The sequence below is a fragment of the Mycobacterium sp. genome (assembly GCF_032159775.1).
In the GTDB taxonomy this organism is placed as follows: Bacteria; Actinomycetota; Actinomycetes; order Mycobacteriales; family Mycobacteriaceae; genus Mycobacterium.
Genome location: NZ_JAVHWK010000102.1, coordinates 1 through 55384 on the forward strand (window position 1 = coordinate 1; position 55384 = coordinate 55384).

Here is a 55384-nt window from a genome sequence, read left to right on the forward strand (position 1 = left end):
AGCATCCGGGCCGGAATTTCGGGTGCGGGCTCGTCTGCCATAAAGAGCAAAGTACAGTCCAACGAACTGTCATTACAAAAATAGACTTTCGGGGAGCGCGATGGGCCACTTCGAAAAGGACGCGATCATCAGCGGCCTCGGCATCTCGCGAATCGGCCGTCGCACAGGCATCCCCAGCTTGGACTTGACGCTCGAGTCCGTTGTCGCCGCGATCGACGATGCGGGACTCACCGCATCGGACATCGACGGCATCGCCACGTTCGGCGACACCCCGCCTACCGAAGTGCTTGAAGCACTGGGCATTCGCGCACAGGACCGGACCACGGGCTTCGACACGGGCGGAGTCCTCATTCCCGTCATGTCCGCCTGCCGTGCCGTATCAGAGCGGCAGGCGCGACATGTGCTGGTGTACCGGACCGTGGCAATGCTGGGCGGGTCGATGAACCAGGAGGCATCGCCGATGCTCAACCCGCTGGCCTCCCCACCCGTCGAACCGCATGTTCCTGGAACCAGGAGGAAGCTGAAACCATTCGAGGACATCGACGAACTGGTCGCAGCGCACTCATACTCGGCCGCGAACTGGCTCGCCATGCACTGCAGGCGTCACATGGAGCTCTACGGAACAACCAAGGAGCAGCTGGGTTGGCTGGCCGTCAACAGCAGGCGCAATGCAGAGCTCAACCCACGCGCGGCGTATCGGGAACCGATGACCATGGACGACTACTTGTCGGCGCGTCCGGTGTCCACGCCGTTCGGCCTCTTCGACTGCGACGTTCCGATCGACGGATCCATCGCGTTGGTCGTCTCGCACGCCGACTATGCGGCCGACAGCCCAAAGCCCGCGGTGGCGGTACAGGCGATCGGCGGGACATACGGCTCGGGAGGCTGGTTCCACCGCGATGACTTCCCGAAGATGGCTTCGGTGGAATCGGCCGCCGAGATGTGGTCACGCACGGACCTCACCGCGTCGGATGTGGATGTCGCCGAGCTCTACGACGGTTTCACTTTTCTGACGTTCGCGTGGTTGGAGGCCTTGGGCTTCTGCGCGGACGGTGAAGCCGGCCCGTTCGTCGAGGGAGCGACGCGCATCGCACTGGACGGCTCGCTGCCGCTCAACACCTACGGCGGGCAGCTGTCTGCGGGGCGCATGCACGGCTATTGGCTGCTGCACGAGGCATGTCTGCAGCTGCGGGGGGAGGCAGGCGATCGGCAACTGGCCAGGCGGCCCGAAGTCGCCGTCGCCGCGGCGGGCGGTGGCCCGATCGCCGGATGCATGCTGCTGACCTGCTGAGCGCGTGCCCAACGCCAAACCGACCCTTGACGGTGACGTACCTCACAGTAGTATGACCAGTGGTCATCGACCTTGGGGAGGCACTGATGCCGACGGTGACATGGGCTCGCGTGGATCCGGGCCGTCGCGCCGCGGTGATAGAAGCCGCGGAGGCCGAGTTCGGCGCGCACGGCTTTTCCCAGGGCAGCCTCAACGTGATCGCGAAGCGTGCCGGAGTCGCCAAGGGCAGCCTGTTCCAGTACTTCGCCGACAAGCGCGACCTCTACGCCTACATCGCCGACGTCGGCAGCCAGCGGGTGCGCTCCTACATGGAGGACCGCATCCGCGAGCTCGACCCGAGCAGGCCGTTCTTCGAGTTTCTGACCGACCTGCTCGACACCTGGGTGGCGTACTTCGCCGACCATCCCCGCGACCGCGCACTGCACGGCGCGGCAACCCTGGAGGTCGACACCGATGCCCGCGTCAGCGTGCGGACCGTCATCCATCGCCACTATCTCGAAGTTCTGCGGCCACTGGTGCGCGATGCGCACATTCGCGGCGATCTGCGCGCGGATTGCGACACCGACGCGTTGTTGTCACTGCTGTTGATGATCTTCCCGCATATGGCGCTGGCGCCGTACGTGCGCGGGATGGATCCCATCCTCGGACTCGACGACCCCACCCCCGAGCAGCCGGCACTCGCCGTGCGCAGGCTCGTCGCAGTCCTGTCGGACGCATTCTCTTCCGACAGCCCAGCCCAGTTAATGATCAAGGAGGTCAAAGGATGACACGGAAGAACTCGGCCACGCTCGACGCAGGTGGCCTCAATTGGGCCAGCTTGCCCATGAAGCTGTTCGCGGGCGGCAATGCGAAGTTCTGGAATCCCGCCGACATCGACTTCTCGCGCGACCGCGAGGATTGGGAGTCACTCACCGAACTCGAGCGCGACTACGCCGCACGACTGTGCGCGCAATTCATCGCCGGCGAAGAAGCCGTCACCCAGGACATCCAGCCGTTCATGGCGGCGATGCGCGCCGAGGGGCGCCTGGCCGACGAAATGTATCTGACGCAGTTCGCGTACGAAGAGGCCAAGCACACGCAGGTGTTCCGGCTGTGGCTCGACGCCGTCGGGCTGACCGGCGATCTGCACCACTACCTCGACGACCTGCCTGCCTACCGCCAGATGTTCTACGAGGAGCTGCCCAGTTCGCTCGAGGCACTGTCGTCCGATGCGTCGCCGGCCGCGCAGGTGCGCGCTTCGGTGACGTACAACCACATCATCGAGGGCATGATGGCACTGACGGGATACTATGCGTGGCACCGGATTTGCCTTGATCGCTCCATTCTCCCCGGCATGCAGGAGATCGTGCGTCGCATCGGTGACGACGAACGGCGTCACATGGCGTGGGGCACGTTCACCTGCCGGCGCCACGTCGCCGCCGACGACGCCAACTGGTCGGTGTTCGAAGAAAGGATGAACGAGCTCATTCCGCTGGCGCTGCGCAACAGCGACGACGGATTCGGGCTTTATTCCGACGTTCCGTTCGGTCTGACGCAGGAGGAGATGTCGCAGTACGCCTCCGAGAAAGGGATGCGGCGATTCGGCACGATCAGCAGCGCCAGGGGCCGCCCCCTTGAGGAGATCGATATCGACTACTCGCCGCTGCAGCTCGAGGACACTTTCGCCGACGAGGACGCAAAGGCGCTGGCTGCCGTCTAAACGGGCTCGTCGGCGGGTGCGGCGGTGCGGGCGCCGCGTCGTGTCGCCGCCCGCGCCACCATGTATAGGACTCCCCCTACGGCCAGCAGAATGGCTGCGAACAGCCAGACTTTGGCCGTCTGCTGGGTCAGCAACAGCACGCAGGACGCGACTCCGAGCACCGGCACTGCCGTCCAAACCCGGAAATGTTCATGCGCGACGGTGTCGCGGCGCAGTACCAGCACGGTCACGTTCGTGGAGATGAACACGAACAGCAGGAGCAGCACAACGGTCTCTGCGAGCGTCGACAGGTCGCCGACCAGCGTGAGCAACATCGCCACCGCTGTGGTAGCCGCGATCGCCACCCACGGCGTTCGACGTTGCGGCAGCACATTACCCAGCACGGCGGGCAGCAGGCCTGCGTCTGCCATGCCGTAGGTCAGCCTGCTCGCCATAATCATGGTGAGCAGCGCGCCGTTGGCCACGGCGACCAGTGCGATGGCACTGAACAACCAGTCCGGTATCCCGACGCCGGACGCCGCGACGACCGACAGCAGAGGGCCTGACGATTCGGCGAGCTCTTTCGGGGAGAGCGCCGTCGCGCTGGCGACGCCGACCATCGCATACAGCACACCCGCGGTGATCAACGCACCGAAAAGCGCTGCGGGATAGACCTTGCTCGGATTGCGGATCTCTTCGGCGACGTTCGCCGACGTCTCGAAGCCGACGAAGGAGTAGTAGGCGACGATGGCGCCACCCAGGACGGCAAGCGCCGGTGTCGCGCCGTCGGGGAACTGCGTGATGCGGCTGAGGTCGCCGCGCCCGCCGCCGACCATGATCGACACGGCGATGACCACGATCAACAAGCCGGTGAGTTCGATCACGGTCATGACGACATTGCTCTTGACCGACTCGCTGATGCCGCGTGCGTTGAGGGCCGCCACCAGGGCCAGGAACACGATGGCGGCGGGAATGGCGGGGATATCGACGAACGTGGCGAGGTAATCCCCGGCGAACGCCAGCGCGAGACCGGCGGCACTCGTCACGCCGGCCGCCAGCATGCAGAACCCGACGAGAAAGGACACCAAAGGCTTCCGGTAGGCGCGCTCGGCGAAGATGGCGGCGCCGCCGGCCTTCGGGTATTTGGTGACGAGTTCTGCGTAGGACCCCGCGGTAAGGAGCGCGAGCAGCAGAGCGGTCACCAGCGGCGCCCACAGGACACCCCCGACATCCTCGGTCAAGACGCCCATCAGCGCGTAGATGCCTGCGCCGAGCACGTCGCCGAGGATGAACAGGAACAGCAGCGGACCAGTGATGTTGCGTTTCAGCTTGCCGTCGGCGCCCGCAGTGTCTTCGCTCTTAATTGTCTCCGCTGGAGATGTCATGCCCCGTTTGATACCCCGCCGGGCGGCCGTAAACCCCGGGCCATTCCACGGAATGTCGAGGCGGCCGGCTCCGTTGCTCTTGATGCGATGACGACTTCGTCTACTTCCTCCCCAATCCTTGCCACTCCCGAGACCGCGACGCAGTGGGCGCCGGCGAGGGTGCTCGTCACCCGTTCGGCGTTCGAGTTCCCACACGGCGCGCAGATCGTCGCGCGGTGCGAGGCAGCCGGTGTCGCGGACATCGACGTGCTCGCAGGCGACCGCCTGCCGTCGCTGCGCGCCGACAATGATCGAGCCGCCTACGCCCTCGCCAAGCGCACGCTGGCCGTTGTCGTGGCTCCGCCCAGTAAACGGCGGTTACAGCCGATCCCGCCGAGCGCAGACTGGCGCATCGACTTGGCCGAGGGCTGCCCGGCGCACTGTCAGTACTGCTACCTCGCGGGGTCACTCTCCGGCCCGCCGATCACCCGGGCCTATGCGAACCTGCCTGAGATCCTCGCCGAGATGGACTCCCACATGGGTCGCGGTACCGTCACCTCCGCGTCAGTCGAGCGCGGTGGCGAGGGAACGACGTTCGAGGCGTCGTGTTACACCGACCCCCTCGCCTTGGAACATCTGACGGGCTCGCTGTCGGCGACGATCGCTCATGTCGGCACGCACGGCTGGGCCGGCCCGGTGGGTTTGCGGTTCACCACCAAGTTCGACGGCGTCGCGCCGCTGCTCGATCTGCCGCACCAAGGCCGAACGCGCGTGCGGTTTTCGGTCAATGCCCAAGAGATCGCCGTGCGCTTCGAGGGCGGTACGGCTCGGCTGCCGCAGAGAATAGCTGCACTGCGCGAGCTCGCCGTCGCCGGCTATCGCGTGGGGTTGACGATCGCCCCGATCATGCCGATCCCGCATTGGCGCGAGGGCTACCGGAGCCTGCTGCAGGACGTCGCCGCAGCGGTCTCCGATCTGCCGGGAGTCGATCTCACCGTTGAGTGCATCACCCACCGCTTCACCGCGGGCAGCAAGGATGTGCTGCTCGGCTGGTATCCCCGAACAAAGCTGGAGATGGACGAGTCGGCCCGCACCCGCAAGTTCGGCAAGTACGGCTCGGCCAAGTACGTCTATCCGCGAGACCTCATGGCCGAGCTGCGGTCCTGGTTCGAAAACGAGTTGGCCACAACGCTTCCCGCGGCTCGCATGCTCTATTGGACATAGCCGTCTACGGCTGCTGTTGGACCTGTTCGAGCGCGAGTCCGGTGCTGCGGGGGCCAAGGAACCCGACGTCGAGGCACAGCAGGACGATCAGGGCTGCCGAGCCGGAGAACACCGCGACGGGCCCGAGCGCCGCGAGTGCGGGCACCGCGATGAACGGCATGACGGTCGAGGTCGCGCGCGACAACGAATAGCAGACACCACTGGCGGTGCTGCGGATAGCAGTGGGGAAGATCTCGGCCTGGTAGATGTGGAAGCCGTTCGAGAAGATGTTGGAGACGGCGGTCAGCAGGAAGCCGGCGAGAACGATCACCGCGACGTTGGTCGAAGCGGCGAACACGATGCCGCACACGGCGATTCCCAACGCTGAGGCGATGATCAGGTGTTTGCGCTCGAACCGTTCGACCAGCGGAACGGAAATCAGCGACCCCAGTGGGTATCCGGCGAAGGCCAACGCGGCGTACCCCAGCGATTCGGTCACTTCGAACCCCTTGCTCACCAGGACGAGCGGCGCCAGGGTGCCGAATCCGTAGTAGGCGACCGTCTGCAGAACCTGGAAGATCACCAGCATCACGGTGCGCTTGCGGTAGTCCCGGAACGCGATCTTCATCGCCTGAGCGACGTTGGGCGCCTCGTCGCCGGAGTCTGCGACGGTGTCTAGTCTAGGTGAGTCGACGACCGTTCCAGGAGCGGCTTTTGCCACCACCGCTTCGACGACCGCACGGGCCTCCTCGGGACGCCCGCGACTCTCCAGCCAGCGCGGCGACTCCGGCAGCATCGTGCGGACGGCCATGATGAACACTGCACCCAGGCCGCCGAACAGCAGCAGCCACCGCCACCCGTCGATTCCGAGGAACTCCTGGCGTGCCACCAACCTGCCGCCGAGCAGGGCCGCGAGCGGCACGCCAAGGAAACCGATCGTGTAGGCCCACGCCGTCATCCGGCCGCGGCGGTTGGCGGGCATGAACTCGGCCAGGTAGGTGTCAACGAGCACCAGCTCGGCACCAAGCCCGACGCCCGCGATCACGCGCAGCACGAGGAATGTCTCGATATTCGGCGAAAACGCAGCGGCGAATGAGAACACCGAATAGACAAGCAGATTGAGGATGAACACCCGGCGTCGCCCGAGCCGGTCCGCGGCGATCGAGAGCACGTTGGCACCGATGAACATGCCTGCGAATCCGGCCGCGATGACCATGGACTTGCCCAACGATCCCAGCCCGAACTCCTTGGCGAGAACCGGTGCCAGCACGCCGCCGAGAAAAACCTCGTAGAGGTCGAAGAAGGTGCCGATGCCCACCAGCACCACCAGCCGCCAGTGCCAGCCGCTGACAGGGAGTCGCTCCAAAACCGACGACGCCGCAGTAACCGGTGCCGGACTACTCATATCGCCTCCTGCCGCCGGTGTCATTCTTGTGCCCGGCGACCCGAAGAGCTATCACCACAGCGCAGAGATTCTCTGCTGCGTCGATTATTGGGATCGGTAGCGGCAGGCACTCGCTGTACTGGCGCGATGACGACGCCAACCCGGCGACGCATGACGACAAGGAAACCAGCAATGAGCATCATCCCCATCCGCGTGCAGGAACAGGTCAGCCGCATCGACAGGACGCGCAGCCTCTACATCGGCATCGCTGCAGGTATCACGGCGCTGTGGTCCCTCTACCGCGTTTTCTGGCTGTTCTATGCGGCCGCGACGCTCTCCAGCGTCGGCTACACCGGCGTCTCGCTTGCCTTCCCGCTGGTGCTGTGGGGAGCTATCGCCATCCTGGCGGGCGCCGTCGCCGCCGTGTTTCTGCTGCGCTACTCCAAGCAACCCTGACACCACACAAGCTCCAGAGAAGGGCCGCGTCGAGCGGCCCTTCTTGGTGAGTGAGGCGAGACATAAGCTCGTCTGGTGGATGTCTGCGCCAGACACAACATCACGATCGTCGGGGATGGTCCGACGATCTTGTTGGTGCACGGTTTCGGCTGCGACCAGAACCTCTGGCGTCTGGTCGTCGACCACCTGGAGTCGGACTTCCGGCTGGTACTCATAGACCTGGTCGGGTCCGGGTCGTCGGATCCGCGGGCATGGGATCCCGACAAGTACGCGTCGCTATCGGGTTACGCGGCCGACATCCTGGAAATTGTGAATAGCCTGGACCTGCGCGACGTCGTGTTCGTCGGACATTCGGTATCGGCAATTATCGGAGCACTGGCGACGATCGAGGATCCGCGCCGATTCGCCAAGCTCGTGCTGCTCACACCGTCGCCGTGCTACATCGATGACCGCGACTACCGGGGCGGTTTTTCCAGGGCCGATATCGATGACCTACTCGAGTCCCTTGAGCAGAACTTCCTTGGTTGGTCACGCACGATGGCGCCGGTCATCATGGGTACGCCCGACCGGCCCGCCCTGCAGGACGAATTGGCCGACACTTTCTGTCGCAACGACCCCGAGCACGCCCGGGTGTTCGCCCGGGCCACCTTTCTTTCGGACAACCGGGCCGACCTGTCTCGGATAGCGCTGCCCACCCTGGTGATCGAATGCAGCAGCGACGCGATCGCCCCCCGCGAAGTCGGTGCATACGTTCACGCACACATCGACGGGAGTGAACTCGTCACGCTGGATGCGGTCGGCCATTGTCCCCACGTCAGCGCGCCGGCCGAGACGGCCAAGGCCATCTCGGCGTTCGTCTGGGCCACGTGACGGATCCCGGCGTCGAAGACTTCTGGGACAGCGCTCCGAGCGGTCACGTCATCGCTCATCCGGATGGACGCATCATCCGTGCAAACGCGACGCTGGCCAGATGGTTGGGTTACGAGCCAGAAGCCCTGCGCGGCAGAGCATTCAGCGATCTGTTGACCGCTGGCGGTCGGATTCTCTATGACACCCATTTCGGACCGTTGCTGCGCTTGGGTCGCGAGCTCAACGGCGTCACCGTCGATGTTCTCACTGCCGACGGGACACGGATGCCGATGTTCCTCACCGCGAACGTCAAACTCGACTCCGCGGACCACCCGGAACGGCTGCAGATCACGGTCGTCGACGCTGCCGACCGCCGCGCCTACGAGGCGGAACTCCTGGCAGCGCGCAAGCAGGCCGAGTTCGACCAGGGACGGGTGCGGGTGTTCGCCGAGACCCTGCGACGGGCGGTGCTCCCGCCCATGCTCTCCCCTCCCGACGGCCTGGACGCGGCCGACTACTTCTTCACGGCCTCAGACGACGACGTCGGCGGCGACTTCTACGATCTCTTTCCACTGTCCCGCACGACATGGGGCTTCTTCCTCGGCGACGTCGCTGGCAAGGGTGTCGATGCCGCGGTGGTGACCGCGTTGATCCGGTACACCCTGCGCGCCGCTGCCGTTTTCGACGACGATCCGGTGCAAGTGCTGGACAACCTCAACACCGTCATCAACCAAGAGGTGCGGGATGTTCGTAATCGCTTCAGCACCGTGGTCTACGGCAAGTTGACGAAGCGCGACAACGGTTTCGATGTCGAACTTGCCAGTGGGGGGCACCCGCCGCCGCTGCTGTTCCATGCCGACGGCAGGGCCTACTACGTCGATACCCTCGGCGGCCAGGCGGTCGGCATCACCGCTGAGCCCCGTTTCGTCGCAAGCCGGTTCCTTCTCCAGCCAGGCGACACGATGATGCTCTACACGGACGGCCTGACGGAAGCCAGTACGGGCATTGGCACCAAGCGTTACGACGACGAGGGCGCGTTGCTGCGCTTTGCGAAGTCGCACGCTCCGACGACGGCGTCCGCCATCGTCGACGCGGTCCATCGTTTGCTCGGCGGCCTCGGCTCCGGTGTCGAGGATGACACCGCGGTGCTGGCCTTGGGCGTTCCGCGGGCCAATCAAACCTGATGCGACAACGGTTGGAATCTGCCGACAACGGGTAGTCTGGTGTCAGTTCGCGAGTTTGCCGAAAGCTCGCAACACTTTCTGAGGTTCAGCTCCGAGCCGTCCACACAGGTCGGCGGCAAATAGGAGTTGTTCAGTGATTTCACAGTCGAATTCTGAGTACGCCGATGTCACGGACATGTTCCGTCATCTGGCGACGCTCGATACGCAGTCGAGTCAGTACCTCCGGCAGCGGGACGCGATCGTCGAACGTTCCCTGCCGCTCGCCGACCACATCGCGCGCCGTTTCAAGAACCGCGGTGAGCCCCTCGACGACCTGGTGCAGGTGGCGCGGGTGGGGCTGATGAATGCGGTGAACCGTTTCGACGTGGACAACGGCGCGGAATTCGTGGCGTTCGCCGTACCGACCATCATGGGCGAAGTCCGCCGACACTTCCGCGACCACGGCTGGTCGGTCAAGGTCCCGCGCCGGCTCAAAGAACTCAACGCGCAGCTCAAGAGGTGCCGCGAGGAGCTGTCTCACGAATTGGGGCGGGCGCCGACAGCCACCGAGATCGCCAACAAGTTGGGAATCGACCGGGAAGAGGTCGTGCAGGCGCAAATCGCCTCCAGCGCCTACTCCACGCTGTCCTCCGATGCACCTGCAGGGGCCGGCGACGACGACGACGGACGGTCGGTCACCAATACCATTGGAGATCTCGACGCCAACCTCGACAAGGTGCTCGACGTCACGACGGTACGTCCGCTGCTGGCTGCACTGCCCGAACGCGAGCGGACGGTGCTCACGCTCCGGTTCTTCGAGAACATGACGCAAACGCAGATCGCTGAGCGAGTCGGCATCTCGCAGATGCACGTGTCACGACTGCTGGCGCGCTCGCTTGGTGCACTGCGGCGGCAGGTCCGGACGCCGGAACTGGTCTGAGCGGAAACGGGCCTCAGAAAGGGCGGGCATCAGGTTTCGCCGGTGTTGCGCGGGGTAATTGATGACTGCGAGTTGAAGAGCCGCCCAATCAATCATGGCGGGCCGCGCTTCACGACTAGAGCCAGCTGGTCCGCAGAGTATCCGGTCGCCATGGACCCATCGACCCACAAACCCATCGCACACTCCGCTTGGAGTGGCCGATTGATGCTATTGAGGAGGGCTCAGATGTCTGAGCAAGACAAGTCAGATCAGGCGCGAAAGGGCTTGATCGACTCGGTGAAGGGCAAGGCCAAAGAGGTTGTCGGCGCTGTGACCGGCAACGATTCGTTGACTGCCGAGGGCCAGCTCGAGCAGACCCAGGCAAAGGAGCGCAAGGAGGCCAACAGCGTCGAAGCCGTCGCCGACGCCGAGGCGGACAAGGCTCGTGCCGAAGTGACCGAAGCCCGGGTGGAGGGCGCTCAACAGCGGAACGCGGTGAGCGCCGAAACGAGGGCCGCCGAGAACACCGTGCGCGACGACCAAGCCGCCCAGAAGCGCGCAGCAGAACAAGCAGCGCGACAAAGCGCCGAGCGGGAGAAGACACGGGCGGATCTCGACGCACAGCTTGAGGTGCAGCAGGCGAAAGCCGCCGAACGCGAGGAGATCGACGCCGCGACAAAGGAGGCCGTCGACGCCGCCGCAGAGCATCAGAGCTCGGTGCAGGCTGCCGACAGCGCCAACGCAGAGGCCGACCGCATCAGACGCCAGGCCGACAACATGACCAACCAAGCCGACCTGCCCTGAGCACCGGCGAGAAACAGGAGTATTTGATGAAAATCGCAGAGATCCCGTTCGCGGTGTTGCGCTTCCAGTACCAGATAGCCCGCATTCCACTCCAGCTGATCGAGGATCAGATGGCCGCCCGGCTTTATAAAGAAGCGCCGGTTCGGCTGTTCTACGAGCGTTCGCTGGGATCAGTCGACGCGGCTATCGGCGGCCTGCTGGGCGATCCGAGGCTGAAGCAACGAGGGACCGCGCTCGTCGAGCGCAGCGATGCCCTCAGCCGGGCCGCCAAACTTGATGCGAAAGCGGCCGCGAAGCGTGAACAGGCGGACGCCAAGCTGGACGCCACACACGACGAGGTGGTCACCGACATAAAAGAGGCTCACGACGCTACGAAGCAGGAAGCGATCGACGCCCAGATCACTGCAGCGCAGCGTAAGCGCGCAGCAGAAGAAGCAGCGAAAAAGCAGGCCGACGACGCCAAGAAGCGGGCCGACGACTTTGCGGCAAAGCGCAAGAATGCCGCGCAGAGCGCCAAGCGCCAGGAAGAAACCAAGATTCGGGCGGAGGAGAAAAACGCCGCCGAAGCTGCCGAAGCCAAACTCAACGATGCTCAGGCAAAGCGCGCCGAGGCTGCTCGCAAGCGTGAGCAGGCGGACAGGGTCGAAGAGCTGGCAGACACCGAAAAGCAGAAGCGGAAGTCTGAGCAGGCGAAGAACAACAGCTCGCGATAGTTCTCGACTACCGTCTGGATCCGATCACCCAGCCATCGGACAATGCGGCTCGAGTCCAACGGGCTCGAGCCGCACTCCGCACGGCGCCCGGATGCGCTGCACCGGCGGATCAATCGCATACGCGATCGCGGGCGCCGGCCCGCGCGCTGGGTGCTCTTGGAGCAGAACCTCAGCGAAATTTCCAGGCCCACGACTTGTGATGTGTCGCGCGCCACTCTCCGAGGGCCCGGCCCCACGGGTTCAGGTTCCCAGGCAGTGTTGAACCACCCCCAACTTTCACTCTCTTTATGGCGGCCTTGTGGTCGGCCGCCCGAGCATTTTCCAAACGGCGCAGAGAAGTTCGCTGCACAGGTGGTCGAGGAGAAAAGTAAACCGGAGTGGTATCTAGCCCCACCTCTTCCCGGATCTACCAAGCAACCGCTATGCCGAAATCGCTACCCGGGTGCACTATTCATCAGTTGGCGCTGCCGGACCGATGTTTCAGTGAGCCCTCGGACACCTGAGACGCGCCTGACGAGCGATTGCCCCCGTCACTGCAACACGGCAGTGCGGGGGCAATCGTGGTAACGCTGGTTGGCCTCGAGGCTTGAGTCGTTGCGCTGCTTCAACAACCACCCGGGCCCCTCAGAGAATCAGGCGTCGTCGTGATGGCGACTACCGGACTTCGCCAGTCCGCGGCTCACCATGTAGCCGATGCTGAGGAGGACGATGTAAAACCATGCCCGGTCGGACCGGAAGTAGTCTTCATGCGCGTCGGTGGTACTGACGAGGAACGATGCCGCCAGCACGCCAACGACCGCGACGACGTAAACGATGAATTCTGTTGTCTTGAAGGCCACTTTGGTTTCATTGCCACGCCGGACTGGGGCGTGGGTGGGTTGAGCGTCTACCGCGGTGTAGGAGGCGGAGGCGGGACGACGTGCGGCGGTGGGATTATCGGTGGTCATGTGGTTCTCCTTCTGTCGTCGGCCGAAGTGCCGATCGACGATACTTGGCGTGCGCAACCCTCATTGGACGTACGCGTGACTGTCCTGCCGAGGATTCGAGCGTGCTTCGCCCGGCCACGCAGACGCGGGGTGGGAAAACACGACTTGTCGCACCAATGATTAAACGAATTTGATGAGATGTCCGGTATCGAGCCAAGGCTCACGGCATACCGAGAAGCTAGACCGCTTCGAACTCAATTGGTACCGCTGTACTGTAGTACCAACATGGCAAATGTTACCCGTTAGTAGCTACTTCACCAAATCGTGCGCGGCCGGCAGCCGCCAAATGGCCTGCCGGAGGCCGGAAGCCTCCGGCAAATCTAATCTGCTGATTAGGCAAAGGTATTCGCCATGCTCGGTGGCGATCAGCCGGCGCTAGAGGACAGGACGACCGCCGGTGACCGCTACCCGGGCACCGGAGATGTAGCTGCCTTCGTCCGAGGCCAGCATGACGTACACCGGCGCAAGCTCGGCGGGCTGCCCCGCTCGGCCGAGCGGTGTGTCGTCGCCGAAGTTGGCGACCTTCTCCTCGGGCATGGTGGCCGGGATCAGCGGGGTCCAGATGGGCCCGGGGGCGACGCTGTTCACCCGAATGCCCTTCTCGCCCAGGAGTTGAGCCAGGCTGGCTGAAAAATTCGCGATCGCGGCCTTGGTCGCGGCGTATGGCGCCAGAGTCGGGGACGGCATGTCGGAGTTCACCGACGAGCTGCCGATCACCGATGACCCTGGACCCATATGAGGCAAAGCGGCCTTGACCAGATAGAAGTAGGCTCCGACGTTGAGCCGAAACGTGTAGTCCCACTCCTCGTCGCTGATCTCCTCCAGGTCACTGTGGGTCATCTGAAATGCCGCGTTGCTCACCAGCACATCGATGCCACCGAATTCAGTTGCAGCACGGTCGATTACTGCGCGACAGTGGGCCGGATCAGCCAAATCGCCGCTCACCAGAACACACCTGCGGCCCGCGTCCTCGATCAGCCGGGCCACCTCGGCGGCATCGTCGTCTTCGTTGAGGTAGGAGATCAGGACGTCGGCGCCTTCACGCGCGAACGCGATGGCCACCGCACGACCGATGCCGCTGTCACCTCCCGTGATCACTGCGCGCTTACCCGTCAGTCGACCAGACCCGCGGTAGCTGTTCTCGCCACAGTCCGGGACGGGATCCATCGCCGACTGCACACCCGGAACCTCTTGTTGCTGTTTGGGAAACCCCATTCATCTACCTTTCGTTCGCCGGCGCCTATGGCCTGAGAATGACCTTGACGGCACCGTCCTGCTTCTTCTGAAAAATGTCGTATGCCTGCGGTGCCGCATCGAGCGGCATCATGTGTGTCGCAAAGGAATCGACGCCCAACGGATCGTCGTCGGTCAGCAGCGGCATGATGTCATCGATCCACTTCTTGACGTTCGCCTGACCCATTCGAAGCTGGATCTGCTTGTCGAACAGCGTGAGCATCGGCAGCGGGTCGGCCATGCCGCCGTACACGCCGATGAGCGATATGGTGCCGCCGCGACGAACGATGTCGATGGCCGAATAGAGGGCGCCGAGGCGGTCGACCCCGGCCTTCTGCATCATCGGCTTGGCGAGGGCGTCGGGCAGAAGGCTGGTCACCTGCTGCGCGAGCTTGGTCACCGGCGAACCGTGCGCCTCCATACCGACGGCTTCGATCACCGAGTCAGTGCCGCGTCCCGCGGTCATGTCCCGGATGACGTCTCCGAGATCGTCGCCATGCTGGTTGAGGTCGATCGCCTGCACGCCTCGCGCCTGCGCTCGCGCAAGCCGTTCGGGCACCAGGTCAACGGCGATCACCTGATAGCCCAGGTGGTTCGCGATCCGGGCGGCCATGTCGCCGATCGGACCGAGCCCGAGCACCGTCACCGAACCTCCGTCGGGAATGTCGGCATACGCGACTGCCTGCCATGCCGTCGGCAGAACGTCGGACAGGTAGACGAACCGTGAGTCCGGCGGCCCATCCGGGACCTTGATGTGGGTGAACTGTGCTTGGGGGACGCGGAGCAGTTCGGCTTGGCCGCCGGGGACCTGGCCATAAAGTTCGGAATAGCCGAACAGCGCGGCACCCTTGCCCTGGTCGCGAACCTGCGTTGTCTCACATTGGGTGAAGAGCTGCTGGTCGCACATGTAGCAACTCCCGCAGGAGATTTGAAACGGGATGACCACCCGGTCTCCCACGGCCAGATTCGTGATTGCGGAGCCGACCTCGCGCACAATGCCCATCGGTTCGTGGCCGAGGATGTCGCCCGGATGCATGAACGCGCCGAGGATTTCGTAGAGATGGAGGTCGGAGCCGCAGATGTTGGTCGACGTCACTTCGATGATGGCGTCGGTCGGCTCCTCGATCTTCGGGTCCGGGACGGTGTCCACACGCACGTCGCGTTTGCCGTGCCAGGTGACTGCCTTCATCGCCCGTCTCCTTCCAGATTGCTGAGCGAATCGAGTACCCCGGTGGATGCGCCGGAAACGGTCTTCGGCGCCGTGAATTGGTCTGATTTCTACGTTTTCACCGCGCGCCCGGGGGTATCAATCCAGCGCAGTACCTCCAGGGATCGCGGGGACTTGCCGCAGTCGCCCTGACGGCTGCATCAATGCCGCGCGTAAGTGCTCCACGGTCATCGACGGACGGGAGTTGGCGTGTTGCGAGTGGCTTCAGTCCCTGCGTCTCACATCTATGTGCGCCATCTCATCGAGCCGGACGGTGCCGGCCGGGTGTTCCGACTGCCGGATCCGGTGCCCGCCGACGGCCGAAAGGTGCCTGGCGGGTGGTGGCCGCCTGTGATGCTCCGACCCGGCTGGGTGACTGACAATCACGATCAATTTGATGTTTTCCATGTGCATTTCGGCTTTGACGCCGTCTCGCCAGATGACCTGCGTAGCGTGGTGGACGAACTCGAGCGGTATGTCAAGCCGCTGATCTATACGGTGCACGACCTGCGTAACCCGCACCACAGCGAACCGGCAGCGCATGACAAGCTGCAGGACGTTCTGGTCGCCGCAGCCCACAATCTGATCACCCTGACGCCAGGCGCGGCGCGGGCAGTATCAGAACGCTGGGGTCGAAGCGCGTCAGTACTCCCGCACCCTCATGTGCTGGATCGCGCTCGCATTGAACGGCCTCGTCCCCGGCAACATCCGTTTGTCATCGCCGTACACGCCAAGAGTATTCGCGCCAACATGGATCCCCTGCCGGTGATCGACGCTCTCGTGCCCATCGTCCAAACCTTGCCCGACGCGATACTGCAGATCGATGTCCACGATGAAGTATTCGACCCTGAGAACTATTGGTATGCACCAGAGACCGGTAACAGATTGCTCGCATACGGTCGCCATGCAAATGTCGAGGTGCGTGTGCATCCGTATTTCACGGACGACGAACTGTGGGGATATTTGTCCTCGGTTTCGGTTTCGGTGTTGCCCTATCGATTCGGGAGTCACTCCGGCTGGCTGGAGGCGTGTTTCGACCTCGGAACCGCGGTCGTGGTACCCACCTGCGGCTTCTACAGCGAACAACGACCGTGCGAGGTCTTCGACTTCACCGAGGGCTCCTTCGACCCGCGCTCGCTGCAGCGCGCCGTACGGAACCAATATGACCGGTGGGCCGCCGGCGTCGAGGCACCCCGGGCACTCTGGCCGGATCGCCGCGCCGAACGGGAGATGATCGCGCAGAGGCACCGCGAAATCTACCAGGCTGTCGTGACGTGAACGCGTCGTTGTCCGTCGCGCTTATCGCGTCCAACCGTTTCCCTCTGCGTCAGCCGTTCGCAGGCGGGCTCGAGGCCCATGTCTGGCATCTGGCGCGGGCATTGGTCGACCGCGGCCACGAGGTCTCGTTGTTCGCAGGCTCAGGCTCGGATCTGCGCTTTCGTCACGGCGAACTCACCGTCCGAGAGTTGACTCTGTCCGCTGCGGCACAAGCGGATCCGTCAGCTTCGCCGAAGGCTTTCATGGCCGACCACCATGCCTACTTGAACCTGATGATGCAGCTGACCGATGCCCACAGCGGATTCGACATCGTCCACAATCACAGCTTGCACCATCTGCCTGTCGTCATGGCGCCACTGCTGTCCATGCCCATGATCACCACGTTGCACACGCCGCCGACGCCGTGGCTGGAGTCTGCGCTCGACGTAACCGGCAGCCGCGGCACCCGATTCGCCGCGGTAAGCAGGCACACCGCCGATGCCTGGCGTCACGTCGCGCCCGACGTGACCGTGGTGCCCAACGGGGTGGACTTTCGCAAATGGCCGTTGGGACCGGGTGGCGATCACCTGGTGTGGTTCGGACGCATCGCCGCGGAAAAAGCGCCCCACCTGGCAATCGCTGCCGCCCGACGCGCCGAATCACCCCTGGTTCTCGCCGGCCCCATCAGCGACATCGAGTACTTCGACCGTTCCATTGCGCCGTCGCTGGGTGACCACGTGCGCTATGCCGGGCACCTCAGCCACGATGAGCTGGCATGCCTGGTCGGACACTCAGCCGCCGCGCTCGTCACCCCGATGTGGCACGAACCGTATGGACTGGTGGTCGCCGAAACGATGTCGTGCGGCACGCCCGTCGTGGCGTTCGCATGCGGCGGGATACCTGAAATCGTTTCGCCGCGGAGCGGGCGACTCGTCCCACCGAACGATGTCGACGCCATGGCGCAGGAGATACCGGCGGCACTGTCGTTGGACCGGACCGAAGTTCGCCGGCATGCGGTCGCAACCTGTTCCGCTGAGGCGATGGTGACCGGCTACATCAATATCTACCGCGAGACGATTGACGATCGAAAAGGGAACGCCCATGATCGGTTATTACGTCCACCATCACGGCTCCGGTCATCTCAATCGGGCCATCAGCATCTGCGCTCGCCTTCATCAACCGGTGGTCGCGTTGACGTCGCTGGACATCCCGAGGCCGCACCCGTTCGCCGGCCTCCTTCGACTCCCGCGTGACGACGGCGGCGCCCTACCCGAGCAACCTTCGGCAAACGGTGCGCTGCACTGGGTTCCGCTTCACGACGACGGCCTGAGGACCCGGATGTCGCTCATCGCCCGGTGGGTCGAGGAGATGCGACCCTGCGCCATGGTGGTCGACGTGTCGGTCGAGGTTGCGCTCTTCGTCCGGCTTCTCGGCGTGCCGGTGATCGTCATGACGATGCCGGGCGAACGTACAGACGGTCCGCATATGTTGGTCCACCAACTCGCGGACCACATCGTCGCGGCATGGCCGAAAGAGCTTTACGAGCCGGCATGGTTGCGCATCCACGCCGGCAAGACGAGTTATGTCGGCGGCATCAGCCGCTTCGGTGACCGTGGCGCGCTGTCGCCGACGAAGGACCGTATCGAAGTGCTTGTTCTCGGCGGGATGGGCGGATGCGAGTTCGACCAGGCGACGGTCGATGCAACGGCGGCGCGGCTACCCGAGATCAATTGGCGGACATTGGGTCTCCGGGGCGGCCCAATGGCGGTCGATCCATGGCCGGACATATGTGCCGCCGACATCGTGGTCACTCACGGCGGGCAGAACTGCATCGCCGACGTGGCCGCCGCCCGCCGGCCGGCGGTCGTGCTGCCTCAGCCGCGCCCGTTCGACGAGCAACACGCAACCGCCGAGGCGCTCGGTCGACACGGACTTGCGGTGGCAGCCACCGGATGGCCCGACGCTTCGGCCTGGCGATGCCTGCTCGGCCGGGCGCGCGCCTCCGACCCGCGCAAATGGGAACAATGGCAGACCGCCGGTGCGGCCGCGCGCGCGGCAGAAGCAATCGAGACCGTTGCGAGCCCATCCGGGAGCGTGCATACGTATGAGGACCGCCGTGATCACCACAGTCCATGGCCGGTTACGACACCTGCGTCGACAGCTCGTCGGAATCGCCAGCAGTGCGAAGAGTCCCGACATTCACGTCGTTGTCGCGGTCGACGACCCGGCGGCTACCGATGTGGTGGCGACCAGTGAAAGCGCGGCCCACGTAGTGCAGTGCGGAAACGGCCCGGGACCGCTTCGAATCGCATCGGCCCGAAACATCGGGGCGCTCGCTGCGCTGGAACGCGGCGCAGAACTGCTCGTTTTCCTCGACGTCGACTGCATCCCCGGCCAAGAGATGCTCGGCCGCTACCACGACGCGGTCATCGAGCCGGCGCACCGGGGCGCGCTGCTGTGCGGACCGGTGACCTACCTGGCGCCTCCGGAGGATACGGAAATCGGCTATCCGCTCACCTTGAACCCGTTGACGAACCCTCACCCGGCGCGTCCGGCACCCCCCGACCGCGAAGTCGTCGCCAGCAGCGACTACGAGCTGTTCTGGTCGCTGTCCTTCGCACTGACCTCTTCGACGTGGCACACGATCGGCGGCTTTTGCGAGCACTACCGCGGATACGGCGCCGAGGACACCGACTTCGCGCAGATGGCGCGCGCCGTAGGCGTTCCGATGCGATGGGTTGGGGGCGCACATGCGTACCACCAGTTCCATTCCGTGTCCGATCCCCCCATGGAACACGTGCACGACATCGTGCGTAACGCCACCATTTTTCACCGACGCTGGGGATGGTGGCCGATGACCGGCTGGCTGGACGCATTCGAACAGCGCGGAATCATCGTGCGCGACAAAGACTATCGGCCGTGGGTTCTCCAAGCCGCTTCAGCGGATTCGCAGTCCGTGAACTAAACGGCCCTGGAAGGGGGTCACAGGCCGACAGTCTGCCTCCCAAGGCGGAATCGATGCACCGCATTATTGGCCGAGGCACCGGAGTGCATCATGCAGGGTCTCGATGCGTTTTGCTTTCCTTGGCAGTTTCGCCGAGACCCAACCTGGGCCACCGACGAACAATTGGACGCCTGCACCCAACACCGCCTTCGCCGCTGCGATGTCGGCCGTGCCAGGGTGCGACGACCACATCACTACGGCAACCCCTTGGCGAGGGCTTCGTTCGATCGCGTCGATCAAGGCGGGTTCCGGCACGTCCGCGCCGAGCATCAACGCGGCGTGACCGCGCTCGTCGAGCGCAGCGCGCAGCGCCTCGAGAGCCAGCGTGTGCGATTCCCCTGCTGTGCACGCCAGGATCAACGAGGGCGGACCATCGGACCGAGCGTTGAACACCCGCTGCAGCGCCCGTGCGACCGTCCACGACAGCGCGTGTTCGACGTCGATGCACCGGTCGCCGTCGCTCTGCCGCGCACCGATGGCCGCAAACGCAGGACGTACCAGCCCCTCCCACGTCTCGAGAACACCGAAGTGGCGAATGTGTCGATCCAGGAGGCGACCTCCGACTGCGGTATCGAGGTCGAACGCGGCGGCCAGGAGCGACGCGGCGTCGGCTCGCCGCGGAGCCGCCGATTCCAAGGCGGTCCGCGCCGCGCTGCCAGGGTTGACCCCCTTCGAGATCAGGTCACTCATGAGTTCGACCACGGCGATATCGGCTCTGGTGTACAGCCGGTGCCGACCGGGACTGTGCCCCGAGGGTCCAATGCCGTAGCGCTGATTCCAACTACGCAACGTCGCGGTCGGCAGGCCGAGCCGTCGAGCGACCGCGCGAACGGTATAACGCGGCGAGTCGGCCTCGGCGGCGTCCCTGTGAGTGCCGCTGTCTGCGGATAGTTGGCTCATCCCCCACCGTCAGGACAGCGGCGCCGAGCCGGCCCAGCGGTCGACTCGTCTACGCGCGGTGGCGTCGAGCAAGATATCGCTTTGAGGTTTGGGCTGCAGATTCCCGGAGATCCCGGCAAGGAACTGGCTCGCGACCTCCCTCAGTTTGACGTTGGAGTGCTGGGACCGCCGCACGAGGCGGGCGAATGCTTCGTCTGCGCTGATGCCGTGGGCGGCCATCAACACTCCTTTCGCCTGCTCGACAATGGCACGCGATTTGGTCAGCTCCGACATGGCGGCGGTTACGCCTGCCTGGACCGCATCAGTTACGTCGATGAAGTACCCGGATGCCCCTACGGAGTCGCCTGATTCACTTTTCAACGGATCAGCGACGAGAACGACCCAGTGCACGTCGCCGACCCTGTCGATGATGCGGTGGCGGCTGCTGACGCTGTGACCTTGCACGATTCGATGGAGATCAGCGGCGATGCGACTCCGGTCCTCCAAATGCGTGTGCTGGAGCAGCAACTCGATGCTTGGCTCGACGGCTACTCGGTGATAGCCGAGCATCGTCGCGATACCACGTGTCCAGTCCCAACGACTTCCATCCACAAAATAGTTGAACCGACCTACCCCAAGCGATTCCCTCCGATCGGCCAATGGCTCAATCGATGATGCTTCACCTGGGACGGCGTTCTGATACGCCACACATACCTCCGAATAGCAGGTCGGCCTGCGCATTGCGCGCCGCAGAAAACGATGCAAAACCGATGCACTGATCGTGGCACACGGTCCACCTCGGCGCAATACCGGGGCATTCACTGAGTACGCCTTGCCTGGGCCTTGGCCACTCGGCACCGCAAAATCCCCGCGGTCTTGAATGACCGCGGGGATCTCGACGATATGGACGGCGCGATGGCGCCTGCTGGTCAGGTGATGCCGACAACCTCTTGCGCGATCGCCGCGACTCGCGTCTGAGCGGCGGAGACGACGCCGTGACGGTTCTTGTGCGCCTCCTCATAGGCCAGAATGGCGCGGACGTCGGCGGGAGTGGACAGTTCCTTGATCTCGGCCACCGCTTCGGACACGTTCAGCGTGTCGTAATCAGCGATCGGCAGCTCGTCAACCTCCAGCACCCCTGCGGCGCTGCGCATGGAATGCAGTGCATCGGCAGCCTGATCGGCCCCTTCGCGCCTGGTGATCCGCTCGGCCGTCGCCAGCGCGGCGTCGCGTGAGGCGGTCAGCGCCTTCGTTGCGACGTCACCTGCGTGGGCGCCCCGGCTCAGCAGATCCCCGAGCGCAGGCGGTGCCGCACGAACGGTTTGCACCGCGCGGTCGAGGCGGCGCGTTGACCACGACACGGGCGCGTTCACCAATTTCACTGCCACGCCGGTCGCTGCCTGAATCGGGGTCCGTTGCAGCGCAGCGGGACCCCCGAGCGCGTCCTCGGCCAGCACGGTGGTGAGCCACTCGACGGTCGCTGTATGCGCCACGATCAGGCGATCCGCCAGCTTCTCGATATCAGAATTGCCCTGCGCCACGGCCAGTGCTTTGAGGTAGCGGGAACGGTCGAGAAGCTGGTGCTCCAACGCGAGATCGCCGAGAAGCGCCTCGCCGAACGGCTGCGCCTGCTCGGTCAGCGCCTTGACGGCGGCGGCCGCACGGCCGAGCAGTGGGCCGAGGACATCGGGCAGCCCGCCGAGATTGCGGATCGCAGCCTCGATGGACTGCGCACGAGCGCGGCCGTTGGCGGCATTCTGGGTCAACTCGCGGCGGACGGCTTCGGTGCGCGCCTGAGCTACCCGGGTCTCGGCGACCTGGATCTCGGTGTTGGTCAAATCGAGCACGGTACGGAGTTGCGCCAGCACGGTGCCGGTGCCATTCGTTGTCATATGCATCGTTCCTTCGTTTTTGACGTCATTTGGTCGGCGCGATGGCGCCGCGATGAAGGGTTACCCCAGAGCGGCGCGTGGGAAAACCGAATTGTGACGAGCTCGTCAATCCACAATCAACCACCCTCGACCACGTTTGCATGGCAGCAGTCCGGGTATCAGAACCGAGCCGTTAGCTTCCAGACCCGGAGCACCGCGTGTGCCCTGATGCCGGGGGTTGAACCGGATTCCTCTCTGTGCACCTGCGCGCGGCCCGTCGGCGCAACGTCAAGGCCACTAGGAGGATTCATGTACTTACATACTCAGCAACTCATCAACGAGATCGCCGTTGACGAGCCGGATCCAGCTGCTGCCAACGCACTTCAAGAAGGCCTCGGTGGCCAGTTCGGTGAAATGCGGACGATGATGCAGTACCTATTCCAGAGCATCAACTTCCGCGGCGACGCGGCATCAAAGCCGTATAAAGACCTTCTGCAGGGTGTCGGCACCGAAGAGATCAGCCACGTCGAGCTGATCGGCACGACCATCTCGCGCCTGCTCGACGGCTCACCTGAATACATGGGCAAGAAGACCGACGACGTCGACAAGCCGGGCGCCAAGGGCGCGACGCCGCTGAAGATCGCGCTGGACACCAGCAACATCCACCACTATCTGGTCGGCGCCCAGGGCGCGCTGCCGGTCGATGCGGCGGGTAATCCCTGGCTGGGTTCTTACGTCTACAACAGCGGAAACCTGGTGCTCGACCTGCTCTACAACCTCATGTTGGAGTCGACGGGGCGGCTGCAGAAGTGCCGCATATACGAGATGACCGACAACAAGACTGCGCGGTCCACGATCGCCTATCTGATCGTTCGCGATCAGGCTCACGAGAACGCGTTCGCCAAGGCCTTGGAGAGCCTCGGCGTCAACTGGGGCGCTGCGCTGCCGATCCCCAAGACCAGCGCCGAGCAGTTCCCCGAGGTCAAGAAGCTTCTCGACCAGGGCCTGCAGAGTATTCAGTTCACCTTCAGTGCCGATGACGAGAGCCAGGCCGCGAAACTGTATCGAGGTGCATCTCCGTCGAACGACGGAACCGAGCTCAGCACCGCCGTCATGCCCGAAGGGTTTCCGATGACGATCGCGCCGGAACGGCGCGAAGAGTTCGCGCCCGGTCTGGACAAGGAGCTCTTGGCGCTCATTCAGGCCACCGCCGAGGTCGAGATCGCGGCCAACGGCGGTTCTCAAACGAAGAAGTAAGACCCGCGCACGGCTGGGCTGGCGTCGACGACGTCAGCCCGCCCTGCTCTTGGAGGCACAGCTATGCGCATCGTCGTCACCGGAGCGAGTGGCAACGTCGGAACCGCTCTGCTCCGGATCCTCCCCGCCAAACACGATGTCGTCGGAGTCGTGCGTCGTCCACCTCCGCAGCGGGGCGTCTACGCGCGAGCGCAGTGGTGCCCGCTGGACCTAGCAGGCCGCGATGGGATCGACAAGCTGCGCGACGTGTTCGAGGGCGCCGATGTGGTTGTGCATCTGGCATGGGGATTTCAGCCGACCCGCGACACCCGGTACCTGACCCAGCTGGGTGTCGGTGGCACGGCCGCTGTGTTGCAGGCTGCGCACGCCTGCAGAGTCGGCCAGCTGGTGCACATGTCTTCGGTGGGGACATACGCTCCGGGACGGTACGGGTCGCGGGTGGACGAAACCTGGCCGACGACAGGAGTCCAGTCCTCGCCCTACAGCCGTGACAAGTCTGCGGTCGAGGCGCTTCTCGACGAATACGAGCAAAGACTCGACGGTGCCGCTATTCCGATAGCCCGGATGCGTCCGGGCTTCATCCTGCAGCGCGCCGCTGCCAGTGCTCTGATGCGTTACGCATTGCCCGAATACGTGCCGATGCAACTGATTCCGCTTCTTCCGTTGCTTCCACTCGATCGTCGGCTGTCTATTCCACTGATCCATTCCGATGACGTCGCGGACGCGATCTCGCGGGTGATCGAGCACCGCGCGACGGGACCGTTCAATCTCGCTGCCGAGCCGCCCGTCGGACGAGACGACGTAGCGGCTGCGCTCGACGCGCGGTCGGTCCACGTGCCAGCTGGCCTGCTCGGCATTCTGGTCGATTTGAGCTGGCGCGCCCGCCTGCAACACATCGATCGCGGCTGGCTCGACTTGGCGTTCACCGTTCCTCTTCTGGACTCCTCCCGCGCGCACAGCGTCCTCGGCTGGACTCCGAAGTGGAGCTCGACGGACGCCCTGGCAGATTTTCTGGACGGCGTCGCGCACCAGGCTCACGCGGAAAGCCCGCCGTTGCGGCAACGCTCGATGCTCGAACTGCTGCGCCGCGACGTGACCGACGGCTTGATCTCATCGCGCCGTCTCCCGTGAGCGCGCTGCCGCGCACCCAGATAGGGTCAGCACAATGAAACGGCAAGTCAGCGCCGATCTCGACGTGGACATAGACGCGGACACGACTTTGGATTTCCAGATCGCCGTCGCACCACACCCCGACGCGGAAGTCTCTGAAACGTTGTCGTTCGTGCTGGACGGACGGCCGATCGAGGCTCGCGAGATCACCGGACTGCACGGCAACCGCATTCACAAGTTCGACGCACATGTCGGCCATCTCGAAGTCCGCTACGAAGCGACGATCGTCGGCCAGACGACGCCGGCTCCGGTGTCCGACTATGACCTGTCGATGTACCTGTGGCCCAGCCGTTACGCCGAGGCGGACAAGTTCTACGGCTTCGCCACAACCGAATTCGGTGCTCACGCCGACTCGGCGACTCTGCTGGAGAAGGTGTCGTCGTGGGTGGGCACCCGGCTGAACTACGTTCCGGGATCAAGCGATCCGATCGACGGCGCGGTGGATACCCTTCTTGCCGGCAACGGAGTGTGCCGCGACTACGCGCACTTGGTCGTCGCGCTGCTGCGCGCGGTCAACGTGCCCGCGCGTCTCGTCTCCGTCTACGCGCCCGGCCTGTCACCGATGGACTTCCACGCGGTGGCCGAGGCATTCGTCGACGGGCATTGGCGAGTGGTCGACGCAACGTGCCTGGCACCGCGGCAGACCCTCGTCCGTATCGCCACCGGACGCGATGCCGCCGATACCGCCTTCCTGGATAACCACAAAGGGTCCATCAACCTGACCAACATGACGGTGACCGCAACTTCCGACGGCGACCTGCCGCGCGATGCGCTCGATCGACTGGTATCGATCCAGTAGCGGGACGCCATTCACGTCAAGTACCTCCCTAGGGGTGTAACACCACCCTCCCTAAGGGTCTTGACTGGGATGAACTCGAGCGACCGCTCGACGACTGAACATCCCGGAAAGCTCGAGGTGGGTTCACATGGTCGAACAATTTTGCGAGCCGGCCCAATCCAGCACTCACCGTCACGGCTTCGAGATTCGCGAAAGTCGGCGGGACTGGCTGGTGGTGTTGTCTGTCGACGGCGAGGTCGACATGGTCACCGCACCGCGTCTCGGCCTCGCGATCTGCGAGGCGCTGGAAAAATCCGCGACTGCGCTCGTCATCGACCTCACCGAGGTGACGTTTCTCGCCTCCGTCGGGATGAGCGTTCTGGTCGCAGCGCAGGAGGCAGCCGATGCGATGGCCGTACGATTCGCGGTGGTCGCCGACGGGGTCGCTACGCGCAGGCCGATCAGGCTCCTGGGACTCGACGCGATCCTGGCGCTGCATTCCACCCTCGACGATGCGTTGCGTGACGTTCGTCGGGAAGACCGTCCCTAGCCGCGCAGCACTTCTCCAGTTCGCGCCAAGAAAGGAATCAGTCGAAAAGCTCGTTCAGCGCGCGACTTTCGAGCTCGACCCAGCGTTTCACCTGTGTGCGGGCCGCCTCCACTTCCTCGGTGTTGAAGTGTCGAGCGCCGTCAGGGGTGATGCGGCAGATGTCCATCGGGGCGCCCACACTCGGCGATGTCGCGTCCAGCGCGTCGAGCACACGCAACGCCGCCACCACTCCGTAGTCCACACCGCGCTCCGTCATCCGGAAGTGCCCCAGCAGCGCGTGCGCCTGCTGCGCCATCGCCGCGCCGCTGCCGACGGCCTGGAAGCCGACCTCCTCGTAATGACCGATCAACCCGTTCGGGTCGAGATCGATGATGAACGGTTGGTCTCCGGAATATCCTGCGGCCAGAATGTAGGTGGCGGGCGTGCCGGCTGAATGCTGCGCGGGCACGTCCTCGATGAAATTAGCGTAGTGACGCTTGAATACCGGGATCAACCGCTCCTGCAACGCGTGTCCGATGTCGTTGGCCTCGACCACCGTGTGCGCCTCGGTGTTGAAGATCTGCTCGACGTCGTAGAGCACCGCACGCGATCCGCTTCCACCCCACGCAGCGTGGTCGCCGAGAGTGTGCAGTTTCTGCGCCGGGTAGCTCAGGCCCCTCGCCGAGTCGGTGATCTGCGAGTCCGAAGCCATCACCACTCCGTCGGCACAGCGCAGCGCGAGAACGACGGTCATCCCGGCGATGTTCTCACGGCCGGGCGCGTATCGACGTGGAAAGCAGCAGACGGCTAACGCTTGATGCTCGCTTTGGTCACGAACGACGATCGACGACGCCGGCGGGGCGACCACGGTGGTTGGATCGGGCAGGCGGCCCACTGCAGACGGCGGCCCGCTGGAGGTGCGTGATGGGGTGGCTTGGGCCGATACATCTGGTTGCCTTGATCCTTGCCGTCGCAGCCCTTGCCGGAACAGCAGGATTCGTCGCTGCACCTGTTGTTCGCAGAAACAGGCGACGCGCGCGGGGATTCTTCGTCCTCGGGTTCTTGTGTGGAATGACGGCGGCCGCGGTTCGCCGCCACAGGCGACGCGTCCTTCGTGTGCTCGACTCTGCGGCCTTGCCGATCGGACGGTTGCCGACGTCGCGGCGACGCCGAGTCAGGACTTAGCAGGCAAGGTGTTCGGTCCGCTCAGGGCCCACCTCGCCAATGTTGAATGCGGTGATCGTCGGGAGTGAAGCCGTGATCCACTCCCCACAGGACAGCTTGGGTCCGGCTGCCGACTTCGATCTTGCGGTAGATCGACCGGATGTAGGACTTCACCGTGTTTGGGCTGAGGTAGGTGAGCCTGGCGACCTCGGCGTTGCTCTTACCCTGAGTGATCAGCGCCAGAATCTCGGACTCGCGATCGCTGAGTCCTTCGCCTCGACCCGGCCAGTCGAGCCCTACCGCGCTGCGTGCCCGCGACGGGGCGTCGCTGATGACCGTTTCCCCGGCGTGCACGGCATCCAGTGCGGCGACCAGTTCCCGGGCGGGCAACGTCTTGGAGACGTAGCCGTGGGCACCCTGTTTGCGGGCGCTCTCGACAAGGTCGGGGTGAAAGTTCCAGGTGTACACCACGACTCGGTGCGCACGCGGGTTGTCGACTAGGACTGCGATCTCTTCGTTGTCCGACTCCGGTTGAGCGAAGGAGTCATACAACACGATGTCGACGGTGTCCTTAACAGACATGGTCGAGCCGAGTTCGGCAACGACTATTCGGTCGCGGTATTTGTCGAACATGTTGGCCACGCCCATCACCACCACGTCGTAGTCGTCGACGATGGCCACCGTGATCGGTCTTCTGTTCGGGCGGGCTCCCATGCCAAGAAAGTACCTCCCTAGGGGTGTGGTTGTACCCTCCCTAGGGGTGTTGACTGACCTATGTCGAGAAACCGCTCGGCGCAGTGCGCTCTCCGAAACGCACGGGGTGGCCCTGACCAGAAAGGCTCTGCCATGATTGTTCTCGGAATCATCCTGCTCATCGCCGGATTCCTGCTCAAGATTTCGGTGCTGTGGACCATCGGAATCATTCTGCTCGTCATAGGTGTCGTGCTGGCGCTCCTTGGCTCGACGGGACGCGCCGTAGGTGGTCGGCGCCATTACTTCTAGGCGGTCGGTCATATAACCCCAGCGAGTGCGAACACCTGTATCGCGGCCGACTTTCCTTTCACCTCATGGCTTCCCCGGTCGGTGAGCGTGGTCGGCCGCGATATCAGGGCATCGACAGCCTGCTGGGTGAGAAGGGTCGCGTCGCCGGTGGTCTTGGTCAACTGCTCGACACGGGCAGCGACGTTGACCGTATCGCCGATCGCCGAGGCGATGGAGAATGGCCCCCCGAATTGCGCTCTGCGGCAATCAAATAACCGCGACAGCCTATGCTGACGACGTCAATCGAGCGGCCTGCACCACGAGCGCATCGACGTCCTCTGGCTGCGTGTCGAAGCTGCACACCCAGCGCACCTCACCCGTCGACGCGTCCCAGTCGTAGAACCGGAAGCTCTCGCGCAGCCGGTCCGCGACACCGGCAGGCAGACGGGCGAACACGGCATTGGCCTGCGTCTCTTGGGTGAAGTCGACACCGCGGATGCTGCCGTCGGCGACCCCCGCCTCCATTCGCGACCTCAGCCGTGCCGCCATCGCATTCGCGTGCCGGGCATTGCGCAGGTAAAGGTCACCGTCGAGCAGTGCAAGCAGCTGTGCCGAGACGAAGCGCATCTTCGATGCGAGCTGCATCTGGTGCTTGCGCAGATAGACCAGTCCATCAGAAGCCGTTGCATCGAGCACCAGGATCGCCTCCGCACCGAGCGCGCCGTTCTTGGTGCCGCCGAAGGTGACGACGTCGACGCCCACGTCGGTGGTGAACGCGTTCAACGGAAGGTCCAGCGCCGCAGCGGCGTTCGACAACCGCGCGCCGTCCATGAACACGCGCATTCCCCGCTCGTGCGCATAGTCAGCGATTGCCCGTATCTCGTCGGGTGTGTACACGGTGCCGAGCTCACTCGACTGGGTGATGTAGAGGACGAGTGGTTGCGCCCGGTGCTCGTCGCCCCACCCCCAGGCCTCCTCGGCGACGAGATCCGGCGTGAGCTTGCCGTCGGGTGTCGCGACCGGCAGCAGCTTGATGCCTGCGGCTTTCTCCGGCGCTCCGCCCTCGTCGGCGTGGATGTGCGCCGTCTTGGCGCACACGACTGCGCCCCAGCGCGGCAGCATTGACAACAGACCGACGACATTGGCGCCGGTGCCGTTGAAGACCGGAAAGGTCTGAGTCGCTGCCCCGAAGTGCCGTGCGCACACCGCTTGCAGTTGCGCCGTGTACACGTCCTCGCCGTAGGACACCTGATGCCCGTCGTTGGCGTCGGCGATCGCGGTGAGCACGTCTGGGTGAACACCCGAATAGTTGTCGGAGGCGAAACCGCGGACGCTGATGTCGTGCAATGGGCTCACGACGCTTCAATCTAGGACCCGGACGAAAAATATAGGGAAACACCCGATTTCTCCGCGCCCCGGATGTCCTTAGTCTGCTGTGGGGAGTCCACTTGGTCCGTGACTCCTGCAGTTCAGCAGCGAGCTGTAGTCGGCCCGCCACCTACGCCGTGGCGGGCCGGCCTGCATCGGCGGCGCGAACGCTGTTGAGAACGGTCTGGCCTGCTGGTCGACGAAATGAGTGAACAGCTCTTGGGCGAAGCCGAAGACCAGCGCCCACGCCAGAATCTGCGCGGTGGTGTCCAGTGCGTTCAGACCCGGAACGACGTGATCACTTACCTGCTGGTCTATGCGATCGCCATGATCCGCGACATCGACAACCCGTTCGAGTACCACAACGGCAAGCCGGAGCGGCGGATGTGGACCTCGGTGTTCTCGAATCGTGCGAAAGTCGACTCCGCGGCCTCGCGGCGGCGATGGGCGCCGATCGAAGCGTCGAAGAACGGTCTGCGACTACCCTGGCCCCGTGAGCAGCCAGCAAGTGCCGGGCGGCGTTGTGCACAAGTTACCGGCAGACCTGCGAGAAGCGCTGATCGGCAACTCCCCTGCCCTCGTTGCATGGAAGGACATCACGCCGTTGGCGCGCAACGAGTTCATCTGCTGGGTCGAAGACGCCAAGCAGGAGAAGACGCGAGAGCGCCGCATCCGCCGCACCCAGGAGGAGCTCGAGGAAGGCATGCGCAGGCCGTGCTGTTGGCCTGGCTGCAAGCACCGCGAACGCAACGGCAGGTAACGGGCCGAAATTCGTCCATAGTCGATCAGCCGGCGTTACCGTCTCCTAAGTCGTCATGACGGAGCTGAGGAGTTGACGTGGACGGATATCGGACCGTGGTTGTCGGGACCGACGGCTCGGAGTCGTCCATGCGCGCGGTCACCCGCGCCGCAGAGGTGGCCGCCGGGGAGAACGCGAAGCTGATCATCGCCAGCGCGCACGTGGAGACCGTCGAGAAGGGCGGCTGGTCACGGGTGCCGTCGCACGATCACGTGACTGACCCCCGTGCCGCGGACTCCCTCGGCAGCGAGGGCTACATGCTGCACGGCAACGCGCCCGTGTACGGGATCCTCCGAGAGGCGCACGACAAGGCGAGAGCCGCTGGCGCCGACAAGGTCGAGGAGCGTGCTATCGAAGGCGCGCCGGTTCCCGCCTTGGTGAAACTGGTCGGCGAGGTGAACGCGGACCTGCTCGTGGTCGGAGACGTCGGACTGGACTCGGTCGCCGGAAGGCTGCTGGGTTCGGTGCCCGCCGAGGTCGCCCGTAAAGCCCGAATCGACATCCTGATCGTCCATACGGCCGATTGAGGCCGCTGCGGCCCGATGATCACCGTCAGCTGCGGTGATGTTCGACGCAGCTTTGCGCCGGGACGCGATGTCATCGTCGGGTGCGACGTGCGCGCGGACCTCCGCGTCTTGCACCAAGGGATCTCTCGGGCGCACGTGATCCTGCGATGTGTCGACGGGCAGTGGACCGCGGTCGACAACGACAGCCTCAACGGCATGTTCGTCGGCAAGGAACGGGTGATGACAACGCCCGTGCGCGATGGGATGACAATCAATCTCGGAAACCGCGAGGGACCCGCGCTGTCGTTCGAATTCGGTCCGCCCCCCGATGAGCGGCCGGCGGTGGAGACGACGCGGCTTCCGCATCCGATCACCATCGGCCGCGCCGCCGACAATGACATCGGTATCTCCGACGCGCTGGCGTCACGCCACCACGCCCGGTTGGTGGCAACCCCGTCCGGCGTCCAGGTTCAGGACGTCAACAGCGCAAATGGCACATTCGTCAACGGCGAGCGGATCAAGGCGAAGGCGCTTGCCGACAACGACGTCGTCACCATCGGCAACCTCGACTTCGTCTTCACCGATGGCGACCTTGTCCGTCGGGCGGAGCCCGCCACGACAGCAGGCGGTCTGGAGGCGCGCGACGTCGCGCTGACCCTCGCCGACGGCGACGTGCAGCTGCTGGATCGGGTTTCCTTCACTTCCCGGCCGGGCGCGCTGACCGCGATGATCGGTCCCTCCGGCTCGGGTAAATCCACACTGCTGAAGGTGATCGTCGGGGTCTGGCAGCCGACAAGTGGGGCAGTGACGTTCGACGGGCGCGATCTGCATGCCGAGTACGCGTCGATCCGGAGCCGAATCGGCATGGTGCCGCAGGAAGAGGTCGTGCACCGTGGGCTCACCGTCGTCCAATCGCTGAACATCGCGGCCAAACTGAGAATGCCGCCCGACACCACCAAACACGAACGGCGGCAGGCGGTCTCGCGAGTGCTCGACGAACTCGACATGGCCGAGCACATCGGCACACGCGTCGACAAATTGTCGGGCGGGCAGCGCAAGCGCGTATCGGTGGCGATGGAGCTGCTGACCGAACCGTCGCTGCTGGCACTGGACGAACCCATGACGGGTTTGGATCCCGCGCTGGACCAGCAGGTGATGGCGATGCTGCGCCGGCTCGCCGACGCCGGCCGGGTGATCGTGGTGGCAACACACTCGTTGTGGTTCCTGGACATGTGCGACCAGGTGCTGCTGCTGGCCCCCGGCGGCAAGACCGCGTACTACGGGCCACCCGGTGATATCGGTGAGGCGATGGGCTTTGCGGATTGGGCCGACATCTACACCGATCTCGTGGCGGATCCCGATGGGGCGCAACGACGTTACTTCGAACGACACGGATCGGCCGTCGACCCTGGCGCGTCCCCCGCACGCGCGCGCCCGTTGCCGATCGGGAGGAGATCCCGGACAAGTTTCTGGCGTCAGGTGTCGACGGTCGGACAGCGTCAGATTCAGCTGATGTTCGCCGACCGGCGGTATCTCGCCTTTCTCGTGCTGGCGCCGTTCATCGTCGGCTTGCTACCGCTGGCGGTGGGCGGTCACGGCGGCTTCACAAAACCCCCCGCAGGCACATCAGCCCCGTTCGAGCCGCGGCAGCTCGTCGTGCTGCTCAGCTTCGCCGCGGTTTTGATGGGCCTGACCGTGTCGGTTCGCGATCTGATCGGCGAGCGGACGATCTACCGTCACGAGCAGGCGGCTGGGCTCTCACCGTCGGCGTACGTGTTGGCCAAGATATTCGTTTTCGGCGCCGTCGCGGTAATCCAGTCGGCAATTCTGGTGATGGCGGTGACGGCGCCTGGAATCGGAAAACCCGCACCGACGACTGCCGCGGCGCTCGACAGTCCCCTGCTGGAGTTGTTCGTTGACGTGGCGTTCACGGCTGCGGTGGCGGCGGTTCTCGGCCTTGCCATTTCGGCGGTGTCCCGCAGCGTCAACCAGTACATCGCGTTGCTGGCGGTCGCGTGCATGGCCCCACTCGTGTTCGCAGGCAGCTTCATCCCGATCACGGGTCGCCCCGTACTGGAGGCGATTGCCGCGTTCACCCCCGCGCGGTGGGGAGTTGCGGCCATGGCTTCGACAGTGGACCTGACGAATCTTGTTGCCGATGTTGACGATTCGCATTGGCATCACAGCGCTTCGGTGTGGTTGTTCGACGTGGGGATGCTAGTAGTGCTCGCCCTGCTGTTCGCCGGATTCGTCCGTTGGAGACTTCGAAGGAAGGTCGACGCGTAGCGCGCCGCTTACTCGTCCGACCCGACCACGCGCAGCGCGGGCCGCACATTCTGTCGGGGAAGCTGGTCCTGAGGCGTCTGCGTTCTCACGGCGTTGGGTCGACGCAGGTCGGTCGCCACATCCTGATAGTTCCACGCCAGGTCCCGAGTTTCATGCGTCACGCGGGTAGCAGCCCCGGAAACCGTACCGACAATTCTCCGCAGGTAAAGCACCGTGGCGTGGGCGGCCTCATGGGCGGCATCCGTCCCTCGCATCAACGCGGCATCAACCCTGCGCCCCAGTTCAGCAAGCATCGAACCTCCTCGTCGACATGTGTGCCGTGTACCCATCATTCTCCCTCGAAAAAGCATGGAACCGGCCGGTTGCGGGTAATCGATCTGCGATCTGGAGGACTGATGAGCGATTACAAGGTCGTAGTGGTCGGCACGGATGGTTCGGACACATCGCTGCGCGCGGTCGACAAGGCGGCGGCGATCGCCGCGGAGGCCGACGCGAAACTCATCGTGGCCACGGCATTCCTGCCCGAGGACGAGGGCCGTTCCGGCGAGCCCGATCAGCTCAAGGGCGAGAAGTACCGGACCGAGGGCAATGCTCCGGTCTACGGGATGCTTCGCGACGCCGCCGACCGGGCACGGGCCGCGGGCGCAAAGGACGTCGAAGAACGCGCCATCGCGGGGGCCCCGATCGATGTGCTCGTAGACCTGGTCGACGACGTTGACGCCGATCTGCTCGTGGTCGGCAACGTCGGCGTCAATTCGATTGCAGGCCGACTGCTCGGTTCGGTGCCCAAGGCTGTGTCTCATCGCGCCAAAACCGAGGTGCTGATCGCGGAGACCGCGGACTGACGTCGACTCACCAATACCGAGCAGCGCCCGAGAACATCTGCGCCAGCGTCGACTTCGCGATCTCGATAGGCGCGTTCTGCAGAAGACGCTGCTGTGGCCATGCCCCGTCGGCCAGCGTGGCGCAATCGGCTTCCGTGTAGCCCACACCGGACAACCCGTTGGGCATGCCCACTGCGCGCATGATTCCGATGAGATGCTCGGCAAGAACAGTGCCCACCTCGTCCTGGCCGACGTCGCCGACGTCGGCGCCGAGATGGCGGGCCGCCTCCATATGGCGCTGCGGGTTGGTGGATGCGGTGAGGCGAAAAACCGATGGAGCGTTGAGGATCACCGACATCCCGTGCGGAACGATGGGTTCAGAGCCTGGATAGCCGTCGGGATGAAACTCGCGCACCTGCCCGGCCACCGCGTACGACATGGCGTGTGGGATGTGCACCCCGGCATTGCCGAACGCGATGCCGGCGAGGGTGGCGGCCCACATCGTCTCCTCGCGCGCTTCCCGGTCTGACGGGTCACTGACGGCTCGCTCCAGATAGCTGCCGAGCAATCGCATGGCTTCCCGACTACCCAGGTCGCTCCACGGATTCGCGCCCTGACTCAGCGGTCGAACACTCGGCCGATCGGGCGCGCTCCTTCGGACAAACGGCCGCGCTGTGAACGACTCCAGTGCGTGCGACAGCACGTCGAGCCCGGAGCAGGCGACCACTTGGGCGGGCAACGTGTCGGTGCAGTCGGCGTCGACGAGTGCTTCGGTCGGACGCAACGCGGCAGAGGCGATGCCGGTCTTGGCCGACATCGACAGCAGGTCGAAGATCGCCATGCCGGTCACCTCGCTGCCGGTGCCCGAGGTCGTCGGGCAGGCGATGTGAGATGTCAACGGGCCCGGTACCGGCGTTCCGTCACCCACGGGAGCGTTGACATAGGACAAGAAATCGGCGGGGTGGGTTGCGTACAGGTTGGCTGCCTTGGCGGTGTCGATCACCGAGCCGCCGCCGACCGACACATAGCCATCGGGTCGGGTCTCCGACGCGAAATCCGCTGCCCGCTTGAATGATTCGTCCGTCGGCTCGACATGGACATCGGTGTATTCGACGACGTCGATGCCCGCCGCGCGCAGGGAGCGGTGCGCCGTGTCGAACACCTCCAGCTTGGCGACCCCGGGATCGGAGAACAACGCCACCCGGGTCATCCCGAGGGCCGAAGCGCGGTCGCCGAGTTCCTGAAGGCAGCCTCGGCCGAAGGTGATCCTGGATGCGTCAACCGTGAAAGCCGTTTCCAGTCCATCACCGGCGGGCTGATAGTGACAGCAACTCATTGACCCTCCCAACGCCTGCAGATGAGCCTATAACTGGTTTCCATGGACAGCGTTGCCCCCCGACGCCGCTACCTAGACTGACAGAACTCCGTATAGAGCACGCCGCAGATTGCGGACTTTATCGGTGATCCGGACCCCAAAGGCAGGCGACCGAATGACAGACGATCAAATCAGCACCCAGGCAGAGCTTTTCGATCTGACCGGGAAGGCTGCGCTCGTCACCGGCGGCACCAGGGGGATCGGCTTGATGATGGCGCGGGGGCTGCTGCAGGCGGGCGCCCGAGTCGTGATCAGCTCGCGCAAGGCAGACGCCTGCGAAGACGCTCGGCAGCACCTCTCCCAGTTCGGCGACGTGGGGGCCATCCCGGCCGACCTCTCGCAACACGACGAGTGCCTCAGGCTGGCCGACCTGGTCACCGCCGACTCTGACGGCGTGCACATACTCGTCAACAATGCAGGCGCCACCTGGGGCGAGCCCTTGGAGAGCTTTCCCGAATCGGCGTGGGACAAGGTGCTCGACCTCAACCTGAAGTCGCCGTTCTGGCTCGTCCAAGCGCTGTTACCGGCTCTGCGACAGGCAGGCACAGCCGATGATCCCGCCCGCGTCATCAACGTCGGCAGCATCGACGGGATCCACGTCAGTCAATTGCCCGTCTACTCCTATGCCGCCAGCAAGGCGGCTCTGCACCAGCTGACGCGAGTGCTTGCCCGCGAGCTTGGACCGCAGCACATCACGGTCAACGCGGTGGCGCCGGGCCCGTTCCGGTCCAAGATGATGGCCGCGACACTCGATGCGTTCGGCGACTCGATCGCGGCGTCGGCGCCGCTTCGCCGCATCGGCCGCGACGACGACATGGCCGGCATCGCGGTATTTCTGGCCAGTCGGGCCGGCTCCTATCTCACGGGGGCGATCATCCCCGTCGACGGCGGCATCGCCACCACGGCCTCGGGCACCTCTGGCTAGTCGGAGGTCACGGCAATTTGATGGCGGAGACGTACATCTCCACGATCGGTCGGTAGAGGTCCACGTCATCGAGTTGACTGCCGAGCACCACCGAGTCGCTAGTGGCCACGAGCACCTGGGCGAACGTCAACGGTGGGATGAGCAGCGACCCGCCGATCCGGTCGATGCCCCCGACGATGAATTTGGCCAATTCATCGACGACCTCCGACCTTTTCGCGGCCACCCGTTCCCGGGCGTCTGGGTTGCGTAGCAGGTAGAGGGTGAACTCGTGCCCCAGTGCGGCATGCTCGGCTCCACGGTCGATGCTCAGCTGACGCCAGCGGTGGGCAATGGCGTCGAGTTCGGGTGCCCCCACTTCGGTCGCCGCCGACAGCACTTCGGCGAAACTGTCGAAGTAACGCCGCCAGTACCGATCGCTCACCGCGAGGAAGAGATCCTCCTTGGTGGCGAAGTGCTTGTAGATGGCGCCCTTCGTGTAACCGGCCGCACGCGCGATGTCATCGAGACTTGCTGGCGTGAAACCTTTTTCGGCGAACACCTCCTCGGCGGCGTCCAGCAGCAGAGCACGCGTGCGCTCGAGGCGTCGCTCCCGTGTCCATTGCTCGACCATGCGGCGATTCTGTCACAGAATCTGAGAACCCCCCCGGATACTGAGATACTGAGTGGTATCTTGGCGCCGTCTGATGAACCGAGACCGTCGAATGAGAGTGCCGTGAGCGATCTATCGAACAAGAAAAAGGTGCCCATCCTCACACACTCGCTCGACGTCGCAGCGACGCTCGACGCCGACGCCAAAGCGAAGGTGCGGCCGGTAACGATCTGGGCCGCCATCGGCGGGGCGCTGCTGGTGGTGCAGGTGTACGTATGGATTCGGTGGGTCACCGGGCCCTACTTCGAGCGGGTGCCGGGCGGGCCGACCGATCCACCGATGTACATGAAGGCGTTCCTCACGTTCAACGGCATCCTCATGTGCGTCCTCCTGCCGGTCGCAATCTGGTGGTTCATCGTCAGGCCCTGGCGCCGTGAGCGGAGAATCACGCTCGACGGCATGCTGTTGGTGTCGATGGGTCTGATGTTTTTCCAGGACCCGCTGCTCAACTACTTCAATACGTGGTGCACGTACAACACTTGGCTGTGGAACCGCGGTTCGTGGTCGTCGGACATTCCCGGCTGGGTGTCGCCCGAGGAACCAGGTCGCCAGGTCGCTGAACCGCTTCTGATCAATGCTCCCGGTTACACGGCAGGCGTACTGGTGCTCACGATCTTCGGCTGCTGGGTGATGCGCAAGATCAAAGCGCGCTGGCCCAACATCAGCAACCTTCGGCTGATCATGGTCACCTACGCATTCACCTTCGTGCTCGACTTCGTCATGGAAGCCGGCTTCATGCTGCCGTTCGGGCTCTACACCTACCCAGGTTCGATTCGCTCCGTATCCGTCTTCGCAGGCACGTATCACCAGTGGCCGATCTACGAGGGATTGATGTGGGGCGGTGTTCAGGCCGCACTGTGTTGTCTGCGCTACTTCACCGACGATCGCGGCCGCACCATCGTCGAACGAGGGCTGGACAACGTCCGGGGTGGGTTCGCGAGGCAGCAGTTCACCCGCTTTCTCGCGATCTTCGCCGCGGTCAGCGGATGCTTCTTCTTCTTCTACAACGTCCCCGCGCAATGGATCGCCATGCACGCCGACCCTTGGCCTGATGATCACCTGAAGCGCTCGTACTTCAACGGAGGCATCTGCGGAGTCGGCACCGACGTACCGTGCCCCGATCCCTCGCTCCCGATACCCACCAAGCGATCCGGGTACGTCAACGTCGACGGCCAACTCGTGCTGCCGGAAGGCTCGAGGCTTCCGCAGACGGTGCCCTTCCAGACAGGAAACTGAGGACGTCTTTCGCGCTGCCAGCACCACTAAAACGACGCCCTGATGCTGGGCAGTCGCTTAGCATGACGTGAGTCGCCACGGGCCGTCCGGCGTCTCACGTACAGCGAGGTATCGACTTGCCGAATCAACTCCACCACGTCGTCATGCGCAGCCATTCGGCAAGCACCTTCATCCGGTTCCTGACCGACGTCGTCGGCATGGAGATCCAGACACAGTTCCGTGTACCCGGCGAGGTGTTGGAGACGACGCTGGGCTGGCCGCCCTCCGACGGCGCGGACCTGACAATGCTCGGCGGCGGTGATGCCGGGCTGGTCGAGGTGATCGACGTTCCCGAACATCTGCGCGAGGCCGCGCCCGAAGGGCTTGCCGCGCTGTCCTTTCTGACGGACGACTACATCAGCGTGCAGGACAAGGCCCGGACGATGGCAAACGATGTCACCGTTCTCTTCGGCGACGTGCCGGGCGTCAACCTCTTCTTCTGCACCATGGGTGGCGTACCCATCGAGTTCATGGGTGGCTACGACGCCGACAGTATCCCGGCGACCATGGCAACGGGCGACACCGCTGAGCCTGGTTCGAAGGATTGAGGGTGGACGATGTCGCGGCGTTGCTCGAGGTCGAAGCCATCAAGGCGCTGAAAGCGAAGTATTGCCGACATCTCGATGCCAAAGAGTGGGACGCGTGGCGCGAACTGTTCCATGACGACTTCACCAGTGTGATTGCCGGCGTCGGCGGCAGGCAGACCGTCGGAGCCGACGACTTCGTGGTCTATGTCCGTCGAACCCTCGGTAAATCTTCGCAACCCACCGTGCACCAGGTCTACGCCCCGGAAATCACATTGGCCTCGGCGACGACTGCGACGGGCGTGTGGGCGTTCACCGACGTGGTCCGCTTGATTCCGGCTCTGACGCTTCACGGGTACGGCCACTACTACGAAACATACGAAAAGAGCGGAGGACGCTGGCGCATCAAGACTTCGACGGTGACCCGCCTCCGGGAAGACATCACTACCCCACTCCCCCAGGGCATTGCCACGCGGCTGCGGATGGTCGCGGCAAGGCTGGCCCGCCGCACATCGACTGTGCCCAAGTAGAACGAAAGAGGTTGGCATGAGTGCACTCTCGGGGCGACGAGTTCTCGTCACCGGCGCCAGCGGCGTGGTGGCCTACCCGGTAGCCGTCGAACTGGCCAAGACCAACGAGGTCTTCGCGGTCGCCCGCTTCTCCGATCCCGAGCAGCGCCGCAGCCTCCAGCGGGCCGGTGCTCAGCCGATCTCCTTCGACCTTGCGGATCCCGATCTATCGCCGTTGCCCGAATCGGTTGACGTGGTGATCAACTACGCGGTTCTCCCGCCAACGCACAAGGACGCGTATGAAGTGAACGCGGGTGCTACCGGCCGCCTGGTCAGGCGGTATCGGGGCTGCGAAGCCTTCGTGCACGGCAGCACCGGATCGCTGTACGCGTATCAGGGTGAGAGACCGCTGAGAGAGGACGACCCCTACGGCCTTCATTCCTCGGCCGAGAACTACGCAGCGAGCAAGATAGCAGCGGAATTCCTGGTGAAGCATCTCAGTGAGGATTATCAACTGCCTGCGGTTATCGTTCGCATCTTTTCCTTCTATGGGCCACGGGGTGGCGGCGTCACGCAACGCATCGACCAGATCATGCGTGGTGAGCCGGTGAGTGTCTATCCGGGCGTGCGCAACATTCACACTCCCCTCTACCAGGAGGACTACGTCGAGAAGACCATCGCGGCGGCGGGCATCGCCAAAGTGGGGGCCGAGGTCGTCAACGTGGGCGGAACCGAGCCGGTGACGACGCAGGAATATTGTCGGATCGCCGGCGAAATGCTCGGCAAAGAACCGGTATTCACCGAGAACAGCAGGGCCTGGCCGATCTGGGCTGACTCCACCAAGATGGTTGAACTCCTTGGACCCAACAAGGTCACGGTGCGTGACGGGGTGCGTCTGACGATCGAGTCGGCGCAGAACCGGCTCAATACCTCGCATCACGTCATCGGCGAGCCGGCGAAAGTGTAGGGCGGCCGATGATTACGTTCATTGCCCACTTCACGGTCCCGCCCCCGAACGCCGCGGCCTTCGAAGAGCTGCTGACCTACGTTGCCACGATGTCGAATACCGAGCCCGGGGTCGTCTACTACGGTTTCGCCAAAAGTGTCGACGCCCTCGACACCTATTCCGTCGTGGAGGTCTATCAGGATCAGGATGCGGTGGCCGCACATGGGCGGACCGAGTGGGTCAACGACTCGGTGCCCAGATTCCTGGGGCTCATCGAGGGCATGCCACAGATCAAGCAGTACGTCAGTCCCGGTGCTGCGGCGGTAGCTTCTCAGTTCGAGGGCCTGACGTAGCGGCGTGGGGTGGCCGTGTACGAGCGATGGAATCCCGTTTTTCGGTTGCTGCGACAAGGTTGGCTACGGCCTGTGATACTTGAATTCAACCGCCCGGTCGTAGGGCGTCGGGGTCGGATAACAGACGGAGACAATCATGAAGATTAGCCATCGCATGGCCGTTGCGGGCTTACTCGCTGGTGCGGTTCCGCTCACTTTGGCGGCGACTGCCGCTGCAGCTCCCGACGGTCCACTGCTCAGCGGCACGTACAGCGCCGTCGGGCAATACCGGGCGGCCACCGCAGGTGCAATCGTGCACATTTCCTCGAAGTGTCCAGGATGCGATGCGGTAGCGACGGCGGGGGGCAACCCGGTGAACCTCACATGGACCGGCGCCGGCTGGACATCGACTGCCGGAGGCGGTTGCGGACCGACGGAAACCGTGATCACCCCCAGCAATCCGACGGGCGTCGTGCAGAACTACACGAGCGTCATGACTTTTCTCCAGCCAGAGATATGTGGCACCGTCGAACCGGGCATCGCCAACGCGACGCGCATCAGCGACTGATGCCCGCTGATACGAATCAGCGGTCGGGCCTCAGCCCTGCGATGAACCGTTGCACGCTCTGAGTCAGCGATTGTGGGACGTGGTCGGGGTCCATCAGATCGTTCTCCGCAAGCGGGCTGGCTTCGCCGGCCACCGTCTGCTCGGTGAAGGGCCGCAACGTCTTGCCCTCCCCGTGAAGTTCCTCGACCGCGTTGCGTAACGAGTGCGAGCGTGTCACCGCCTTTTCGAGTCGATCGCCAGGCACCCCAAGATGTTCGGATACCAATTGATTTCGTACTGCGGTGATTTGGCGACGGAGGCCGTTGTTCTGCGAGTGCGCTTCGATCGCGATGTCGCACTCACTGTCGAAACCCATCGACCTATTGTTGAGGTTCGACGACCCGATCCGCAGCAGGTGATCATCGATCACCATGACTTTGGAATGGACGTAGATCGATGTACCTCCGTCGGTCACCGGGTAGTAGATGCCCAATCGGCCGTGTTCGTCGGCTTCCCACAGCACATGGATGAGTCGGTGGCGAGCGCCGTCCATCGTCTCCCGCTCCAGCCGATTGCTGCCCCTTCGTGGAAGGACGATGACGACTTCCGGACCGTCGCTCTCGGCCAGCCGAGAAGCCAGCGCATCGGCGACCCGTGACGCTGCCAGATACTGATTCTCCAGATAGATGGTGTGGCGCGCCGCCGCAATAGCGGCGAGGTTGAGCGCCTCCACCTCGCGCACTTCGTCGCGCCCTTCCAGTTCAGGCAAGGTGCGCGCGATACCGACATCGACGTTGCGCATTGTCGGTTCCAGCTTGCTCGGCCAGGCCTCGTGCTTGGCATCGACCGGCGGCAACGGAAGACCCGTCGCCGTCTCCCACCGCTCGCGAGCTTGTTCACTGAGAGCGCAGGCGGCCTCGCCGTCGACCGCCGCCCCGACTTCGTGACGCGGGCCGTAGCTGCGCCCCACCGTCCGGCGCCCTCGATTGTCGTGCTCGTGCGCGCTCGTGTCCCACCGGTCGACCGTGAGGTCGAGGCCACCGCAGAAAGCAACCGAATCATCGATCACGGCGATCTTCTGGTGATGCACGGCTCCCATCGGGCGGGCGCCGTCGATGGCGAAGTGCATCCGCCTGCTGCTGAACTGATTGACGAATGACACCGGGGTGAGCCCGAACCAGATGCCGTCGAACGCAGGCAGCAGCCGGAGATTGGACTTCAGCAAATACACCTCGAGATTGGGTCGCTTCCACAACATCCAGTAGAGAAAAGCGCCGAGCTGGTTGGGGCCAGGCAAGGTTTTCTCGCCCCGCTCGAACGTCATCCTGGCGTCGAGATCCCAGCCGATCAGCGTGATCCGGTGCTGGGCACGCAACATCGCCGTCTTGACATGCTTGAAGTAATCGGCTGCATCGACGATGCACGCGAATCGGTCAGCACGCGCAATCCGCCAGCACGTCTGGCCGGAAATCAGCAGCGCGGACATCCGCTGTGTGTACCCACTCGTAGGCCTCTTGCTACGCCCTTGTCCCGCGGCCGGTGACGATGCGGAACGCCCGATTAAGTCTGTTACGCATGTACTCTGGCGACTCCTCATCGACGAGGGGGTCGAAGTGACCGTGCCTGTCCAGCACATCCAGGTACGTTGCCGCGAGTACGGCGGACCAAAGCTTCAGCCCCGACTGAACCCGCCGATCTGTCGTAGGCGCTCCGAACCGGTCGGCGAGCACACCGGTGAGCATTTCGACCCGTTGAGCGGCGACCTTCTTCTGCAGATCGGGCGACGACGTGATGGCCTTGCCCATCCGGCGCATGCGGTCGAGGCTGACCGGACCGGTGTCGGCGATGATCTCGGCGAGCACCGTCGAGTGTGCCGACATCAGCGCTTCGATCAGCGGTGTCTGCGGGTCGATATGCGCCAAAGCGTTGACCACGGCACCGAGCATCTCCTCGGCGATCGTCAGAATGATCGCCTCTTTGGTTCCGAGGGTGTGCACGACATCGTCGGTCGGGATGCCGGTTACCTCCGCGATCTGCGCCGTCGACGTGGCGTCAAAGCCCTGCTCTGCCAATAGAGTCAACGCGGCGTCGACCGCATCCCGACCCGCTTGGACGTCCACGGTCGAAAAATAGCATCTCTCCAACGTCACCACCGGCGTTCTGACGTGCACCTATACAACGCAAAGCTTTTACTGACGGTCGGCGCGCTCTTCGGTTACTGCCGGATCGCGGGCTGTTGCCCGGCAACCGGTTCGTCGGCGCGGCCAGGCGCACGACCGATGAAATCGACGGCGGCTGTAATCGCGGGACGATGCCGCAGGATGCGGTAGTGGGCCAGACGTCCGAGCCCGCGGGTGGTCACCAGCTTCGCTCCAGACCAAGCGCTGACAATTTCCTCACTCATTGCGTGGGGACTGTCAGGATCGTCGGGGTCGTGCACCACCAGAAGCGGCGGCGGATTGCCGATGCGAGGGGCCACCGCGGAGATGTCAGTGTCGAGCAGTGGCATGTTCAGTCGCCTGTCGAGGCGACGTTGCAGGCCCGTTTGGATGCGGGGACCGAATCCGTGTTTTTCGGCGAACAGATCCAGGTACCACGAGAAGTCGCCCATCGGGGCCAAGAACGCAAGGCGTTCGACCTGCATCCCTCTCGACACTGCGAGCGCGGCGGCCTTGGCGCCGAGTGAATGCGCCACGATCCCGCGCGCGGGCCCGTGCGCAGACACGAATGCCCGCACCGCTTCAGCGCACTCGACGATCGTCGTCCGTCCTGGCGAGAGTTCGCCAGGATCTGATTCGTTGTGGCTGGGCAGATCGAAGGCGATGACCCGATGTCCCGCCTCGACGAGCGGTTTGACGAAGACTCCCAGGTGTGCGCGGCAGCCGCCCCATCCGTGCACCAAGTACACCGCGGGGCCGTCGCCCCACGCTTCCCCGGCGATCCGGTGTCCAGACCAGCTGGCCTCGACCGGCTCACCCGCCCCGACGCCCGGCGGCATGCGCATGCTCATCTCGACGGCGGGCGGGGTGCACCACAGCTCGATGGCCCATCTCGACCCGACCGCGGGAGCGACACGCTCGAGCAGCCCGAACGCTCGACGCACCCGCGGTGCAATCGGCGGTTCGATGCCTGAGCCCGCCTCGTCTCGGGAAGGCCCGGTCTCGCCAACCACGGAAATCCCCTCTTTCTTACTCGCGAGTAAGGTTACGCGATTCGCACTGGCCTGCCGTTTACGGGTGACTCGCTCGCATTATAGAAGTTCGCTGACGCCTGTCATTGACACCCGCCAGCGAGTGCCGTACGTTCCTGACATGCACTCGCCGACGTCTACGACAGACGATGTGCCGCCGACGATGAGTGCGCGCGAGGCTCAGCGCCTCGAGACGCGCGCCCGATTGTTCGACGCCGCGGCGGCAGAGATCGCCCGGTCCGGTTTGGCTGGTGCGGACGTCAGCACCATCGCTGCGGCAGTCGGGGTGTCACGCGGAACGTTCTACTTTCACTTCCCGACCAAGGAGCATGTCGTCGTCGAGGTGGAACGGTCCGAGGAAGCCAAGATCGTGTCCCGACTCGACGCCAAGCACTCCAAGCCCACAGATCTGTCGTCGGTGCTGTCGATGTTGGTCCGCGAGGTACTGGCCGCCGAACGCCGCTTGGGTCCGGTGTTCTTCCGGGACATGCTGGGGCTGCACTTCTCCTCCGCCCGCCCGGTGCAGGACGAGTTGGGCGCGCATCCGCTTGCCGAATTCCTGATCACCGCGATCACCAGAGCGCAACGCGCCGGGCGGGTGACTAGTGACCGAGATCCGGGTGAACTCGGGGTGTTCTTCCTGACGGGGCTGTTCGCACTGCTGGCGACCGACAAGAGCTCGTCCAAGACACGGGCGGCCCTCATGGAGAGGTACGTGAAGACGATGATCGAGGGAATGGAAACACGATGAACAACAATGGGATTGACGGCTACCGCGCTTACCTGGAGCATCGCGATGGTGAGGCCGACCTGCTGAATCGACGACTGAGCAGCCGGGAGGAGTTCTTCGCGGCGTTGGAGGCAGATCCTGTCCGCTCTGCGCATCATGTTGATCGGCAGGTATTCGCGCGGAACCTGCGCCGTCGACGCCCCGAATCGGGTGTCGACCGGCAACTCCTCTTTCTGTTGGCCACCGCCAAGCTGAACCAGGCCGAACGTTTCGGCGTCGGGCTCGGAGAAACCTACGGACAAAACAGCGGCGACGACGTACCGCCCGAACGGGTGTACATGGAACTCGAGGAGCACTACCACACCCGCCTGCTGGCCTATGTGCTGAACATCTTCGATCTGCCGTTCCAGGTTGTCGCACCGCCGCTGGTGATGCGACAGTTCGTGAAAACCGCTGTATTCCTGCCCGAGAGAATGGGTTTCATGTTCGTTGGCGCAGCCGAAATGGCGGGTTGCATCATGTTCCACCAGCTGCGTCGCATCGGTGTCGAGCTGTTCGCCGACGAGCCAGACGTGGCTTCACGGATCGACCGGCTCTACAGCGAGATCCTCACGGACGAAGTGGGCCACGTCGGATACTGTGCCGCCCGCTGCACCCCTGTCGAGCGGGCGATCATGCGTCGCCTCTACCCGCGGATCGGGCGACTGTTTGCGCGACAGACTTTCGAGATCAGCCTGCTCACCGATCGCCAGGAGCTGCACGCCCTGCTGGACCGGCCCTTCGACGTCGACGAGTTGTCGGCCGGTCTATCGAACGAGACGTTCTTGGCCGCCCACCCCTAGCCGGGCCGCGCGCCGACGTCAGGCGGCCACGCTCGGACTTTCTTCGGCGCTGCGCCGTGTCCGCTGCCACGGCCATGTCATCAGGGCCCAGACGATGATGACTATCGCAACCTCGACCAGCAGATACACCGGCCACGGACCCAGTACGTCCAGCAGCGACGCGGTGGGCGGCTTCCTGTTGAGGTAGCCGTAGTTGGTTCCGGTGATCGCGTTGAAGGTGAACGTGAACGCCGCCCACCCCAGGGTCACGATGATCGCGAAGCGGTAGTCGCGCCACCGCGGCCGGTTTCGGCGTCCCCACGTGAGATAGATGGCCGACCACACGACGAGCACGTGCAGCGTGAAGAACGTGATGAAGAGATGGTGCGGGAAGTCTGGGGCACCTTCCTCCGGTGTGCCTATGTCTGGCGTGAACAACGCCTGAGAGTTCAGCACGAGGCCCCAGTAGTAACCGAGGACGAACGCCCAATGCCGTTGCGACCACAGGGCATACGCCGCGATCAGCTCCGCGATATCGCACAGTTGCAGCGGGATCGACGTGTCAAGATCTGGCCGCACCAGTTTGTATACGAACGCCACGACGAAGGCTGCGACGAGCAGAACTGCGAAGGCACGCCCGAACACCCGGGCCTGCGATTCGGATTGTCTGCGTCCGATCCAGACCAGCAGCACCGCGCCGACAACGAACAGCGCGAGCACCACCAGGTGCGATGGGCCGTACGCCGTGAATTCCCGCTGTGCAGAGTTCAGCTCGATCAACTCCTCGTTCATCGACAATGATGGCAGGCGACACCCACCGTCATCAGGATTACGAGCGGGAATGTCGGGGGCGCCGCTCGGGTCACGGGCATGTGACCTCGACCTCGAACTGCTGGTATTCGGGCCTTTTGCCGGGCACATCGCCGACCGCACCCTGGCCGACGATTCGGTAGCTCTTGCCTTCTTTCGTCACGTTCGGTTGTTCGACGTCCCGGTAGCGCCCTATCGACAGTGTGATGTCGGGAAGGGTGATCGCCAGCAGTGAAACGTATGCCGGACCCTCCGTGAGCGTCAGGTCTGCGATGAGTTGCGGGGGTGTTGCGGGGCCTGGTCCGGTTGTCTCCGGCCCGCCGACGGTGATGTTCAGCTCCCCCGTCGGCCCCAGAACACACACGACATCGCCCGTGATCTGTCGAGGTCGCCATCCCACGACAACCTTCGCCCCACCCGCTGATGCCGAGGAGTCGCCGGTCTGCGGACCCGCCGCCTTGCCCGACATGGACGAGGAACAGCTCGCTGCCGACGCGGCCATCACGGCGGCGGCCGCTATCGTGCCGATCCGCCGAACGGGCCGATGACGCAACACGGATGTCAGCGCATCAGGTCGCAATGCCGACGGCTCGCTCCAGATCGGCCAACGAGTCCTCGAGGTGGGTGAGCAGCCGCTGCAGGTGCGGAACGCTGCGGCGGCATCCGACGAGGCCGAAGTCGAGGTTGTCGGCGGTGTTGGTGATCGTGATGTTCAGGGCTTGTCCGTCCAACGCGATCGACAGCGGATAGTTGCCGTCGAGTCGGGCTCCGTTCCAGTACATCGGTTCACGCGCACCGGGGACGTTGGAGATGACGATGTTGAAAGGCGGCGGCGCCGACGACACGAACCCGGGCACCAACCCGAGCGCGATGCCGCCCGCCAGGAACCCCGACAGCGCGAGCGCCTGGCTGCGGGGAAGCTGTGCGAACACCTTCTTGTTGTCGCGCATCGAGGTGTTGATCGCGTCGAGTCGCTTGGCGGGGTCGGCGGTGTCAGTGGCCAAATTGCACAGGATCGTGCCGACCATGTTCCCGCCGGCGTCCTGCTCGTCCTTCGTGCGCAGGCTCACCGGAACCATTGCCACCAAGGGTGTTTCCGGCAACGCGTCGCGTTCGATGAGGTAGGCACGCAGCGCTCCCGAGCACATCGCCAGGACGACATCGTTGACGGTGACGCCGGCGGCGGACTTGATGGCGCGGATCCGCGCCAGCGGCCACGACTGCGCCGCCACCCGTCGCGCTCCGCCGATCGGCACGTTGAACATCGTCTTCGGTGCCCGAAACGGCAGGGTCAGTTGCTGTTCCAGGAGCGCAGCCCTGGTCACCGAAAGCGCCGAAGGAGCCAGGGAGGCGACCGATCCGACCGCTCCGGTGATCGACTGCAGCACTGAACGCGACTCGCTCGAGCCCTTGCTTCTGCGCTTCGGGCCCAGTGTCCACGGGACTCGGATCTCCCGGTCGTCGGGGTCCGGGGTCATCGAGCGGACCGTGAGGCGTTGTGCGGAGACACCGTCGAGAAGTGAGTGGTGGATCTTGGTGTAGATCGCGAACCGCCCGTCGTCGAGACCCTCCACGAGGTTCGCCTCCCACAACGGCCGGTGCCGGTCGAGCAGGGTGCCGTGCAACCGCGACACGAGCTCGAGCAACTCGCGGATGCGCCCGGGACGCGGCAATCCCGACCTGCGCAGGTGGTAATCGATGTCGACGTCGTTGTCGAACGCCCAGGCGACGTTGGAGATGCCGCCGAGAAGCCTGCCGGGGTGCTTCCTGAACGTGGGCTGAAAGTCGTCGTTTTTGACGATCGACTCGTGCAGATCGCGGATGAAGTCGGACCCGCTGCCCTCCGGAGGCTTGAAAAGCTGCAGACCCGCGACGTGCATCGGGTGTTCTCGGGATTCGCCGATGAGGAACATGGAATCGGTCGGCGAGATCAGCTTCATCGACGTGACGGTACCCTTCCCGCGGGAGGTGACGATGACGAACACAATTGGCAGGGTGGCCGGCAAGGTCGCGTTCATCACGGGTGCGGCACGCGGCCAGGGCCGCGAGCACGCCATTCGGCTGGCGGAGGAAGGTGCCGACATCATCGCCGTCGACGTCTGCGCCGACATCGGCACCGTCGGCTACCCCGGAGCGACGGAAGCCGATCTCGACGAGACCGCGGCACTGGTCGAGAAGCTGGATCGACGCATCGTCACCGCGAAGGCCGACGTCAGGGACCTCGATGGGCTTCGTGCTGCGCTGCAGCGCGGAATCGACGAGCTGGGCCGCCCCGATATCGTCGTCGCCAATGCCGGTATCAGCGGCACACCCTCCCCCGTCGCCCAGATCGACGAGTCGTCCTGGCAGACGATGCTCGACATCAATCTGACCGGCGTCATGCACACCACCAAGGTGGCCCTGCCCCATATGTCCGACGGCCGCGGCGGATCCATCATCCTGGTCAGCTCGATGCTCGGATTGCGGGGCGGCGGCTACATGGCGGGCTACGCCTCGGCCAAGCACGCCGTCGTCGGGCTGATGAACTCACTGGCCAATGAGCTTGCACCGCAGTGGATCAGAGTGAACTCGATCCACCCCGGCAACATCCGGACGCCGATGCTCGACAACGAATGGTTCCACCGCACCCTGCGACCCGACCTCGCTGAGCCGACGATGGACGACGCCGCCGCGGTGATCGGGCACTTTCACATGCTGCCCGCCCCACTGATCGAGGCCCGAGCAGTCAGCAATGCCGTGCTGTTCCTCGCCTCCGACGAGGCGAAGTACATCACCGGAGCGGCGCTGCCGGTCGACGCTGGAGCCGTCGCAAAGTTCTGACGGGTCAACACTTCTCGCGCAACCGCGCAGACACGGCCGCGGCGAAGGTATGCGTGTCCCCCGGCCAGCGCGCGGAGATGTAGTTGCCGTCGTCGACCACGAACGCCGGTCGCGAGTCGGTCGCGGTGTCTCGCGCCATACCCGACGTCTGGACGCGACGGTGCCGGGAATCGCTTTCGACATTGCGGAAGTCGCTCGGATTTTCCAGTGCGCGGGTGACTTCCTTCTGCACTGACATATGGCCGACGGGATCGCCGGGCTGCTCTGAGTACGTTCGGTAATAGTCGGGATCCCAGAATCTCGTGACGCGGGTCAACCGCCATGCCCGTCGTTCGAAATCCCAAGTCAGCGCGGTGGTCTTGCGGCCGTAGAGAACCGAGCGTCCCGTCGACGCATCGATGGACCGGGCTGCCAGGAGCACGCCGTGACAAATCGCGGCGACGAGCGTGCCGCGCGTGAACGCTTCGGCCACCAGGCGCTGCAACACCTTGCTGTCGATATAGCGGCGCATCCCACGTGCGCGGTGGCCGCCGGGAAGCACCAGGGCGTCGACGTCGTCGAGTCCCGCGTCGGCCCAGGCGATGGGGTTCTGGAACGCCGCCGAGTCCAGCATCTTCGCGTACGCGCTGCGGGCTTCGCGGTTGGCGCGCAGAATCCGTCCGACGCCGACCAGTCCGGACAGCCCGGGAACCTTCGACCACACATCGAGGCCGCGGCCCGACACCATGATGCCGTCCGCCGCACCGGGTCGGCCACTCTCGGTACTGAAGACCACGATGTGCCCCCGGCCGGTGAGGACCTGCCAGCTGACCGCGACCTCGGTCGGGTCGAAGTCCCTGTCTGGAATCGGTATCAGGACTGTGGCCATCGGTGACGATTGTGTCACCGCGGCGCGCTATGACCTCCAGCGGTCGACCAGGTCAGCCCACCGGCGAGAGACGGTCTTCTCCAGTTGATCGCGCCTACGACGGACGTTGACGTCGTTTGGTTCGATGGCGCCGATCGTCAGCCGCGCGATCTCGTCGACCTGGTCGCGGTCCAATCCGAATGACACCAAGGTGTCCAGGTCGCGGTCGGTGTCCAATTCGTCGGGCAACTGAGAGCGGGCGAGCAGCACCGCGGCGTTCTCCTCCCCGGCCTCCAACAGCATGGCAACCAGGTTCGACTTCTCCACCCTCATCGCGCGGCGGTCATACAGGCTGACGAATCGAGAGCTCAAGACCGTTGTCGCGCATGACAGTCCGGCACTCATCCGGGGTGTAGTCGAAGTTCTCCAGATCCTTGATGTAGGACGCAGGATCCGCCAAACCTTCGACATGGGGGAAGTCCGAGCCCATGATGATGCGCTTCACGCCGAGCAACTTGAGCAGGCTCGCCAATTCGTCCTCGTAGAACGGCGACACCCAGACGTGCCGCCGGAAGGTTTCGCGCGGGTCCTCCTTGTAGATCTGCGGAATCTGACCGTAGGACTTCGACAGCTTTTCGAACAGGTGAAACACCCACGCCGAACCACTTTCGATGGATGCCATCCGCAGGTTGGGGAAGCGGAGAAACAGGCCGTTGTGCAGATGGTTGGCGAACGTGTCCTGCAGTGCGTCCCCGGAGAACAGTGACCGGAATCCGAGGAGTGCCTGAAACGACATCATGTAGTCCGACTCGCCCCATGCCGGCATGAACTTCGAGTAGTACGTCTCGCCGGAGTGGTAGCACACCGTGATGCCCGAATCGTTGGCCAGCCGCCAGAAGTCGTCGAACATCGGATCGCCGGGCGCACGCATGCCGACGTCGGTCGTGATGGGTCCCGGCACCATCACTATGAATCGTGCGTCACGCTCCAGCGCCCACTCCAGCTCCCGGATCGCGTTGTCCGGTTTACACAGGGTGATGTAGGGCGCGCCGAAGATCCGCTCCTTGTATGCGAATCCCCAGTCCTCGTCCATCCAACGGTTGAAGGCGCGGAAGGTGGCGGCCGCGGCGTCCAGGTCCGGCAGTAGCGCCTGCTCCATACCCACGCCGAGGGTGGGAAGCAGGATGGCGCCCTGCATGCCCTGTTCGTCCATGAGAGCAAGCCTCGCGTCACGGTCGCGATATGCAGGACTGATCGGCTCGAGCTCACCGAACAACGCGTTCAAGTCCGCGCCTTTCGGGTTGCGGCCGCGGAAGTACTCGTCGAGCGCGCCGGGTTTACCGACGGGGTCGAACGTCGGGTTGGGAATGAAGCGGTTCACCCTGCCGCCGACGAGCAGCCGTTGCCTGCCGTCGAGCTGAGCCCACTGAATGGCTCGCTTCCGGTACTGCGGCTCGATGTGGCGGGTGAACGCGTCGACGGCCTCGTAATAGTGGTTGTCGCAGTCGAAGTACTTGAAGGGAAGCTGTGTCATCGTGGCGACATCCTTTCTGCGGTGGGCTGTTGGTCGTCTACTTGCGCGGCAGCCCGAGGATCATCGATGCGATGACCGTGAGTTGGATCTCCGGCGTACCACCGCCGATGAGTTCGGCGGGGGCGTCGAAGTAGGGCTGGAACACGGCCGGGTCGGACTCCTCCAGCATCGCGATGCGACCCGTGAGGCGCAGGGTTTCGGTGTGTGCTCGACGCAGCAGCGTGACCATCGCGTACTTGGCGATGCTCGAAGTCGGGCCTGCGCCCTGACCTTCGACGAGCCGCAGGGTTTCGCGTAGCACCAGCGCCTTGATCGCGGTTGTATAGGCCTCGACGTCGCCGAGAGCGCGGAGCGCCGCGTCCTGTTCTCGGCCGTCGACCTCCGCCATCCGCCGAAGGGCGTCGGCGCGATCGATGGTGACGTAGTTACCGATCGCCGTTCGTTCGACGGCCATCGTCGAGACGGCCAGCCCCCAGCCGCCGTCGGCCTCGCCGACGAGCATGTCGTCGGGCACGAACACGTCGGTGAAGAAGACCTCGTTGAACTCGGCGCGGCCGCTGGCCTGTTTGATCGGCGAGACCTCGATGCCCGGCGAGGTCATATCGATCAGGAAGTAGCCGATCCCACCGTGTTTCGGTGCATCCGGATCCGTTCGCGCCAGCATCGCCCCGAAGTGGGCCCGATTCGCCAGCGAGGTCCAGATCTTGTGTCCGTTGATGATCCATCCACCATCGACCTTGACGGCGCGGGTAGCCAGCGAAGCCAGGTCCGAGCCTGCCCCGGGTTCACTGAACAGTTGGCACCATTGTTGAACGCCACGCAGGATGGGCCCCGCGAACCGCTCACGTTGCGCGTTGGTTCCACTGTCGAGAATCGTGGGCAGAATCCACTCGGCGATGCCCAGCGACGGTCTGATCAGGTCGGGTCGCTTGTCGAACTCTTCGGCGATGATCACCTGTTGTACCGCGGATGCATCAAGACCCCACGGAGAAGCAAGGTTCGGCGCGACCAGGCCTTCGCGGGCCAGCAGATCCCGCTGCGACCCCGTGGCAAGACCGGGGTTTCTCACGTCATCGGACGGGTGGTCATTAGCCAGCGCCATCGCTTCATCCAGCGTTGCCGAGACCCGGGCACGAAACTCGGATTCGACGTCGCCGAGATTCACTGCAGTGGAACGCTTCTGCGTGCGGGCCAACTCCCCCACCTCCCGGCTCCACCGCGTCAGAGGTCCCAGCGATGCAGCCAGGCTGGTGGCGCGGCGCCAGTACAGATGGGTGTCGTGCTCCCATGTGTAGCCGATCGCACCGAACATCAGCAGCGCGTCAAGTACCAGGTCTGGCGCCGTACCGATCGCCATCAATGCGGCGGTGGCTGCGGCCATCCGGTGCTGTTCGATGGATTCGTCGGCCGCCCGTACCGCATCCCAGGCGGCCGCGGCGGCCAGTTCGGAGTTCACCAGCAGCACGGCCGCCTTGTGCTGCAGCGCCTGGAACGCACCGATGGGTCTGCCGAACTGCTCGCGGGTGCGGATGTATTCGGTCGCCGCGTCGGCGCAGTGACGCACAGTGCCCCCGGCTGCGCAGGCCGCGAACGCCAACACGATGCAGCGGACACGTTCGGTGGATATCCCGGACAAGGCGGCACTTGCCGGCACGGAGTAGTCGATGAGCTGGAGCACCCCCACGTCGGTACAGAGGTCGGTGCCCTGCTGCTCTACGACATGCAGGCCCGGCCCCGGAGAACGCGCGTCGAGCGTGAGCCACACTTCGGCGCCGTCACCTGTGCGCCCAGTCAGCAAAATATACTGGGCGCCAAGGATTCCCAACTGCGATCCGGACGAGCCGTTGAGCCGCCATCCGGTTCCTTCGGGGACAGCCTGGATATCGGAGTGCTCGGGCAGCACGACAACTGCGGTCGCGCCGGCGACCAGATCGGCGATGAGCGGCTCAGCAGGCGCCTGGGCGAGGCTCGCGACGGCGCTTGCGGTCGCCGTACTCAGCAGCGGGCCGGGCAGTAGCGCTGCGGCGGCCGCCTCGACCACACAGGCCATATCCGCGAGGTTTCCGCCTTGACCGCCGTCCCGCTCAGGCAGGTGCACCGCATGAAAGCCGCGCGCAACGAATTCCTGCCACCACGGCGGTAGTTCACCCGCTGCGATCGAGTCGAAGGATGCGCGGGTCTTGTCGATCGGCGCATGTCGGCCGGCGAACCGGCTGATGGCGTCGACAAGGTGTTCCTGCTCAGCCGTGATCGCGAGTGCCATCGTTTGTCAGCCGTCCAGACCAAGAATCCGAGCAGCGTTGCCGTACAGGAACTTCGGCCACACTTCGTCCTTGAGCGCGACGTTGGGAAGCTCACTGAAGATGCGCTCCAGCGACAGGCCCATCGGAAAATAACCGGCGTAGAGAACTTTGTCCGCGCCGCGAGAATTCGCATAGTCGACGATGGGCTTCGGGTAGTACTTAGGCGCAAATGCTGATGTCGAGTAGTACAGGTTGGGCCACTTCAGCATCAGCTTGACCGCCAGATCCTCCCACGGCTCGCAGCCGTGGCGGGTCACGAATACCAGATCGGGGAAGTCGAACATCACGATGTCGATGCGTGAAACCTCCTGCGGTGTAAACGGAACTCGCGGACCCGGAACACCGGCACAGACGAAGATCGGGATGCCGAGTTCGACGCAGGTGGCATAGATCGGATACATCTTCGGGTCGTCGATGGGCACTTGGGGAAAGGTTCCCGCGGGGAACACGGATGTCGCCCGGATACCGAACTGTTCGTACTCGCGACGGATCGCGTTCACCGACCCCATCACGTCGTTGGGGTCGACGAGAGCGCCGGAGGGTACGAAGCGGTCGGGAAACGTTTCGAGTGCGAGTTGGGCGGAGTCCTCGCCGACACCGATCATCGCCTTCTCGATGCCGAACCGGTCCATCTGCTGGAGCACCAGAGACACCGGGTCGTCCGTGGGCAGCCCGTTGGGCACGTCCTTGAACATGTATTCGACCGGGAACTCGAAGTCCTCCTTGGACTGGCGGTCCTTGGTCTGCTTACGGATGAAGTCGTATTGAGCGGACCCCGCGTGAGGAAACCCGATCATCGTGTCGATCACCGGCAGACCGACAGGTCCGGCCATGGAATCCTCCGATCGCGCAAGCGCACAGGGCCCACCGCGACCCCGGACAGTATTGAAACGTGGTTCTACTTGTGTCAAGGTAGCATGGCGTCGCTAGCTGCAGTTTCCGGCCGTTTTGCGGTAGCCGCTGGCATCTATATAGCGCAAATGAGAAGCGAGTTCTCGAATCCAGGACGGAGGCTAGACCGTCAACACTGATCGGTCTGAATCTGTCGTTCCGATGGCGGACATGACCAGCCGTCAGTTGATTCGGCGGGCCCAGGTCATCGAAGCGGTGGTCGAACTGATCGCCGAGGTGGGCGCCGAGGCGCTCCAGATGCGCGACGTGGCCCAACGGTCGGGAGTGGCGTTGGCGACCGTCTACCGCTATTTCAGCTCGAAGGACCACCTGCTCGCGGCGGCGCTGGAAGAGTGGCAGAAGCGGCTGACCCGTCGAATCCTTGCGTCGCGCGACCGAATTGATCAAGATCCCGACCCGCTGCGCGGTGTGC

The 55384-nt window shown here is 64.3% G+C and carries 60 protein-coding genes and 2 pseudogenes (1 of these 62 cut by a window edge); 35 read left to right on the forward strand and 27 right to left on the reverse strand.

Going from position 1 to position 55384, the window contains the following annotated elements:
* Positions 1 to 100 precede the first annotated feature (100 nt).
* The 3 genes from QOJ24_RS11035 to QOJ24_RS11045 all read left to right on the forward strand — a co-directional run bounded on the left by QOJ24_RS11035 (position 101) and on the right by QOJ24_RS11045 (position 2990).
* The gene (locus QOJ24_RS11035; protein WP_526261032.1) at positions 101 to 1291 is read left to right on the forward strand and encodes a thiolase family protein; all 1191 of its coding nucleotides are present in this window, start codon (positions 101 to 103) and stop codon (positions 1289 to 1291) included.
* Between the two features lie 86 nt (positions 1292 to 1377).
* Complete coding sequence (locus QOJ24_RS11040) at positions 1378 to 2058, forward strand: TetR/AcrR family transcriptional regulator (RefSeq protein WP_526261131.1); 681 nt, start codon at positions 1378 to 1380, stop codon at positions 2056 to 2058.
* On the forward strand, positions 2055 to 2990 hold the full coding sequence (locus tag QOJ24_RS11045; protein ID WP_526261033.1) for a R2-like ligand-binding oxidase: 936 nt from the start codon (positions 2055 to 2057) through the stop codon (positions 2988 to 2990). Before QOJ24_RS11040 ends, QOJ24_RS11045 begins: the two co-directional genes overlap by 4 nt.
* Here QOJ24_RS11045 and QOJ24_RS11050 read toward each other — a convergent pair.
* Positions 2987 to 4354, reverse strand: a complete 1368-nt coding sequence (locus tag QOJ24_RS11050; RefSeq protein WP_526261034.1) for an amino acid permease — start codon at positions 4352 to 4354, stop codon at positions 2987 to 2989. The two genes, QOJ24_RS11045 and QOJ24_RS11050, sit on opposite strands and share 4 nt — an antisense overlap.
* An 87-nt stretch (positions 4355 to 4441) precedes the next feature.
* Here QOJ24_RS11050 and QOJ24_RS11055 point away from each other — a divergent pair, with 87 nt between their 5' ends.
* Positions 4442 to 5557, forward strand: coding sequence for a spore photoproduct lyase family protein (locus tag QOJ24_RS11055; RefSeq protein WP_526261035.1), 1116 nt, complete (start codon positions 4442 to 4444; stop codon positions 5555 to 5557).
* 4 nt (positions 5558 to 5561) lie between these two features.
* On the opposite strand, the gene QOJ24_RS11060 is transcribed toward QOJ24_RS11055, so the two are convergent.
* Entirely contained in the window at positions 5562 to 6941 is a 1380-nt protein-coding gene (locus QOJ24_RS11060; protein WP_526261036.1) for an MFS transporter, read from the reverse strand.
* Between the two features lie 171 nt (positions 6942 to 7112).
* On the opposite strand from QOJ24_RS11060, the gene QOJ24_RS11065 reads away from it, so the two are divergent.
* From QOJ24_RS11065 to QOJ24_RS11095, 7 genes and pseudogenes are all read left to right on the forward strand, one after another.
* Positions 7113 to 7376, forward strand: a complete 264-nt coding sequence (locus tag QOJ24_RS11065) for a hypothetical protein (RefSeq protein ID WP_526261037.1) — start codon at positions 7113 to 7115, stop codon at positions 7374 to 7376.
* 75 nt (positions 7377 to 7451) lie between these two features.
* Positions 7452 to 8246, forward strand: a complete 795-nt coding sequence (locus tag QOJ24_RS11070; RefSeq protein ID WP_526261038.1) for an alpha/beta fold hydrolase — start codon at positions 7452 to 7454, stop codon at positions 8244 to 8246.
* Positions 8243 to 9409 (forward strand): PP2C family protein-serine/threonine phosphatase, encoded by a 1167-nt coding sequence (locus tag QOJ24_RS11075; RefSeq protein WP_526261039.1) that lies wholly within the window; start codon positions 8243 to 8245, stop codon positions 9407 to 9409. Before QOJ24_RS11070 ends, QOJ24_RS11075 begins: the two co-directional genes overlap by 4 nt.
* Positions 9410 to 9545: 136 nt before the next feature.
* The gene (locus QOJ24_RS11080; protein WP_526261133.1) at positions 9546 to 10328 is read left to right on the forward strand and encodes an RNA polymerase sigma factor SigF; all 783 of its coding nucleotides are present in this window, start codon (positions 9546 to 9548) and stop codon (positions 10326 to 10328) included.
* A 225-nt stretch (positions 10329 to 10553) separates the two neighbouring features.
* Positions 10554 to 11111, forward strand: coding sequence for a CsbD family protein (locus QOJ24_RS11085; RefSeq protein WP_526261040.1), 558 nt, complete (start codon positions 10554 to 10556; stop codon positions 11109 to 11111).
* A 26-nt stretch (positions 11112 to 11137) separates the two neighbouring features.
* Positions 11138 to 11824 carry an IF2 family translation initiation factor gene (locus QOJ24_RS11090; protein WP_526261041.1) on the forward strand — a complete coding sequence of 229 codons (687 nt, stop codon included), beginning with the start codon at positions 11138 to 11140 and terminating at the stop codon, positions 11822 to 11824.
* 315 nt (positions 11825 to 12139) lie between these two features.
* Positions 12140 to 12269: pseudogene (locus QOJ24_RS11095) on the forward strand (acyl-CoA desaturase); the annotation flags it as partial.
* 187 nt (positions 12270 to 12456) lie between these two features.
* Here the strand turns inward: QOJ24_RS11095 and QOJ24_RS11100 are convergent.
* The 3 genes from QOJ24_RS11100 to QOJ24_RS11110 form a co-directional block, all read right to left on the reverse strand.
* Complete coding sequence (locus tag QOJ24_RS11100; protein ID WP_526261042.1) at positions 12457 to 12771, reverse strand: hypothetical protein; 315 nt, start codon at positions 12769 to 12771, stop codon at positions 12457 to 12459.
* A gap of 414 nt (positions 12772 to 13185) precedes the next feature.
* Entirely contained in the window at positions 13186 to 14025 is an 840-nt protein-coding gene (locus QOJ24_RS11105; RefSeq protein WP_526261043.1) for an SDR family oxidoreductase, read from the reverse strand.
* Between the two features lie 25 nt (positions 14026 to 14050).
* The gene (locus QOJ24_RS11110; protein ID WP_526261044.1) at positions 14051 to 15232 is read right to left on the reverse strand and encodes a zinc-dependent alcohol dehydrogenase; all 1182 of its coding nucleotides are present in this window, start codon (positions 15230 to 15232) and stop codon (positions 14051 to 14053) included.
* 228 nt (positions 15233 to 15460) lie between these two features.
* Here QOJ24_RS11110 and QOJ24_RS11115 point away from each other — a divergent pair, with 228 nt between their 5' ends.
* The 4 genes from QOJ24_RS11115 to QOJ24_RS11130 are packed head-to-tail and all read left to right on the forward strand — an operon-like array spanning position 15461 to position 19472.
* Positions 15461 to 16528, forward strand: coding sequence for a glycosyltransferase family protein (locus QOJ24_RS11115; RefSeq protein ID WP_526261045.1), 1068 nt, complete (start codon positions 15461 to 15463; stop codon positions 16526 to 16528).
* Positions 16525 to 17760 carry a glycosyltransferase family 4 protein gene (locus tag QOJ24_RS11120; protein ID WP_526261047.1) on the forward strand — a complete coding sequence of 412 codons (1236 nt, stop codon included), beginning with the start codon at positions 16525 to 16527 and terminating at the stop codon, positions 17758 to 17760. Before QOJ24_RS11115 ends, QOJ24_RS11120 begins: the two co-directional genes overlap by 4 nt.
* Complete coding sequence (locus QOJ24_RS11125; protein WP_526261049.1) at positions 17690 to 18763, forward strand: glycosyltransferase; 1074 nt, start codon at positions 17690 to 17692, stop codon at positions 18761 to 18763. Before QOJ24_RS11120 ends, QOJ24_RS11125 begins: the two co-directional genes overlap by 71 nt.
* Complete coding sequence (locus QOJ24_RS11130) at positions 18750 to 19472, forward strand: glycosyltransferase family 2 protein (RefSeq protein WP_526261051.1); 723 nt, start codon at positions 18750 to 18752, stop codon at positions 19470 to 19472. Before QOJ24_RS11125 ends, QOJ24_RS11130 begins: the two co-directional genes overlap by 14 nt.
* A gap of 63 nt (positions 19473 to 19535) precedes the next feature.
* On the opposite strand, the gene QOJ24_RS11135 is transcribed toward QOJ24_RS11130, so the two are convergent.
* The 3 genes from QOJ24_RS11135 to QOJ24_RS11145 form a co-directional block, all read right to left on the reverse strand.
* On the reverse strand, positions 19536 to 20411 hold the full coding sequence (locus tag QOJ24_RS11135; RefSeq protein ID WP_526261053.1) for a MerR family transcriptional regulator: 876 nt from the start codon (positions 20409 to 20411) through the stop codon (positions 19536 to 19538).
* Between the two features lie 9 nt (positions 20412 to 20420).
* Positions 20421 to 21002, reverse strand: a complete 582-nt coding sequence (locus QOJ24_RS11140; RefSeq protein ID WP_526261055.1) for an ANTAR domain-containing protein — start codon at positions 21000 to 21002, stop codon at positions 20421 to 20423.
* A 317-nt stretch (positions 21003 to 21319) separates the two neighbouring features.
* Entirely contained in the window at positions 21320 to 22282 is a 963-nt protein-coding gene (locus QOJ24_RS11145; protein ID WP_526261057.1) for a ferritin-like domain-containing protein, read from the reverse strand.
* A gap of 288 nt (positions 22283 to 22570) precedes the next feature.
* Between QOJ24_RS11145 and QOJ24_RS11150 the strand changes: the two genes are divergently transcribed.
* The 4 genes from QOJ24_RS11150 to QOJ24_RS11165 all read left to right on the forward strand — a co-directional run bounded on the left by QOJ24_RS11150 (position 22571) and on the right by QOJ24_RS11165 (position 26016).
* Entirely contained in the window at positions 22571 to 23518 is a 948-nt protein-coding gene (locus QOJ24_RS11150; RefSeq protein WP_526261059.1) for a manganese catalase family protein, read from the forward strand.
* 63 nt (positions 23519 to 23581) lie between these two features.
* Entirely contained in the window at positions 23582 to 24649 is a 1068-nt protein-coding gene (locus tag QOJ24_RS11155) for an NAD-dependent epimerase/dehydratase family protein (RefSeq protein ID WP_526261061.1), read from the forward strand.
* Between the two features lie 34 nt (positions 24650 to 24683).
* On the forward strand, positions 24684 to 25487 hold the full coding sequence (locus QOJ24_RS11160) for a transglutaminase-like domain-containing protein (RefSeq protein WP_526261063.1): 804 nt from the start codon (positions 24684 to 24686) through the stop codon (positions 25485 to 25487).
* A 127-nt stretch (positions 25488 to 25614) separates the two neighbouring features.
* The gene (locus QOJ24_RS11165) at positions 25615 to 26016 is read left to right on the forward strand and encodes an STAS domain-containing protein (protein WP_526261065.1); all 402 of its coding nucleotides are present in this window, start codon (positions 25615 to 25617) and stop codon (positions 26014 to 26016) included.
* A gap of 37 nt (positions 26017 to 26053) precedes the next feature.
* On the opposite strand, the gene QOJ24_RS11170 is transcribed toward QOJ24_RS11165, so the two are convergent.
* Together QOJ24_RS11170 and QOJ24_RS11175 are read right to left on the reverse strand one after the other, a co-directional pair.
* Positions 26054 to 26749: a proteasome protein gene (locus QOJ24_RS11170; RefSeq protein WP_526261067.1), complete on the reverse strand. Its 696-nt coding sequence runs from the start codon at positions 26747 to 26749 to the stop codon at positions 26054 to 26056.
* Positions 26750 to 27201: 452 nt separating this feature from the next.
* Positions 27202 to 27873: a LuxR C-terminal-related transcriptional regulator gene (locus QOJ24_RS11175; RefSeq protein ID WP_526261069.1), complete on the reverse strand. Its 672-nt coding sequence runs from the start codon at positions 27871 to 27873 to the stop codon at positions 27202 to 27204.
* Between the two features lie 132 nt (positions 27874 to 28005).
* Between QOJ24_RS11175 and QOJ24_RS11180 the strand changes: the two genes are divergently transcribed.
* Positions 28006 to 28161, forward strand: a complete 156-nt coding sequence (locus QOJ24_RS11180) for a DUF6131 family protein (RefSeq protein WP_526261071.1) — start codon at positions 28006 to 28008, stop codon at positions 28159 to 28161.
* Positions 28162 to 28169: 8 nt separating this feature from the next.
* On the opposite strand, the pseudogene QOJ24_RS11185 reads toward QOJ24_RS11180, so the two are convergent.
* The 3 genes and pseudogenes from QOJ24_RS11185 to QOJ24_RS11195 all read right to left on the reverse strand — a co-directional run.
* A pseudogene (locus QOJ24_RS11185) lies at positions 28170 to 28361 on the reverse strand (adenylate/guanylate cyclase domain-containing protein); the annotation flags it as partial.
* A 64-nt stretch (positions 28362 to 28425) separates the two neighbouring features.
* Complete coding sequence (locus QOJ24_RS11190) at positions 28426 to 29496, reverse strand: threonine aldolase family protein (protein WP_526261073.1); 1071 nt, start codon at positions 29494 to 29496, stop codon at positions 28426 to 28428.
* Between the two features lie 69 nt (positions 29497 to 29565).
* The gene (locus QOJ24_RS11195) at positions 29566 to 29871 is read right to left on the reverse strand and encodes a hypothetical protein (RefSeq protein WP_526261075.1); all 306 of its coding nucleotides are present in this window, start codon (positions 29869 to 29871) and stop codon (positions 29566 to 29568) included.
* 130 nt (positions 29872 to 30001) lie between these two features.
* Between QOJ24_RS11195 and QOJ24_RS11200 the strand changes: the two genes are divergently transcribed.
* The 3 genes from QOJ24_RS11200 (at position 30002) to QOJ24_RS11210 (ending at position 33099) form a co-directional block, all read left to right on the forward strand.
* Entirely contained in the window at positions 30002 to 30268 is a 267-nt protein-coding gene (locus QOJ24_RS11200) for a YdeI/OmpD-associated family protein (RefSeq protein ID WP_526261077.1), read from the forward strand.
* Positions 30269 to 30345: 77 nt separating this feature from the next.
* Complete coding sequence (locus QOJ24_RS11205) at positions 30346 to 30834, forward strand: universal stress protein (protein ID WP_526261079.1); 489 nt, start codon at positions 30346 to 30348, stop codon at positions 30832 to 30834.
* A 15-nt stretch (positions 30835 to 30849) separates the two neighbouring features.
* Entirely contained in the window at positions 30850 to 33099 is a 2250-nt protein-coding gene (locus tag QOJ24_RS11210; RefSeq protein ID WP_526261081.1) for an ATP-binding cassette domain-containing protein, read from the forward strand.
* Positions 33100 to 33107: 8 nt separating this feature from the next.
* Here QOJ24_RS11210 and QOJ24_RS11215 read toward each other — a convergent pair whose 3' ends face one another.
* The gene (locus tag QOJ24_RS11215) at positions 33108 to 33392 is read right to left on the reverse strand and encodes a hypothetical protein (protein ID WP_526261083.1); all 285 of its coding nucleotides are present in this window, start codon (positions 33390 to 33392) and stop codon (positions 33108 to 33110) included.
* A 102-nt stretch (positions 33393 to 33494) separates the two neighbouring features.
* Between QOJ24_RS11215 and QOJ24_RS11220 the strand changes: the two genes are divergently transcribed.
* On the forward strand, positions 33495 to 33944 hold the full coding sequence (locus QOJ24_RS11220) for a universal stress protein (RefSeq protein ID WP_526261085.1): 450 nt from the start codon (positions 33495 to 33497) through the stop codon (positions 33942 to 33944).
* Positions 33945 to 33951: 7 nt separating this feature from the next.
* Here the strand turns inward: QOJ24_RS11220 and QOJ24_RS11225 are convergent, their stop codons facing one another.
* Positions 33952 to 35259 (reverse strand): hydroxyacid-oxoacid transhydrogenase, encoded by a 1308-nt coding sequence (locus QOJ24_RS11225; protein ID WP_526261087.1) that lies wholly within the window; start codon positions 35257 to 35259, stop codon positions 33952 to 33954.
* Positions 35260 to 35413: 154 nt separating this feature from the next.
* On the opposite strand from QOJ24_RS11225, the gene QOJ24_RS11230 reads away from it, so the two are divergent.
* Positions 35414 to 36223 carry an SDR family oxidoreductase gene (locus tag QOJ24_RS11230; RefSeq protein ID WP_526261089.1) on the forward strand — a complete coding sequence of 270 codons (810 nt, stop codon included), beginning with the start codon at positions 35414 to 35416 and terminating at the stop codon, positions 36221 to 36223.
* Between the two features lie 7 nt (positions 36224 to 36230).
* Here the strand turns inward: QOJ24_RS11230 and QOJ24_RS11235 are convergent, their stop codons facing one another.
* The gene (locus QOJ24_RS11235; protein WP_526261091.1) at positions 36231 to 36833 is read right to left on the reverse strand and encodes a TetR/AcrR family transcriptional regulator; all 603 of its coding nucleotides are present in this window, start codon (positions 36831 to 36833) and stop codon (positions 36231 to 36233) included.
* A 102-nt stretch (positions 36834 to 36935) separates the two neighbouring features.
* Here QOJ24_RS11235 and QOJ24_RS11240 point away from each other — a divergent pair, with 102 nt between their 5' ends.
* The 6 genes from QOJ24_RS11240 to QOJ24_RS11265 all read left to right on the forward strand — a co-directional run bounded on the left by QOJ24_RS11240 (position 36936) and on the right by QOJ24_RS11265 (position 41026).
* Positions 36936 to 38108, forward strand: coding sequence for a spirocyclase AveC family protein (locus QOJ24_RS11240; RefSeq protein WP_526261093.1), 1173 nt, complete (start codon positions 36936 to 36938; stop codon positions 38106 to 38108).
* Between the two features lie 116 nt (positions 38109 to 38224).
* Positions 38225 to 38695: a VOC family protein gene (locus tag QOJ24_RS11245; RefSeq protein WP_526261095.1), complete on the forward strand. Its 471-nt coding sequence runs from the start codon at positions 38225 to 38227 to the stop codon at positions 38693 to 38695.
* 2 nt (positions 38696 to 38697) lie between these two features.
* Positions 38698 to 39201, forward strand: a complete 504-nt coding sequence (locus tag QOJ24_RS11250; RefSeq protein ID WP_526261097.1) for a nuclear transport factor 2 family protein — start codon at positions 38698 to 38700, stop codon at positions 39199 to 39201.
* 16 nt (positions 39202 to 39217) lie between these two features.
* Positions 39218 to 40147: an NAD-dependent epimerase/dehydratase family protein gene (locus tag QOJ24_RS11255; RefSeq protein WP_526261099.1), complete on the forward strand. Its 930-nt coding sequence runs from the start codon at positions 39218 to 39220 to the stop codon at positions 40145 to 40147.
* Positions 40148 to 40155: 8 nt separating this feature from the next.
* Positions 40156 to 40479: a putative quinol monooxygenase gene (locus QOJ24_RS11260; RefSeq protein WP_526261101.1), complete on the forward strand. Its 324-nt coding sequence runs from the start codon at positions 40156 to 40158 to the stop codon at positions 40477 to 40479.
* Positions 40480 to 40615: 136 nt separating this feature from the next.
* On the forward strand, positions 40616 to 41026 hold the full coding sequence (locus QOJ24_RS11265; protein ID WP_526261103.1) for a hypothetical protein: 411 nt from the start codon (positions 40616 to 40618) through the stop codon (positions 41024 to 41026).
* Positions 41027 to 41042: 16 nt separating this feature from the next.
* On the opposite strand, the gene QOJ24_RS11270 is transcribed toward QOJ24_RS11265, so the two are convergent.
* The 3 genes from QOJ24_RS11270 to QOJ24_RS11280 form a co-directional block, all read right to left on the reverse strand.
* Positions 41043 to 42491 carry a phospholipase D-like domain-containing protein gene (locus QOJ24_RS11270; protein WP_526261105.1) on the reverse strand — a complete coding sequence of 483 codons (1449 nt, stop codon included), beginning with the start codon at positions 42489 to 42491 and terminating at the stop codon, positions 41043 to 41045.
* A 31-nt stretch (positions 42492 to 42522) separates the two neighbouring features.
* Positions 42523 to 43125: a TetR/AcrR family transcriptional regulator gene (locus QOJ24_RS11275; protein WP_526261107.1), complete on the reverse strand. Its 603-nt coding sequence runs from the start codon at positions 43123 to 43125 to the stop codon at positions 42523 to 42525.
* Between the two features lie 95 nt (positions 43126 to 43220).
* Positions 43221 to 44177 carry an alpha/beta fold hydrolase gene (locus tag QOJ24_RS11280; protein ID WP_526261109.1) on the reverse strand — a complete coding sequence of 319 codons (957 nt, stop codon included), beginning with the start codon at positions 44175 to 44177 and terminating at the stop codon, positions 43221 to 43223.
* Between the two features lie 139 nt (positions 44178 to 44316).
* On the opposite strand from QOJ24_RS11280, the gene QOJ24_RS11285 reads away from it, so the two are divergent.
* Entirely contained in the window at positions 44317 to 44946 is a 630-nt protein-coding gene (locus QOJ24_RS11285) for a TetR/AcrR family transcriptional regulator (protein WP_526261111.1), read from the forward strand.
* Positions 44943 to 45767, forward strand: coding sequence for a hypothetical protein (locus QOJ24_RS11290; RefSeq protein WP_526261113.1), 825 nt, complete (start codon positions 44943 to 44945; stop codon positions 45765 to 45767). The genes QOJ24_RS11285 and QOJ24_RS11290 overlap by 4 nt, the downstream gene beginning before the upstream one ends.
* Before the next feature lie 18 nt (positions 45768 to 45785).
* Here the strand turns inward: QOJ24_RS11290 and QOJ24_RS11295 are convergent, their stop codons facing one another.
* The 3 genes from QOJ24_RS11295 to QOJ24_RS11305 all read right to left on the reverse strand — a co-directional run bounded on the left by QOJ24_RS11295 (position 45786) and on the right by QOJ24_RS11305 (position 48496).
* Positions 45786 to 46538, reverse strand: coding sequence for a YwaF family protein (locus tag QOJ24_RS11295; protein ID WP_526261115.1), 753 nt, complete (start codon positions 46536 to 46538; stop codon positions 45786 to 45788).
* 70 nt (positions 46539 to 46608) lie between these two features.
* Positions 46609 to 47112, reverse strand: coding sequence for a lipoprotein LpqH (locus tag QOJ24_RS11300; RefSeq protein WP_526261117.1), 504 nt, complete (start codon positions 47110 to 47112; stop codon positions 46609 to 46611).
* A 13-nt stretch (positions 47113 to 47125) separates the two neighbouring features.
* The gene (locus QOJ24_RS11305) at positions 47126 to 48496 is read right to left on the reverse strand and encodes a WS/DGAT/MGAT family O-acyltransferase (RefSeq protein WP_526261119.1); all 1371 of its coding nucleotides are present in this window, start codon (positions 48494 to 48496) and stop codon (positions 47126 to 47128) included.
* A 34-nt stretch (positions 48497 to 48530) separates the two neighbouring features.
* Between QOJ24_RS11305 and QOJ24_RS11310 the strand changes: the two genes are divergently transcribed.
* Positions 48531 to 49376, forward strand: coding sequence for a mycofactocin-coupled SDR family oxidoreductase (locus QOJ24_RS11310; RefSeq protein ID WP_526261135.1), 846 nt, complete (start codon positions 48531 to 48533; stop codon positions 49374 to 49376).
* 4 nt (positions 49377 to 49380) lie between these two features.
* On the opposite strand, the gene QOJ24_RS11315 is transcribed toward QOJ24_RS11310, so the two are convergent.
* From QOJ24_RS11315 to QOJ24_RS11335, 5 genes are read right to left on the reverse strand one after another with little or no spacing between them, the layout of a single operon-like run.
* A complete protein-coding gene (locus tag QOJ24_RS11315) occupies positions 49381 to 50244 on the reverse strand; it encodes a type 1 glutamine amidotransferase domain-containing protein (protein WP_526261121.1) in 864 nt (287 codons plus the stop codon).
* 27 nt (positions 50245 to 50271) lie between these two features.
* Positions 50272 to 50595, reverse strand: a complete 324-nt coding sequence (locus QOJ24_RS11320; RefSeq protein ID WP_526261139.1) for a hypothetical protein — start codon at positions 50593 to 50595, stop codon at positions 50272 to 50274.
* The gene (locus QOJ24_RS11325) at positions 50567 to 51757 is read right to left on the reverse strand and encodes an amidohydrolase family protein (RefSeq protein ID WP_526261123.1); all 1191 of its coding nucleotides are present in this window, start codon (positions 51755 to 51757) and stop codon (positions 50567 to 50569) included. Before QOJ24_RS11325 ends, QOJ24_RS11320 begins: the two co-directional genes overlap by 29 nt.
* A gap of 37 nt (positions 51758 to 51794) precedes the next feature.
* Positions 51795 to 54020: an acyl-CoA dehydrogenase family protein gene (locus QOJ24_RS11330; protein ID WP_526261125.1), complete on the reverse strand. Its 2226-nt coding sequence runs from the start codon at positions 54018 to 54020 to the stop codon at positions 51795 to 51797.
* A 6-nt stretch (positions 54021 to 54026) separates the two neighbouring features.
* On the reverse strand, positions 54027 to 54893 hold the full coding sequence (locus QOJ24_RS11335) for an amidohydrolase family protein (protein ID WP_526261127.1): 867 nt from the start codon (positions 54891 to 54893) through the stop codon (positions 54027 to 54029).
* Positions 54894 to 55122: 229 nt separating this feature from the next.
* Here QOJ24_RS11335 and QOJ24_RS11340 point away from each other — a divergent pair, with 229 nt between their 5' ends.
* Positions 55123 to 55384, forward strand: the 5' end (the start) of a protein-coding gene (locus QOJ24_RS11340; protein ID WP_526261129.1) for a TetR/AcrR family transcriptional regulator. 329 nt of this gene lie beyond the right edge of the window; only the first 262 of its 591 coding nucleotides appear in the window; its start codon is at positions 55123 to 55125; its stop codon lies beyond the right edge, outside the window.

What these genes read in the sequence shown, in the direction of transcription:
- QOJ24_RS11035 (WP_526261032.1), top strand. Translation starts at nt 101, where the DNA reads ATGGGCCACTTCGAAAAGGACGCGATCATCAGCGGCCTCGGCATCTCG.
- QOJ24_RS11040 (WP_526261131.1), top strand. Translation starts at nt 1,378, where the DNA reads ATGCCGACGGTGACATGGGCTCGCGTGGATCCGGGCCGTCGCGCCGCG.
- QOJ24_RS11045 (WP_526261033.1), top strand. Translation starts at nt 2,055, where the DNA reads ATGACACGGAAGAACTCGGCCACGCTCGACGCAGGTGGCCTCAATTGG.
- QOJ24_RS11050 (WP_526261034.1), bottom strand. Translation starts at nt 4,354, where the DNA reads ATGACATCTCCAGCGGAGACAATTAAGAGCGAAGACACTGCGGGCGCC.
- QOJ24_RS11055 (WP_526261035.1), top strand. Translation starts at nt 4,442, where the DNA reads ATGACGACTTCGTCTACTTCCTCCCCAATCCTTGCCACTCCCGAGACC.
- QOJ24_RS11060 (WP_526261036.1), bottom strand. Translation starts at nt 6,941, where the DNA reads ATGAGTAGTCCGGCACCGGTTACTGCGGCGTCGTCGGTTTTGGAGCGA.
- QOJ24_RS11065 (WP_526261037.1), top strand. Translation starts at nt 7,113, where the DNA reads ATGAGCATCATCCCCATCCGCGTGCAGGAACAGGTCAGCCGCATCGAC.
- QOJ24_RS11085 (WP_526261040.1), top strand. Translation starts at nt 10,554, where the DNA reads ATGTCTGAGCAAGACAAGTCAGATCAGGCGCGAAAGGGCTTGATCGAC.
- QOJ24_RS11090 (WP_526261041.1), top strand. Translation starts at nt 11,138, where the DNA reads ATGAAAATCGCAGAGATCCCGTTCGCGGTGTTGCGCTTCCAGTACCAG.
- QOJ24_RS11100 (WP_526261042.1), bottom strand. Translation starts at nt 12,771, where the DNA reads ATGACCACCGATAATCCCACCGCCGCACGTCGTCCCGCCTCCGCCTCC.
- QOJ24_RS11105 (WP_526261043.1), bottom strand. Translation starts at nt 14,025, where the DNA reads ATGGGGTTTCCCAAACAGCAACAAGAGGTTCCGGGTGTGCAGTCGGCG.
- QOJ24_RS11110 (WP_526261044.1), bottom strand. Translation starts at nt 15,232, where the DNA reads ATGAAGGCAGTCACCTGGCACGGCAAACGCGACGTGCGTGTGGACACC.
- QOJ24_RS11135 (WP_526261053.1), bottom strand. Translation starts at nt 20,411, where the DNA reads ATGAGCCAACTATCCGCAGACAGCGGCACTCACAGGGACGCCGCCGAG.
- QOJ24_RS11145 (WP_526261057.1), bottom strand. Translation starts at nt 22,282, where the DNA reads ATGACAACGAATGGCACCGGCACCGTGCTGGCGCAACTCCGTACCGTG.
- QOJ24_RS11150 (WP_526261059.1), top strand. Translation starts at nt 22,571, where the DNA reads ATGTACTTACATACTCAGCAACTCATCAACGAGATCGCCGTTGACGAG.
- QOJ24_RS11155 (WP_526261061.1), top strand. Translation starts at nt 23,582, where the DNA reads ATGCGCATCGTCGTCACCGGAGCGAGTGGCAACGTCGGAACCGCTCTG.
- QOJ24_RS11160 (WP_526261063.1), top strand. Translation starts at nt 24,684, where the DNA reads ATGAAACGGCAAGTCAGCGCCGATCTCGACGTGGACATAGACGCGGAC.
- QOJ24_RS11165 (WP_526261065.1), top strand. Translation starts at nt 25,615, where the DNA reads ATGGTCGAACAATTTTGCGAGCCGGCCCAATCCAGCACTCACCGTCAC.
- QOJ24_RS11170 (WP_526261067.1), bottom strand. Translation starts at nt 26,749, where the DNA reads ATGACCGTCGTTCTCGCGCTGCGCTGTGCCGACGGAGTGGTGATGGCT.
- QOJ24_RS11175 (WP_526261069.1), bottom strand. Translation starts at nt 27,873, where the DNA reads ATGGGAGCCCGCCCGAACAGAAGACCGATCACGGTGGCCATCGTCGAC.
- QOJ24_RS11180 (WP_526261071.1), top strand. Translation starts at nt 28,006, where the DNA reads ATGATTGTTCTCGGAATCATCCTGCTCATCGCCGGATTCCTGCTCAAG.
- QOJ24_RS11210 (WP_526261081.1), top strand. Translation starts at nt 30,850, where the DNA reads ATGATCACCGTCAGCTGCGGTGATGTTCGACGCAGCTTTGCGCCGGGA.
- QOJ24_RS11215 (WP_526261083.1), bottom strand. Translation starts at nt 33,392, where the DNA reads ATGCTTGCTGAACTGGGGCGCAGGGTTGATGCCGCGTTGATGCGAGGG.
- QOJ24_RS11220 (WP_526261085.1), top strand. Translation starts at nt 33,495, where the DNA reads ATGAGCGATTACAAGGTCGTAGTGGTCGGCACGGATGGTTCGGACACA.
- QOJ24_RS11225 (WP_526261087.1), bottom strand. Translation starts at nt 35,259, where the DNA reads ATGAGTTGCTGTCACTATCAGCCCGCCGGTGATGGACTGGAAACGGCT.
- QOJ24_RS11230 (WP_526261089.1), top strand. Translation starts at nt 35,414, where the DNA reads ATGACAGACGATCAAATCAGCACCCAGGCAGAGCTTTTCGATCTGACC.
- QOJ24_RS11235 (WP_526261091.1), bottom strand. Translation starts at nt 36,833, where the DNA reads ATGGTCGAGCAATGGACACGGGAGCGACGCCTCGAGCGCACGCGTGCT.
- QOJ24_RS11255 (WP_526261099.1), top strand. Translation starts at nt 39,218, where the DNA reads ATGAGTGCACTCTCGGGGCGACGAGTTCTCGTCACCGGCGCCAGCGGC.
- QOJ24_RS11260 (WP_526261101.1), top strand. Translation starts at nt 40,156, where the DNA reads ATGATTACGTTCATTGCCCACTTCACGGTCCCGCCCCCGAACGCCGCG.
- QOJ24_RS11265 (WP_526261103.1), top strand. Translation starts at nt 40,616, where the DNA reads ATGAAGATTAGCCATCGCATGGCCGTTGCGGGCTTACTCGCTGGTGCG.
- QOJ24_RS11270 (WP_526261105.1), bottom strand. Translation starts at nt 42,491, where the DNA reads ATGTCCGCGCTGCTGATTTCCGGCCAGACGTGCTGGCGGATTGCGCGT.
- QOJ24_RS11285 (WP_526261111.1), top strand. Translation starts at nt 44,317, where the DNA reads ATGCACTCGCCGACGTCTACGACAGACGATGTGCCGCCGACGATGAGT.
- QOJ24_RS11290 (WP_526261113.1), top strand. Translation starts at nt 44,943, where the DNA reads ATGAACAACAATGGGATTGACGGCTACCGCGCTTACCTGGAGCATCGC.
- QOJ24_RS11295 (WP_526261115.1), bottom strand. Translation starts at nt 46,538, where the DNA reads ATGAACGAGGAGTTGATCGAGCTGAACTCTGCACAGCGGGAATTCACG.
- QOJ24_RS11305 (WP_526261119.1), bottom strand. Translation starts at nt 48,496, where the DNA reads ATGAAGCTGATCTCGCCGACCGATTCCATGTTCCTCATCGGCGAATCC.
- QOJ24_RS11310 (WP_526261135.1), top strand. Translation starts at nt 48,531, where the DNA reads ATGACGAACACAATTGGCAGGGTGGCCGGCAAGGTCGCGTTCATCACG.
- QOJ24_RS11315 (WP_526261121.1), bottom strand. Translation starts at nt 50,244, where the DNA reads ATGGCCACAGTCCTGATACCGATTCCAGACAGGGACTTCGACCCGACC.
- QOJ24_RS11325 (WP_526261123.1), bottom strand. Translation starts at nt 51,757, where the DNA reads ATGACACAGCTTCCCTTCAAGTACTTCGACTGCGACAACCACTATTAC.
- QOJ24_RS11330 (WP_526261125.1), bottom strand. Translation starts at nt 54,020, where the DNA reads ATGGCACTCGCGATCACGGCTGAGCAGGAACACCTTGTCGACGCCATC.
- QOJ24_RS11335 (WP_526261127.1), bottom strand. Translation starts at nt 54,893, where the DNA reads ATGGCCGGACCTGTCGGTCTGCCGGTGATCGACACGATGATCGGGTTT.